Genomic DNA, 52,018 nt, shown 5'->3' with positions numbered 1-52,018 from the left:
GTAAGCGCTGTGAGGCGTTGAGCTAACCAATACTAATTGCCCGTGAGGCTTGACCATATAACACCCAAGCAATCTGCATGCTTCGAGAGAAGAGCCAGATTGCGGTGTGTGAAGACGAAACGAACCGAAAGTTCGAGCTGCTCACAAACACCGAGATCTATCACATACCCAATTTGCTGAAGCGAGACCAACAGGTCACGACTCAGTACCCGAATTTCTTGACGACCATAGAGCATTGGAACCACCTGATCCCATCCCGAACTCAGCAGTGAAACGATGCATCGCCGATGGTAGTGTGGGGTTTCCCCATGTGAGAGTAGGTCATCGTCAAGATTAAATTCCGAAACCCCAATTGCGAAAGCAGTTGGGGTTTTGTTTTGCCTGCGAGAAAGTGCCCGGACAACCTGACTAGGTTGCCCGCGCCAGCTTCCACTGCCTGGCCAGATGCACATAGACAATCACGTTGATGAGAAGCACCAGGCAGCCCAGCCCTAGCTGTATCGCCGGTGTCAGTCCCGCCGGGTATATCAACGGCCACACATAGTGCTCGATGAAACTGTCACTGTAACCGTCCTGTCCGGCAGATTGGCGCCAGAGGTTTTCCCAACGGGTCAGTGGGCAGGTCAATTGAAAGACTTCGACGACCACGCCCCACACGGCTGCCGGCACGTGCCACCAGATCAAGTGCCGCCATTTGAGCGTCAACAAGCCTCCGAAAAGCACGAACAGAATGAACACTAGATGAAACAGTACCAGCCCGTCGGCGGCTATTCGGTAAAGCATGACGACTCCGTCCTCTGATTATTTTCCATAGCCGCCGAATATGCGGTTTTGTTGAAGTAAGGCTGCTCGCCTTCAGCAAAACCACACGTTCACGTGGTGATTTTTTGTCCTGTCTCTCGCCACCTATACTCAAAATACCATGGCTGGAAATGCTGCTCGTTCCGTTCGGACAGCGTAAAGGTTAGCGCTGCCGTGTCATTTCTAGGGGACTGCGATCTTGAATCTGCGTTTCCTGCACGTTGTCTTGTTAGTGGTGTTGGCAGGATGTGCCACAGTACATCGTGCCTCCGAGCCGACTGCGCCGGTTGTAATCTCGGAAGCGACCTGGCAGCAGATTGATCAAGACATAGACACCGCATCGTTGGCCTCCAAAGGCGTAGTCAAGCGTTACACACGCAGCGCCATGGAGCGCTGGAGAGAGCTGGTCTACCAGCGTACTGAAACAGACTTCATCCCATGGTTTACCAACTATTGGACCCAGCAATGGCTGTCTGCGAAGGTGGGCTGGTACAAGATGAGCAGCGGAGGAGAGGTCGATCCAGTGGTAAACCGGCTAACGGTCTATCTACAGGAGCAATACCATGAACGCGTGCTGGACCCCGTCGCCAAGGTCACCGATCCCAACGCGATCATGGTTGACGCAATTGCTCTGTATTTACAGACCCTCGACGCGCATCTCGTGGAGATCCAGCAGCACTACAGCGCACCTCAAGATCAATTCGACCGTCGACTCAACGACATTCCGGCAATTGCGCTGGCACCTCCGCCCGCACGCAACGCTTCGCTCTATCAAATTGCTCATGCTGAACCGGTTACCAAACTGCCAGCCTATCAGGCCTTGATCGAACGGGTTCGCAGCGCTAACAGCGGCGCGGGAGCCGGGTTATCGGACGCCGGTATATCGTCGGTGGCCAAGCGAGCCGGCGAAAAACTTGAAGCCGAGATTGCCACGCGCAGTGCCGCCGGTGCTGTTGCCGCGGCAGTTGGCCGAGTAGCGGGGGCAGTAATTTCTGTGGTGTCGGCGAGTGTTGGTGCTGTCTCGAACGAGCATGATCGGCCGGAGACGGAAGCGCAGCTACGCAAAAGCCTGGGCGACGCGTTCGACAAAGCGTGGCTTGGGTTGATAGAAAACGAGGCCAATGGGGTAATGGCGGGGGTCTACTACATTTCGGGGCAGATAGAAGGCAGTCTCGCCAAAAACCTGCCGCTCGTGCCCGAACCTGCACCTCTGGAGTCTCCTCTGCAAGGCGGTCAGGCTCTTCAGTAGGAAAATAGCCTACCTCTGCTACTCAACAGTTGGACATCCATTGAGGGGCGCGCTGGCCATTTTGCTGATCAGGCCGGCCAGTCGTTTTACGTTATTTTGATGAGCCACCACCAGATCATCAACGGTCGATCCCGCCGGTGTTTGCAACGTTGTGCGGCAGGTCAGCGGTGCGCTGTTTGCATCTGCTCCCGAAGTCCTCAGGCGCCATTTCACATCGACGAGTGCGTACTGACCGGGGACAGAATCAAAACGCTGCACATCGACCCGCAGCGAGACATCGCGCTGAGATGTCGTGCCAGACAGTTGATTGAGCAAGGCACTTTTCAACTCGTCGGACAGGCTGGCCCCCCACCATTCGGTTTCCAGAATTGCCAGGCCGCTGTTGCCCTGACGAATGACGATTTGCGGGCGGTCGACCTGAGGCGGCACGGTGACCCGCTCAATCTGGATATCTGCGCCGCCACGCGCGCCTGCGGTCAACTGGGCCGGGATCAGGGTATGGTAATGAATCGGATCACTGCGGCATGCGACGAGCAACACCACCAGGCTGAGCAACGAAACTTTCAGCGAAATAGCCATGGGCTTGCTCCTGGGTCAGTTGCTCGAAGACGGCTGCAGGTCTTGTGTCGGGGCACCTTTGGGGCGCCCGCGCAACAGGGATTCAGGATGACGAGTCAGGTAGTCTGACAATTCACGCAGCGAGCGTGATGCGCGTCCGAGTTCGTCCAGGGTTCCACTCAATTGCTCACGTTGTGGCGAGCCTTCGGCGAGGGTCGAACTGGCCGATTGCAGGGTTTTACTCAAGTCCTGCAAGGTGTTCTGTACACTTGGCAGCGTCGTGCTGTTGACTTGTTTAAGGCTTTTGCGCAGTTCAGTCAGGTTGTCATCAAGGTTATTGGCGATGCGCTCGATCGGCAGTTTGTTGATCTTTTCGATCACTGCCTGAAACTGCTCTTGCAACTGCTCGAGGCTCGCAGGAACAGTGGGTATCCGCATTGGCCGGGCGTTGGGGTCGAAGGCAACTTTTTCGGCTTTAGGGAAGAAATCCAGTGCAATGTACAGCTGTCCGGTCAACAAATTGCCACTGCGGGCCTGGGCGCGCAGGCCGTTTTCGACAAAGCTGCCCATGAGTCGATTAACCGCCTGTTCGTCGTCGGGGTTGTAGTTCAGGGCCTTCAGCATTTTGATATGGGCCTGGCCCAGACGTTGCGGATAGATCACGATGCCCACGTTGATGGGGAAACTGTGGGCCTTCTCATCGTAGTCAAGATTGATCGCGACCACCTTGCCGATATCCAGTCCCTGGAATTCCACGGGGGCATCCACCTTCAAGCCGCGCAATGCCTGATTGAAACGCAGCGACAGGAATTGCGCCTTGCCGTTGGGTGGGGCAAGGGCGGTCTGTTGATTGTCGAACAGCTCGAAGTTTCTGTTTTCGGCCGCCGGTTGGTCGTTGGGACTGTAGTCTGGAGCACGAAAGGTAATTCCGCCCACCAGCAAGGCTGACAGTGACTCGGTTTTGAACGCAAAGCCATTGGCGCCCACATCGATGGCGATACCGCTGACGTTCCAGAAACGAGTGTTTTCAGTGACGTAGACATCGTTCGGCGCCTTGACGAAGACCTGGATGTCCACCCCCTTGCCCTCGGAATCCAGGGTATAGGCGACCACTTGCCCCACCGGGATTTTGCGGAAGTAAACAGGAGAGCCAATTTCCAGTGAGCCGAGATCCTGGGTGTGCAACATGAAATGCTTGCCCGGTTCACCAAAGGTGAGGGGGAGCGGGGCTTCAAGACCTATGAAGGTTTTGGCGCGGGCATCGGCGCGACCGGCGTCGGCACCGACAAAGGCGCCCGAGAGCAACGTGTCAAATCCAGACACGCCGCCGGCACCAATGCGTGGCCGCACGACCCAGAACTTCGAGTCTTCGCGGGTGAAGGATTCCGCCTGTTTGACGAGTTTCACCGTGGCGTTGACGCTCTTCTGGTCATCGCTCAATTCGACCTCGGAGACATGGCCGATCACCACGTTGCGGTATTTGACCTCGGTCTTGTTGGCGATGAGACCTTCGCCAGTCTTGAAGTTGAGAATGATGGTTGGCCCCTGTTGCAGTATGTTGTGCACCACCAGGGACACCCCGACCAGCACTGCGACGATCGGCACGATCCATACCAGCGAAATACTCCAGCGACGGGTCTTGATGTTGGCATGGCCGGGGACTGGCTGTCCCTCAGCGGCTTGCGACTCCATCCATGACCTCCTTGGATTTTCGGTTTTCCCAAATCAGGCGCGGGTCAAAACTCATTGCCGAGAGCATGGTGAACACCACCACCAGACCAAAGAACAGTATCCCCTGGCGGGGTTCGATATCGCCCAGCGCCTGGAACTTCACCAGCGCCGCTACCAGTGCGACGACAATCACATCGAGCATCGACCAGTAGCCGATCAGCTCGACAAAACGGTAGAGTTTTGAACGCTCTTTGCGAGCCCAGAGGCTGCCGCGTTGTACCGTGATCAGCAGCAGCGAGAGGGCCACGAACTTGATGCCCGGCACCGCAATACTGGCGATGAAAATGATCAGCGCAATGTCCCAGGCACCATGCTCCCAGAACTCCAGCACGCCGCCGATGATGGTGCTTTCAGAGTCGCTGCCCAACATGCTGGTGTTCATCACCGGCAACAGATTGGCCGGGATGTAAAACACCATTGAGGCCAGCAGGTATGCCCAGGTTCGGGTCAATGAGTTGGCTTTGCGGGCATGCAAGGGGGCACCACAGCGCTCGCACTCGTGTGGGTGGTCGGTCATGTCACAGGCATTGCCGCAGCTGTGGCACAGGCAAAGGTTGAGATCGCGGGCTTCAGGTGCTGTGTTCATAGGGTGTCCCACAGGTCGCGAACATCGCGGCCGGCAATCCGGATCAGCAGCAAGCTCAGCACCGAGAGGGCAAACAGGCCGATGCCCGGTAGCACATCAAGCAGACCTGCAAGTTTGAACACCGAGACCAGCGCCCCCAGTAGGCAAACCTCAAGCATGCTCCAGGGCCTTAGCGTTTCCAGCCAGCGCATGCACAGCCTGAATGCCGGTGAGCGCCTGGCCGCCAGGGCAAAACTCAACACCCAGACCAGCAACAGCAGTTGAATGATGGGGGCGATGATCATGGCGATGGCCGCGACCATGGCCATGAAGGTGATCGGCCCCTGGCTGAGCGCCAGCACCGAGTCCCATAAAGTGGCGCTATTTTTCAGGCCTTTGAGGCTGATGCTCATCACCGGATAGAAGTTGGCAAAAATCCACAGCACGGCGGCCGTCAGGCTCAAGGCCAGGCGTTGCTCCACTGACAATCCGTTGTAGCGCTGAAGTACCCCGCCACAACGCGTGCACAGGGCAGTTTGATGTTTGGCGAGCGCCACTTTTTCATACACGCAATCGCAATGTTCACAGATGATCAAATGATCAGTCCTGGTCATGGTTCGCGCTCAGGGGAAGTCGGAAGCTACAGGCCGTTAAATGAATATAGAAGCCCCTCGCGATAGAGCAAATCCAATGTACGAGACTGAGGCAAGACGGGGGGGCAAGCGCTGGTAGCTTGCGGCTGTCACAACCAACAACTGCGAGTTCTTGAGGACCGAGAGCGCGCAGTCAGTGGTTTGGGTTGATGGGCGAGAGAAGTTATTCGCCGCGGATGTACTGCTCCAGTTGCTGGATCAGCTCGGCCTGCTCGGCAATGGCTTCCTTGACGAGGTCGCCGATGGACAGCAAACCCAGCAGTTGACCGTTTTCCACCACCGGCAAATGGCGCAGGTGCTTGTCGGTCATGATATTCATGCAGGTTTGCACGGATTGATGGGAGTCCACCGTGATCACTGGCGAGTTCATAATGTCGCTGACGGGCGTGCCGACCGAAGAGCGACCTTTGAGCACCAGTTTGCGCGCATAGTCGCGCTCACTGATCACGCCAACTATTCGACCGTCTTTGAGTACCGGCAATGCGCCGACGTTTTTTGCGGCCATGACCATCAGGGCTTCGAGCACCATCTGATGCGAGTTGATGGTATGAACCTGCTGGTTCTGTTCGGCCTTTAACTTGAGCAGTTGCGCGACGGTCTTCATGAGGGCCTCTCCGGTGTTGTATTTATCAGGCGTCGCCAAGCGCGTTGACGCTTATACAGAATCATAGACGCAGGCCAACAGAGCAAGAGGGCAAAGCGGCATTCAGGGGTTCTAAAAGCGTCATCGAAGGGAGTTTGCGCTATCAGCAGTGCGGTTTCGCTCTTGGCAGTCGCTGATAGCCCGGACGGGCTATCAGCGTCGTGGCGCGCTCGCTTAGCAGTAGCGATCGATCACGCACACACCGGACTGACCCTGTGCACTCTTCCACGCCTGATTCAGCGTCTCAAGAACACGCGCGACAAAGTCTTTGTCGGCGGCAGCTTTCTTGCCAACATAACCCTGGCCGCGACGGTACATCTTCAATCGGGCACGCAAGTCATGCTTGTTCTTTTCGAACTCATCTTCATGAGCGTGGGGCGACAGGCAGTCGATATGCACCTGGCCAGACTCGGCAATCCACAGGATATGGCTGTCATGGCTGTCTTTGTGTGCTGCGAACATCCGAGCCAGTTCATCAATAGTCGGTTGATTGTTCAGATTCATTTGTAAGCCCCTTGACCAGTGTTTGATCTGTCTAGTTGGTTCGCTAATTCACTTCTCTGCATCGGTAAGTTGATATCTGGTACCGAAACCAGGGCGACAGTGGGTGTCTGCCGAATATCGGCAGGGCCTTGAGCAGGATGCATGTAGTCTTGCCGAGAAACTGCTACGCACGTGCGGCACAGCGGGGAGAAACAGCGATTACCTGGACGTTGTTACCGACATTATTCAGCTCGGCCACAAGCATCTTGAGGATTGATCGCCAGCGTTTCTCGTCCTTGTACTGGACGCTCATGCTGGGTCAGCTTCATCAATCTGCCTTGTGGGCAGTACACATCCGGGAGCAGCTCGGCGGTCAGTCGAGCTTTTTCACAACACTTTTGCCAATGCTCCCGATCGGGGAGACGTCCGCATCATGCAAGGGGAAAAACAACTCGTCAACGGTTTTGTAGTGAATATTTTAAATCACTACATAAAACGCTATGGCGCCCGCAGGGTCGGCCTAGAGCCTTGTCCTACAATCACTTGCGCGGCAAACGCAAAGGCAGCCGTGAGCACCGATGACGCGTAGAATCACCCTGTGAAATAGTCTTCGAGGTTGCAGTGGTGGATTTACAGCAGGGCTTCGTCTTGACCCGGCATTGGCGCGATACCCCGGCCGGCACGCAAGTCGAGTTCTGGTTGGCGACCGATCAAGGCCCAAGGCTTGTCCGGCTGCCGGTTCAGCCGTCGGTGGCGTTCATTCCCGAGCAGCAGCGCGAGCAGGCCGAGTTGCTGTTGCGCGGCGAGCAGGGTGTCGAGCTTCGCCCGCTGGGGTTGCAGGATTTTCAGCATCGGCCGGTGTTCGGGCTGTATTGCCAGCAGCACCGCCAGTTGATGCACCTCGATACGCTGTTGCGCAGGGCCGGTGTCGATGTGTTTGAGGCGGATATTCGTCCGCCGGAACGCTACCTGATGGAGCGCTTCATCACCGCGCCGGTATCGTTCACGGGAACGGCGGACGACTCCGGCACACTGCTCGACGCTCATCTCAAGCCTGCGCCTGGCTATCGCCCACGGCTGAAGCTGGTTTCGCTGGATATCGAAACCACCGAGCAGGGCGAGCTGTATTCGATTGCACTGGAAGGCTGTGGTCAGCGTCAGGTCTACATGCTCGGGGCGCCAAATGGCGATGACTCGTTGGTGGATTTTGCGCTTGAGTACTGCGACTCACGAACCCTGTTGCTGAAAAAACTCAACGAGTGGTTTGCGCTCCACGACCCCGATGCAATCATCGGCTGGAACCTGGTGCAATTCGACCTGCGCGTGCTGCACGAGCATGCCCGGCGGCTGGCCGTGCCGTTGCGCCTGGGGCGCGGTGGCGAGGAGATGCAGTGGCGCGAACACGGTTCGGGCAACAATCACTTCTTTGCCGCAGCGGCAGGCCGACTGATCATCGATGGCATCGAGTCACTGCGCTCGGCGACCTGGAGTTTCCCCTCGTTCAGTCTGGAGAACGTCGCGCAGACGCTGCTCGGCGAAGGTAAGTCGATCGACAATCCGTACCAGCGCATGGACGAAATCAACCGCATGTTCGCCGAGGACAAGCCCGCGCTGGCGCGCTACAACCTCAAGGATTGCGAGCTGGTCACGCGGATATTCCACAAGACCGAACTGCTGACCTTCTTGCTCGAGCGCGCCAGCGTCACCGGTTTACCGGCCGATCGCAGCGGCGGTTCGGTTGCCGCGTTCACTCACCTCTACATGCCGTTGATGCACCGTCAGGGCTTTGTCGCGCCGAACCTCGGCGAGCGTCCTCCGCAGGCCAGTCCCGGCGGGTTTGTCATGGACTCGCAACCGGGGTTGTACGAATCGGTGTTGGTGCTCGACTACAAGAGCCTGTACCCGTCGATCATCCGGACCTTTTTGATCGACCCGGTGGGGCTGGTGGAGGGCTTGCGCCACCCCGACGGCAGCGAGTCGGTGCCGGGTTTCCGTGGTGCACGTTTCTCGCGGACGCGGCACTGCCTGCCAGCGATTGTCGCCCGTGTATCGGAAGGCCGGGAAGTTGCCAAGCGCGAGCACAATGCACCGCTTTCCCAGGCCTTGAAGATCATCATGAATGCGTTCTATGGCGTACTGGGTTCCAGTGGCTGCCGGTTTTTCGATACACGCCTGGCGTCATCGATCACCTTGCGCGGGCACGAGATCATGCTCAGGACTCGCCAACTGATCGAGGCGCAAGGGCACGCGGTGATTTATGGCGACACCGACTCGACTTTCGTCTGGCTGCGGCGTGCTCATGGTCAGGAAGAGGCGGCGCAGATCGGCCGGTCTCTGGTCGAATTCGTCAACCAATGGTGGCGCGAGCATTTGCTGCAGGAGTTCGGTTTGCACAGCGTGCTCGAACTGCAATTCGAAACGCACTTTCGACGGTTTCTGATGCCGACCATTCGCGGCGCAGAAGAGGGCAGCAAGAAGCGCTATGCCGGGCTGGTGACGCGCGCCGACGGCACTGACGAAATGGTCTACAAAGGCCTGGAAACCGTGCGCACCGACTGGTCGCCGCTGGCCCGGCAATTTCAGCAGGAACTCTACCTGCGGATCTTTCACCGTCGGCCTTATCAGGATTACGTTCGCGAGTTTGTCCGGGCGACGCTGGCCGGTGAGCATGATGACTTGCTGATCTACCGCAAGCGCCTGCGCCGGCCATTGGACGACTATCAACGCAACGTACCGCCCCATGTGCGGGCCGCACGCCTGGCCGACGAATACAACGATCGACTGGGCCGGCCACTGCAGTATCAGCGCGGCGGCTGGATCAGTTACATGATCACGGTGGCGGGACCCGAACCGCTGGAAACCCGCAGCGCGCCGATTGACTACGACCATTACGTCAGCCGCCAGCTGCAGCCGGTGGCCGACGCGATACTGCCGTTTGTCGATGATGATTTCAGCACGCTGATTGGCGGGCAATTGGGCTTGTTCTAAGCCTCAGACCATCGCCAGCGGATGTTTGCGAGTGGGCGCGCCAAACGCTCGATCCAATGCCTGAAGATCTTCATCATCGAGCTTCAGTTCGCCGGCGGCAGCGTTCAACCGCACGTGTTCTGGGTGTACCGCTTTGGGGATGGCAATCATGCCGTTCTGACGCAGAATCCAGGCCAGTGACACCTGGGCCGCAGTGACGTTATGGCGTGCGGCGATCTGCTTCAGTGCCGGCTCGACCAGGAGGCCCCCGGCCTGGGCAATCGGACAATATGCCATTAACGGCATGCGCTGTTGCTGGCACCAGGGCAGCAGGTCGAATTCGATGCCGCGCTCCTCAAGGTTGTAGAGCACCTGATTGGTCGCGCAGGTTCCAGGGCCCAGTTCATGCAGGTCCGCCAGATCGAAATTGGACACGCCCCAACGGCCAATCTTGCCGTCGTCGCGCAGGCGTTCGAACGCATCGACGGTCTCTGCGAGCGGGAACTGGCCGCGCCAGTGCAGCAAATACAGATCGATGTAGTCGGTTCCCAAACGGCGCAAGCTGCGTTCGCAGGCCAGAGGAATACCGCGTTGGCTGGCGTTGTGCGGGTAGACCTTGCTGACCAGAAACACCTGATCGCGAACACCGGTAATGGCTTTGCCAACCACCTCCTCTGCGCCGCCCTCGGCATACATTTCTGCGGTGTCGATCAAGGTCATTCCCAGCTCGATGCCGGTGCGCAATGCAGCGATTTCACGGGTTCGTTGTTGCGGATCTTCACCCATGCGCCAGGTGCCCTGACCAATGACAGGGACGGGCACCCCAGCCAGTTCAAGCGTACGCATCACAACCTCCAGACGAGACTTGATGAATAGAAATTGGGCCGCAGCGAAGCCAAGAGGTTCTATCGCACATTTGACGCCATCCATTGCATATATTTAAAAGGAATAAATATCTAGTTATTTATTCCTTTGTTCTTTGTTCAATCAAGTGCATTTTAAGGCCATGCACAGCCGTGCTCATGTAGCCATTTCGACAGGAAGCCTAGTCATGACCATCAAAGCAATCAACGTCCGCAATCAGTTCAAAGGCATCGTCAAGGAAATCCTGGAAGGGCCGGTGGTCTCTGAAGTCGATGTACAAACCGCTTCCGGGATTGTCACTTCGGTGATTACCACGCGTTCGATTCGCGATCTCGAGTTGGTGGTGGGCAGCGAGGTCATCGCGTTCGTCAAATCCACCGAGGTCTCGATCGCCAAGCTCTGACGCGAGAGCCCGGCGTCACGTTCTCTCACAGAGCCGTCATGGTCGGCTGCCCTCGGCGATGACGGCGGCTTTGCTTTCCCGGGTGTAAGTCAGTACGAAGTGCGCCGCGAGACCGAAGATCAAACCCCAGAAGGCGGCGGCCAAACCGAGGAAACTCATGCCCGAGGCGGTGACCAGGAAGGTGATCAGCGCCGCTTCACGTTGCTTCTCGTCCGCCATGGCGCCGGTCAACCCGGCGCTGATTGCACCGAACAAGGCCAGGCCGGCGAGGGAGGCAATCAACTCTTTAGGCAGGGCGGAAAACACCGAGGCCAGGGTCGCGCCAAAGGTGCCCATCAGAATGTAGAACACCCCGCAGGCAATCCCGGCGACGTAGCGTTTGTCGCGGTCTTCGTGGGCTTCGCGGCCGGTGCAGATCGCCGCCGTAATCGCTGCCAGGTTAAAACCGTGGGAGCCGAACGGGGCCATCAGAATCGAGCCAATCGCGGTGACCGAAATGATCGAGTGCGCCGGGGTGTTGTAGCCCGAAGTGCGCAACACCGCCATGCCGGGGACATGCTGGCCGGTCAGGGTCACCAGAGCCAGTGGCAGACCGATGTTGATGATTGCGTGCCAGCTCCACTCGGGGGCGATGAAGACCGGGTGGGCCACGGCGATGGTGATCGAGCTGCTGTTGAGTTCACCGAACGAGGCAGCCACGGCGCAACCGATAATCAGCACCGAGAGAATCGCGTAGCGTGGCGAAAAGCGTTTGAAGATCAGATAGGTCGCGATCATCGACAGCACCAACGCCGGTTGCAGCTTGATCGAGGTGAACAGCTCTGCGCCGAAGCGAAACAGAATACCCGCGAGCATGGCGGCAGCGATGGCTTTGGGCAGGCGACTCATCAGTTTGTCGAACGCACCGGACAAACCGACCACGGCGATGATTACCGACGCCACGACATAGGCACCGATGGCCTGGGGCAGGGTAACGGTGGGCAGCATCGATACCAGCAATGCCGCACCCGGCGTCGACCACGCGGTGATTACCGGAATCCGCAGGCGCCAGCTCAGGAACAGGCCGGTAATGCCGCTGCCGATGGAAATGGCCCAGATCCACGAAGACACCACGTCGTTGGGCAGATGGGCTTCCTTGGCTGCCTGAAACACGATGATCAAAGGGCCGGCATAGGAAATGATCACGGCGATGAAGCCCGCAATGACCGCTGACAGGGATAGATCCTTTTTGAGTGTGTCCATGATGTCTCGATTTGGCGCGGCAGAGTCGCGCAGTGATCAGGTGGGGAGGATTGAGTCGATTGATTCGATTCTAGATGAGTGTATTTGATTAAATTGAGTTGATTCAATAGGTGGTGAGACTGTTATGAGATGTTTTCTTGCTATCAGTGCCTGTTTTTTGGTCGAATGTTATTTAATTGATTGATTTATAAGTATATTAATACTCTAAAAAATATCTTCAGGTTGCGATGCATACCGATTCAATTGTTGAGTCAATCGACTCAATTTACTGATTGAGTCGATTGATTAGTTGCCTAACCTCCATGTGATATGCTCGGATATTCATCATTTCTACGATGGGCAGTGAACATTCATGTGGGTTCCCCAGCTAAGCGAGTTCAGCCAGCCGATGTATTTGTCGATTGCCGATGCGTTGGCGCGCGATATCAGCAGCGGCGTGCTGAGCGAAGGTGATCGTCTGCCGACCCTGCGGGAGCTGGCCACCACCTTGAATGTCACGCCGGGCACCATCAGTCGGGCCTACAGCGAAGCCCATCGACGTCGTCTGGTGCAGGGGGAAGTGGGGCGGGGCACTTATGTGCTCAATCAAAAGCAACTGGAACTGCCAGCCGGCAACAGCGCCGCGTCGCTGAACCTGGGGCAATCCGAATTACTCGATCTGTCGATCATCAAGCCCAGCAGCGAAACCCTGGAATACTGGTTGCGCGGTGCGTTGGTGGGCATGGCCAAGAGCACCGACTTCGCCCGTACCCTGGATTACGCGCCGGACGGCGGTCACCCGGCTCATCGCGAAGCGGGTGCGCAGTGGTTGCGCCATTCGTTGCCCGATGCGCAATGGCAGCAAGTGGTGATCACCGCCGGTGCCCAGCATGGCTTGATGGTCGCGATGAGCGCCCTGACCAACGCCGGTGACCTGGTGCTCTGCGAAGAACTTTGCTACCCCGGCATCATTTCCCTGGCTCATGGTCTTGAGCGCCGCCTGCGTGGCGTGCCGATGGACGATGAAGGGATCATTCCCGAAGCGCTGCGCGAACTGTGCCTGCGCGAGAGGCCAGCGATGCTGGTTTGCGTCGCGACCTGCCAGAACCCGACGGCGGCGATCATGTCGCAAAAACGCCGAGCACAAATCGCGGCACTGGCCGAAGAGTTCGACTTCATCATCCTGGACGATGACATCTACGGCTTCCTTGCCACCGATCCGTCGATCAAGCCGTTGTCGGCGTTTGCGCCGGATCGTTCGGTGTACCTGACCAGTCTGTCGAAATCGGTGATGCCGGCGCTACGCATCGGCTATCTCTATAGCCCGCCCAAATTGCTCTCGCGCCTGACCTCGATGGTGCGCAGCAGCGTCTGGATGCCGTCGCCGCTGACCGCGCAATTGGCCAGCAATGTGATTACCGAAGGCCTCGACAAAAACCTGATCCGCATCCAGCGCAACGAAGCCGCCGGGCGGCAAGCGATTGCCCAGGAAATATTTGCCAATTTCGAGCTCAAGACCCAGCCGTATTCCTACCACATCTGGTTGACGCTGCCTGAGCCATGGACCAGCGACGAGTTCACCATGCTGGCTCGGACCCACGGGGTGCTGGTGCTCAGTGGCACGCAATTTCAGGCCGAACGTTCCGGGATTACCCGCTGCGTGCGGGTGGTGCTGATGTCGCCCACCAGCCAGGACGAATTGCGCTTCGCCCTGACCAAGCTGACCAGCCTGATCGATTCCGACCCGCGACGTTACTACTGAGATCACGAGGGCGGCCTGGAAGCAAAAAGGGCGCCCGAGGGCGCCCAAAATCACCTTAACCGAGGAGCCAGGTGAGGCCGTTCGTGTAACTGCGGCGGTGGTAAGGCGCTGCGTGAACGGAATTGCGTGACACGCCCGAAGGCGCACCGTTATCTATTCAGTGCTGTCGCGGTGAAACGCGACGGCGTTAAGCCGTCGCACCGATCTGTTGGGTAGCAGGTCGTTGTGAAGCCGGTTGCTTCCAGGATTCGCTGGCGGTCTGATCCATGGCTTCCTGGATCGCACGCTTGCGAGTGGCTTCGGCCTTGCGGCTGAAGTACCAGACCATGAAGGTCACGATCGATACCGCCAGCAGAATCAGGCTGGCCACGGCGTTGATCTCGGGTTTCACGCCCAGACGCACAGCCGAGAACACTTCCATCGGCAAGGTCGTGGAACCCGGCCCGGAGACGAAGCTCGCCAGCACCAGATCGTCCAGCGACAGGGCGAACGACATCATGCCGCCTGCTGCCAGCGACGGCGCGATCATTGGAATGGTGATCAGGAAGAACACCTTCAATGGCCGGGCACCGAGGTCCATCGCGGCCTCTTCGATGGACAGGTCCAGCTCACGCAAGCGCGCCGATACCACCACCGCCACATAGGCGGCGCAGAACGTGGTGTGGGCGATCCAGATGGTGACGATGCCACGTTCCTGCGGCCAGCCGATCATCTGCGCCATGGCCACGAACAGCAGCAACAACGACAGGCCGGTGATCACTTCCGGCATCACCAGCGGCGCGGTGACCAGGCCGCCGAACAGTGTGCGGCCCTTGAAGCGGGTGACTCGGGTCAGTACGAAAGCCGCCAGCGTCCCCAGCGCAACCGCCGCAATCGAGGTGTAGCAGGCAATTTCCAGCGAACGAACCACCGAGCCCATCAGTTGAGTGTTGTCCAGCAGGCCGACGTACCACTTCACCGACCAGCCGCCCCAGACGGTCACCAGTTTCGAGGCGTTGAACGAGTAGATCACCAGGATCAGCATCGGCATGTAGATGAACAGCAGGCCGAGCACCAGCATCATTCTTGAAAATCCGAAACGGTTCATGCCCGTCCCTCCATCTCTTTGGCTTGGCTACGGTTGAACAGGATGATCGGCACAATCAGGATCGCCAGCATCACCACCGCCAACGCGGACGCCACCGGCCAGTCACGGTTGTTGAAGAACTCCTGCCACAGCACGCGACCAATCATCAGGGTTTCCGGGCCGCCGAGCAGCTCCGGAATCACGAACTCACCGACCACCGGAATGAACACCAGCATGCAGCCTGCGATGATGCCGTTCCTGGCCAGCGGGACGGTGATTTTCCAGAAGTTGTTGAAGTTGCTTGAACCCAGGTCCGATGCGGCTTCCAGCAGACTGCCGTCATGCTTGACGAGGTTGGCGTACAGCGGCAGCACCATGAACGGCAGGTACGCATACACCACTCCGATATAGACCGCGGTGTTGGTGTTGAGGATTTCGATCGGCTCTGAAATCAGCCCGGTCCAGAGCAAGAAGGCATTGAGCAAACCGTTGTTGCTGAGGATGCCCATCCACGCATACACGCGAATCAGGATGGCGGTCCAGGTCGGCATCATGATCAGCAGCAGCAAGACGTTCTGCGCTTCCTTGCTGGCCTTGGAAATGGCGTAGGCCATCGGGAAACCGATCACCAGGCACATCGCCGTGCTGAGGGCGGCCATTTTCAAGGAGCCCAGATAAGCCGAGATGTACAGCTCATCGTCGCCGAGCATGGCGTAGTTGCCGAGGTTCAACAGCAGCTGGAATTTCTGCTCAGCGAAGCTGTAGATCTCGGAGTAGGGTGGAATGGCCAGGGCTGCTTCAGAAAAACTGATCTTCATCACCAGGAAAAACGGCAGCATGAAGAACAGGCACAGCCACAGGAATGGAATACCGATCACGACTTTACGGCCGCTCGGCAAAAACCGCTGAAACTGCTGAGTGAGAGTGTTCATGCGCGCAGTACCACGCCGCTGTCGTCTTCCCACCAGACGTAGACCTGATCGTCCCACGTCGGGCGTGTGCCACGGCGTTCGGCGTTGGCCATGAACGACTGCACGATCTTGCCGCCAGGCAGCTCGACGTAAAACACCGAGTGCCCGCCGAGGTAAGCGATGTCGTGAACCTTACCCTGGGACCAGTTGTAACGGGTATCGGGTTTGAGGGTGCTGACCAGCATTTTTTCCGGGCGGATGGCGTAGGTGATCGACTTGTCCTGCACCGAGGTACTCACGCCGTGACCGACGTAGATCTTCTGTTCCAGGTCCGGGCTGTGAATGATCGCGTGACCTTCCAGGTCTTCTACAACGGTGCCGTCGAAGGCGTTCACGTTGCCGATGAATTCGCAGACCATGCGGCTGACCGGCGCTTCATAGATATCGACCGGACTACCGATCTGCGCGATCCAGCCCAGGTGCATGATCGCGATGCGTTGGGCCATGGTCATGGCCTCTTCCTGGTCGTGGGTCACCATCACGCAGGTCACGCCGACGCGCTCGATGATTTCCACCAACTCGAGTTGCATCTGCGAGCGCAGCTTTTTATCCAATGCACCCATCGGCTCGTCGAGCAGTAGCAGTTTCGGGCGCTTGGCCAGCGAACGAGCCAGTGCCACACGCTGACGCTGACCACCGGAGAGTTGATGCGGCTTGCGCTTGGCGTACTGGGTCATGTGCACCAGCTTGAGCATTTCTTCGACGCGGGCTTCGATTTCGCTGGCGGGCAGACGGTCCTGCTTCAGACCGAAGGCAATGTTCTGCGCCACGGTCATGTGCGGGAACAGCGCGTAGGACTGGAACATCATGTTGATCGGTCGCTCGTACGGCGGCATATCGGTGATGTCCACGCCATCGAGGTAGATCCGCCCTTCGGTCGGTCGCTCAAAGCCTGCCAGCATGCGCAGGAGTGTCGATTTGCCGGAACCCGAACCACCGAGCATGGCGAAGATTTCGCCTTGGTGGATGTCCAGGGACACATCGTCTACGGCAATGGTTTCGTCAAATTTCTTGGTTACGCGGTCGACTCTCACCAGAACCTTTTTCGGTTGCTGATTACCTTCTAGAGCCTTCCTGTAAATGCTGGAGGCGTTTGCCATGTGAAACTCCCAACAGGTGTCAGTCGTCGGGCCAATACGGCCTGACTTAATAGTTGATTGCGAACCCGCACCGGGTACGGCCCTTGTAGGAGTCGAGCTTGCTCGCGATGGCGGCCTGCCAGTCAGCATTGATGTCGACTGTCAGGGCCTCATCGCGAGCAAGCTCGGCTCCTACAAGGGTTACCCGTGTCGGTCGGGCTAATTCGGCGCCGCCGTCCTGGCTGCCTGGTCGTACTTGTTGTTATTGCGGTGTGTCGTTTTCGTGAGTCACGGATGCGCAAGGGCGCGCCCGCCCGACTCACGTGGGCAGTAAATGGATTAATCGAGTGTTCAGTCAGCGCGTATTACGCAGCGCCGCCCGTTGCCGACATGCGTCGCCAAACGCCTGGAAAATACTCAAGTAGGGAGGGTTGGCCAGGACCTGCCATTCCGGGTGCCATTGCACGCCGAGGGCGAAGGCCTTGCTGTGCTCTACGGAGATCGCTTCGATCAGGCCATCGGGAGCGATGGCTTCGGCGCGCAGGCCGGGAGCAAGTCGGTCGATGCCTTGGCTGTGAATCGAATTGACCTGGAACACCGGCGGCAATTCCAGCGCTTGGAACACACCGCCCGGTTGCACGCTGACCGCATGAGCCGGTGCGTACTGCACCGCCAGGTCCGGATGATCCGCTTCCCGGTGATCAAGCATGCCGGGCAATTCGTGGACCTTCTGATGCAAGCTGCCACCGAACGCCACGTTCATTTCCTGAAAGCCGCGACAGATACCGAGCACCGGAACACCGGCGGCAATCGCTGCACGCAATAAGGGAAGGGTGGTGCTGTCCCGGGCAGGATCGTGATCCGTGCCGGGTGCGCTGGCGGGGCCATGATAGTGGAAGGGTTCCACATTCGATGGCGAGCCGGTCAGCAACAAACCGTCGAGATGCGCGAGCAGCTCATCAATCTCGGTTAGTTCGCCTAAGGAAGGAATGACCACCGGCAGCCCCAGAGCCGCGACGCTGACAGCACGCAAGTACTTGTCGCCGCTAACGTGGTAGGGGTGCAGGCCAATCTGTTTGACGCACGCAGTAACGCCGATCAATGGCTTGAGTGCCATTTTTATCACCTCGAAGTTTCACACTTGAACGAGCTTTTCCGGAGCTTAGCCTCGTTGATTTTAATTAACAACTCTCATGTAAAAAATTCTAAACGCAAAAACGGTCGGGAATCCGGGCTGGCGCGGGTTTTAGGCGCTAAAGAGGCCGGTGAGTGGCTGAGTCGGCCAATAAATTCAACGTTAAAGGCGCTTCGTTCGCTATTGACTTCACTTTGCCTTTCGGATTGACTGGGCTCGTGAAAGTGCGGTGAACATAATAATTAACAGCTAATAGGTGCATCATGTCGGTCCCTCTGCGTGCCGTTCAACTCAACGAAGCAAACGCATTCCTTAAGAAATATCCTGAGGTTTTGTACGTCGACCTTCTGATTGCGGATATGAACGGTGTGGTGCGCGGCAAGCGCATCGAGCGCACCAGTCTTCATAAGGTTTACGAAAAAGGCATCAATCTGCCGGCGTCACTGTTCGCTCTGGACATCAATGGTTCCACGGTGGAAAGCACCGGCCTGGGCCTGGACATCGGCGACTCCGACCGAATCTGCTACCCGATTCCCGGCACCCTGAGCATCGAGCCTTGGCAGAAGCGCCCCACCGCGCAACTGTTGATGACCATGCACGAACTCGAAGGCGAGCCGTTCTTTGCCGACCCGCGTGAAGTGCTGGCCAATGTGGTGCGCAAGTTCGACGAGATGGGCCTGACCATCTGCGCCGCGTTCGAACTCGAGTTCTACCTGATCGACCAGGACAACGTGAACGGACGTCCGCAGTCGCCACGCTCACCGGTTTCCGGCAAGCGTCCGATGTCGACCCAGGTGTACCTGATCGACGACCTCGACGAATACGTCGACTGCCTGCAAGACATCCTTGAAGGCGCGAAAGAGCAGGGCATCCCGGCTGACGCCATCGTCAAGGAAAGCGCCCCGGCGCAGTTCGAAGTGAACCTGCACCACGTCTCCGACCCGATCAAGGCTTGCGATTACGCGGTGTTGCTCAAGCGTCTGGTGAAGAACATCGCCTACGACCATGAAATGGACACCACCTTCATGGCCAAGCCGTATCCGGGCCAGGCGGGCAACGGTCTGCACGTGCACATTTCGATTCTCGACAAAGAAGGCAACAACATCTTTGCCAGCGAGGATCCCGAGCAGAACGCCGCACTACGTCACGCAATTGGCGGTGTGCTCGAGACCCTGCCGGCGCAGATGGCCTTTCTCTGCCCGAACGTCAACTCGTACCGTCGTTTCGGCGCTCAGTTCTACGTGCCGAACTCGCCAAGCTGGGGCATCGACAACCGCACCGTTGCGGTCCGTGTACCCACCGGTTCTGCAGACGCCGTGCGGATCGAGCACCGGGTGGCCGGCGCTGACGCCAACCCGTACCTGCTGATGGCCTCGGTGCTGGCCGGTATTCACCATGGCCTGACCAACGAAATCGAGCCGGGCCCACCGGTCGAAGGCAACAGCTACGAGCAGAACGAACAGAGCCTGCCGAACAACCTGCGCGATGCACTTCGCGAACTGGACGACAGCGAAGTCATGGCCAGGTACATCGACCCGCTGTACATCGACGTGTTTGTGGCGTGCAAGGAAAGCGAGCTGGCCGAGTTCGAGAACTCCATCTCGGACCTTGAGTACAACTGGTATCTGCACACGGTCTGACGGCCAAACCCCCGTCCGTTAGGGTGAAACACTCATCAAATGTGGGAGCGGGCTTGCTCGCGAAAGCGGTGGATCAGTCGCCATCAATGTTGAAGGTGATGGCCTCTTCGCGAGCAAGCCCGCTCCCACATGGGTTGTGATTTTCTGATCCTTAACTGGCAGGCCTTGGTCCGACAACTACTTATTCCTCTGCGTTGAGTCACTTCAATGGCAATTACTCGCAGCGACTGGGAGCAACGCTTCCAGTCCTTAACAATCGAAGGTCGGGCATTCATTGACGGCCACTACTGCTCGGCACTCAGTCGCGACACCTTTGAATGCGTGAGCCCGGTGGACGGCCGCTTCCTGGCGAACGTCGCCAGTACCGACGAAGCCGACGCGAATGTGGCGGTGCAGGTTGCGCGCCGGGCGTTTGAGTCTGGCGTCTGGGCCAAGCTGGCCCCGGCAGAACGCAAGCGCATCCTGGTTCGTTTCGCCGATCTGATTCTGGCGAACCAGGAAGAACTGGCGCTGCTGGAAACCCTCGACATGGGCAAGCCGATCAGCGACTCCATGGCCATCGACATTCCAGCGACCGCCAACGCGATCCGCTGGAGCGCCGAGGCGATCGACAAGATCTACGACGAAGTTGCAGCGACGCCGCACGATCAGTTGGGCTTGGTCACTCGTGAACCGTCGGGCGTAGTCGCGGCCATCGTGCCGTGGAACTTCCCGTTGATCATGGCCAGCTGGAAGTTCGCACCGGCCCTCGCGGCGGGTAACTCGTTCATCCTCAAGCCTTCGGAAAAGTCGCCACTGACGGCAATCCGCATCGCTCAACTGGCGCTCGACGCCGGTATCCCGAAAGGCGTGTTCAACGTGCTGCCGGGCTTCGGTCACACCGTCGGCAAGGCGCTGGCGCTGCACATGGACGTCGACGTGCTGGCCTTCACCGGCTCGACGGCGATTGCCAAGCAACTGCTGATCTACGCCGGGCAGAGCAACATGAAACGCGTCTGGCTGGAAGCCGGCGGCAAAAGCCCGAACGTGGTGTTTGCCGACGCCCCGGATCTGCGCGCGGCAGCTACAGCTGCGGCCAGTGCGATTGCCTTCAACCAGGGTGAAGTCTGCACCGCCGGTTCGCGTTTGCTGGTGGAACGTTCGATTCGCGAGCAGTTCATCCCGCTGCTGGTGGAAGCACTGCAAGCCTGGAAACCGGGGCATGCCCTTGATCCGGAAACCACCGTCGGCGCGGTCGTCGATCAGCGCCAACTGGACAACGTGCTGCGCTACATCAGCATCGGCAAAGAGCAGGGCGCCCAACTGATCGCGGGCGGCAATCGCGCCCTTGAAGACACCGGAGGCCTGTACGTGGAACCGGCAATTTTCGACGGTGTGACCAACGCCATGACCATCGCCCGGGAAGAGATCTTCGGCCCGGTGCTGTCGCTGATCACCTTCGACACCGCCGAGGAAGCGCTGGCGATTGCCAACGACAGCATCTTCGGTCTGGCCGCCGGCGTCTGGACCAGCAACCTGAGCAAGGCGCACACCTTCGCTCGCGGCTTGCGCGCCGGCAGCGTCTGGGTCAACCAGTACGACGGCGGCGACATGACCGCGCCGTTCGGCGGGTTCAAGCAGTCGGGTAACGGTCGGGACAAATCGCTGCATGCGTTCGATAAATACACCGAACTCAAAGCGACCTGGATCAAGCTCTAACACTTCTACAACGGCGGTCGCAGGCGCGTGCGCGCGACCGTTCGGGAACTCAATCATGCAAAAACATGTAAACAGCTACTACGCCGCAACCCGCAACGAGACCATCGATTTTCCGGTGCTCGAAGAGCTGGTCGAGTGCGATGTCTGTGTCATCGGCGCGGGCTACACCGGTTTGTCGTCGGCCCTGTTCCTCAGTGAAGCGGGCTACAGCGTCACCGTGCTCGAAGCCGCCAAGGTCGGCTACGGCGCCAGCGGTCGCAACGGCGGTCAACTGGTCAACTCCTACAGCCGCGACGTCGATGTCATCGAAGAGCGTTACGGCGACAAGACTGCCGAAGTGCTGGGCAGCATGATCTTTGAGGGCGCGGACATCATCCGTTCGCGCATCAAGCAGTACGACATCAAGTGCGACTACAAGCCCGGCGGCATTTTCGCAGCGCTGAACAAGAAGCAGCTCAAAGGCCTGGCCGAGCAGAAAAGCAGCTGGGAGCGCTACGGCAACAAGAACCTGAGAATGCTCGACGCGGCCGAGATCAAGCGCGAAGTCGGTTGCGACAACTACGTCGGCGGCCTGCTGGACATGCAGGGCGGCCACATCCACCCGCTGAACCTGGCACTCGGTGAAGCCGCGGCCATCATCGGCCTGGGCGGCAAGATCTACGAGCAATCAGCAGCGGTGGAAATCACCTACGGCGAGCCGATCACCGTGCGCACCGCTAAAGGTGTGGTGCGGGCCAAATACCTGCTGATCGCCGGTAACGCCTACTTGCCTCAGGACCTCGACAACCGCGTCACCCGCAAGAGTATGCCTTGCGGTTCGCAAATCGTCGTCACCGAGCCCTTATCGGCCAAAGTCGCCAAGAGCCTGATCAGCAATAACTACTGCGTCGAAGACTGCAACTACCTGCTTGATTACTACCGCCTGACCGCCGACAACCGCTTGCTGTACGGCGGCGGCGTGGTCTACGGCGCCCGCGAACCGGACGACATCGAGCAACTGATCCGCCCGAAAATCCTCAAGACCTTTCCGCAATTGAAGGACGTGAAGATCGACTACCGCTGGACCGGCAACTTCCTGCTGACCATGTCACGCATGCCGCAATTCGGTCGCATCGAGAAAAACGCCTACTACATGCAGGGCTACAGCGGCCACGGCGTCACCTGCTCGCACCTGGCTGGCAAACTGATCTCGGAAATGATCCGCGGCGACGCCGAACGCTTCGATGCGTTCGCTTCCCTGCCGCACATGCCCATGTTCGGCGGCCGCACCTTCCAGGCCCCGCTCACCGCCATGGGCGCTGCGTATTACGCGCTGCGTGACCGTTTCGGTATCTAGGTTGCACCTCGCCGGTGGCCACCGCTAAATGGGGCCGCCGGCTTTTTTATCAGCCGTTTATCGAACCTGCTGAGCAACACCAGCAAACGTGATTTAATAGCCGCCTTTCACGGTTCCGGGACAGGGGAACGGCGTGATACGCGGCCACCGCGCCCACCCGTCACCCACCCCCATTACCCTTAAGTCGTTCTCACATAAGGCTGTCATGGATACGGGTTCTCGACTCAAATTAGTACGCGAAAGCTACAAACTGTCCCAGCGCGAGCTGGCCCGGCGTAGCGGCGTCACCAATGCCACCATCTCCCTGATCGAACAGAATCGAGTCAGTCCTTCTGTCAGCTCCCTGAAAAAGCTCCTCGAAAGCATCCCCATGTCTTTGGCGGACTTCTTCACCTTCGATCAACCGCCCCAAGAGCACAAATACGTCTTCCGCGCTAACGAGCAGCCCGACCTAGGCCGTGATGGCCTGCGTCTTTTGCTGATCGGCGCGTCGGTGCCGAGTCGGCAGATGCGGCTGTTGCGCGAGCAATACGCACCGGGTGCCAGTTCTGGCGAAGAGCCGATTGTGCATGTGGAAGGGGAGGAGTGTGGGCTCGTTACCCGTGGCACGGTTGAGCTGACCGTGGATGGGCAGATTAGTGTACTCAACGCTGGCGACGGGTATTACTTTCCGACGACGCTGCCGCATCGGTTTCGGAATATTGGGGCGGATGAGGCGGAGATCATCAGTGCCAACACCCCGGCGAACTTCTGATGGGAAAGGCGGCTTGAGGGCTGCTTCGGTCCCGAGTGTGCGAAAACCTGCACCTTTACCTGACGCTGGATTCAAAAAATGAACGATCGGCTTTGCCTTGTCTTTGTTCCAGCATTAGTAGCTCTTCTCACTAATGCCGAAAAAACAAAAGGCTCTCCGTTGACTGAATCGGAAGTACTTACGATCAGAGATCAAGCAGCATGTATTGCAGTCCCGGTAAGCTCCGCAATTGAAATGGAAGAAAAGCGTGGGTACGCAGACATAGTGGCAGAAGACTGTTGGGTTGGATGGCTGTCCGCACGATCCCAGATATTTGGTTCTTAGATCAGTCCATCGCTATGCGTTTAAGCCCGTCATCATTTCGCTCCAATTGACAATCCGGATCATCCAAAACACTATCACCCCATGACCTACACACGCCGCATGAACATGATGTGCTCCTCCATGACCGCCTCTGGCGGGCCGTGAGGTCATGCGTTCGTAGGATTTGACGTAATTACCCAAGGCCCCGCCAGAAATGGACGGGGCTTTTTAGTTCTCCGTCCACCGATGGCTAACGGAGAATGAAATGTTCGAGATCAGACGCGCTACGCCAAGCGATTCCCAAACAGCCTTCGACATTCGCCTTCAAGCGATACGGCACCAGTGCATCGGCGCCTATACCGCGGAGCAAATGCTGGCCTGGACGGCAGGATCAGCCGAGGACGGGTACAGCGACCTGATGGAAAAACACTTTTATCTGGGCTGTGTTCAAGGAGAACCGGTGGCGACGGGAATGCTTGATCTGGAGAGCGGCGAAATCGGCGCGATCTTTGTGCTTCCGGGTTTTATGCAGCAAGGCATCGGTTTGAAAATCCTGAACCACCTGGAATGCTTGGCACGGGATCTGGGGCTGAAAGAAGTCAATCTGGACGCTACGTTGAACGCGGCTGATTTTTACCGGCGCTGCGGTTTCGTGGGTGACGAACCTGCTATTTACTATTCACCTTCCGGGCTTCAGTTGGCTTGTGTACCGATGGTGAAAGAGCTTTTGTAGGTCAGGCATGGGGTAGTTGCTTAACTGGCTACAGACCCCGGGGGGCGGGGGCTCGTGCAAGACGTAATATTCCTGATGGCCACGATTGACAAACTCTCACGACTTGTAGGAATTTAGCCGCCCGCAGATAAGGCATATCTGCGAATGGCCAAAAAACGGCCGTTAATCACCACACAAAGGATTGTCTATGCAAGGTTCAAACACCGTTGCCCAACCGGCGGACGGTCAGCTGGTGCATGCGCATCAGAACACCCCCCACATGAACATTGCCCAGCAAATTCTCGAATGTCTGTTTCGGCGTCGCAGTCTTGCCCCGGAACAGGATCATGAGCTTTCGTTGCAGGTGCTGGAACCCCATCTGGCGAAGGTGATGCAGGCGGTCGAGAGCGGTCGCAAAGTCGAAATGGTTTTGCCAGCCTTTCCCGGCAAGTCGCCCAGCCGCAAGAAAACCCTGAGCCATCTCCCTGATCTTGCTGAACACCATGCAATCGACGAGTTACACCGCCTGTGTGAGGAGATCCAGGAGATCTATGCACCGGGCGCGCTGATTCATATCTGCTCCGATGGCTATGTGTTCTCTGACCTGGTGCATGTTCCCGATTCTGACGTCAAGGCTTACACCGACGCTATCCAGGACTACGCCGATCAGCTTTATCCCGGTACGTTCGCCCATTTCGACCTCAGGGATGCCTATCCTCAGCTTGATTGCCTGGACGCCATGCGTGAGGAGATGATGATCGAGCACGGCCAGTCATTGATCCTGTTGCAGCAGCGCTTCAAAGATGAACCACACATGATGTTGATGTACTGCGGTATCCATCGCTTTCTGTCCGAGGATTATTCGGGGCTCAAGGTATTCGCCGGCATGAGCCTGAATGCGGTGAAGAAGGTCGCCAAGCCGGCCTCCCAGCGAGTGATTCAGCGCAGTGAAGCCTGGAGCGCCCTGTTACTGGCGCGCTACCCGCATTGCCTGCGCCTGTCGATTCACCCGCAACTGGCGGTGTCGACGAAGATCGGTATCCGGCTGGTGCCAACCAGTGACCTGTGGCGCACTCCCTGGCATTCGGTAGCCATCAAGCGACGGGGTGTGGTTACCCTCGAAAAACGCAGTAATGTCGATGAGCGCTACCACCGTCTGGTGTTCCGCAAGGGGCGTCCTTGTCACTACGCCAGTGCTCAATGATGGCGTCTCGGTTGCGGGTCGAAGCCGTACTCTTCGATTTGGATGGAACCTTGGTCGACACCTTGCCGGACATCACCTGGTGCCTGAACCAGGTGTTACTCGAACACGGTTGCCCGGCGCTGACTGCGCAAACGGTGCGGGGGTATATCGGTGGCGGGACCACTGCGATGATTGAGCGGGTTGCCGCGCAGTTTGGTATCGCTGATGCGATCACCCTGCACCAGCGCTACGTGACGCTGTATCAGCACAACCTGGTTCAATTTTCCCGGCCATTCAGCGGTGTACTGGAATTGCTCGAAGGCTGCCGCCAGTTACAGCTGCCGCTGGCTATCGTGACCAACAAGGCCGAGGAAATGGCCTTGCAGGTTTCCAGAGCATTGCTGCCGCAGAATGCTTTCGGGCCGATTCTGGGGCATCGCACGGGCAGGTCACTCAAGCCTCAGCCAGATGTGGCGTGGGAAGCCGCGCGGCGGTTGTCGGTTGATCCGCAACGCTGTTTGTTCGTCGGTGACACAGAGATCGACCTGAAAACTGCCCGTGCCGCAGGTATGTACTCGGCAGCGGTCACCTGGGGGTATGGCCTGACTCAGACGTTGCAGGCCCAGGCTCCGGACTTCTGCTGTGAGCAACCGGCCGGGTTGTTGCGCATTCTGCAGCAAGCCTGCGAGACAGCGCATGCGCTCACCGAGTACGGCGATACCGTCAAATCCTATTGATACACACAAACCCTCAAGGAAGTTGTTCTATGGAACATAGAGACGCCTGGATCGCTGCCGTCAGCGATTTGCTGGCTGGTTATTTGCTCAAAGGCACGGATGATTGTTTCGAAGCACAAGGCAGGGCGCATCTGGCGCGCAGCCTGGGGCAGTGCTTTGATCAAAACCTGCCAGTACGTCTGGTACTGCCAGGTTTTCCCTGCAAGTCGCCCAATGCCAGTGACCAGACCTTCGGCGTGCTGCCGGATTATGGTGAGGTGATGGCCATCGAGCGCCTCGACCAGCTCGGCCAAGCCATCGCCGCATTGCACACACCGGGCTGTGTGGTGTCGATCCTCAGCGACGGGACGACGTTCAATGACATCGTTGGGGTGGCCGACGACGTTCGCGCAGCCTACAACCGGGCTTTGCGTGAACTGTGCACCACCCATACGATTCAGTGGGTCAGCATGGAAGACCTGTTCCCGCAGGCCCAAAGTGCCGAGGCGGTCCGCGCCAGCCTGGTCAAGCAGGCCCGTCTACCCTGGAAAAACCTTGGAGAACTGATCGAGCAGAGCCGGCACGATGAATCCCTCAGCCAGGCCCATGACAACCTCTGCAGTCATTTGTACAACGACCTGCGCCTGTGCCGTGAGGACGGGCAGAGCGAGGACGAGTACCTGCAGCAAATTAACTTCAAAGCCTACCAGATGATGTTTCGCGGGCAGGCATTGAATGCGGCAGTGGATCGTTTCTTCGGCGACGACATTCGATTATCGGTCCATCAGTACAGCAATGCCGGACCCAAATTCACCTTTGGGTTGGCTGCAGGGCTGACCCGTGTCGACAGCCCTTGGCATGCCGTGCCGGTGTGCAACATCGATGGAAGCCAGCGTCTTCGCGCACGGGCTCAGGTCGACCTCGACCACCATGTGCTGGTCACTTGGCAGGGGCGGCCATGGCTCTACCACCAAACAGAAAACCCGCAGGCCCAAGGCTTCGAATACGAACTGCAAAAGCTGCCGCTATTTGGCCTGGTGGTGCGAGACCCGCTGGGGCTGGGTTTCGAACGACTGTCCACCAGCCTGCTGGAGGCACTGGTGGAAACCTTTGGTTTCGTCTGTCTCAAGGGCTGTCGCTTCGACGACCAGGACAGTTTTGCTCGCAGCTGCGAACGCTTTGGCACGCTGTACGAATGGGCCTTCGGTGCCGTGCATGTGGTCAAGCCCGCGGACAAACCCCAAGGCGTGGTGCACTCGCTGGAGAAAACGCCGTTGCACTGGGACCTGAACATGCTGCCCGACAGCGACCCGCAGGTTCAGCGCAATCCGAAATTCTGCGCCAGCAAATTCATGCTGTATTGCAAGACAGCGCCGCAGCCGGGCGAGGGCCAGACCACCATCGTCGACAGCCGAAACGTGCTGCGAAAAGTCGGGCAGCACGTCGCCCGACAATGGCAGGCAGTGAACATCACCTACTACACCAAGATGACTTACTTCGGCGGTTCGCCGCGCATGTACAGCCTGGTGGATCGTCACCCCCGTAGCGGCGAACTCATCCTGCGTTACCAAGAGGGCACCGACTCGACATTGCAGACCCTGAGCCAGTCTGTGCAGGACCATGACGAGCAGGCCCAGCAGGCGCTGCTTGAACAGGTCAACGCGCTGGTTTATGACCCGGATTGCCTGATCGCCCATCAATGGAGCGAAGGTGATCTGGTGCTGATCGACAACTATCGGACGCTGCACGGCCGACTGCCGATGTCGCCGGCTTCCTCCTCGCGGGAGCTGTGGCGGGTACAGGTTTACTAACTGCTATTGTCTGGCAGGCCATGGGGACAGGGCCTGCCAGAAATCCCCTTATAGGTAGCCCGTTTGACGTCACTGGGGCTGCCTTCACATTCGTTTAGCTAAACTGGTATTCGTACGAAGCAACGTGTTGAGTAAATAATTTCTCATATAAGTGATATGGAACGCCGAGGATATTTATCTCAATGCAAGGAGGCAGAAGCTCTTTCGAATAATCCAGGATGCTCACGCCAGCGCATGGAATAACCATGCCTGCTTCAGTCTGAACAGAAATATTTAGTGCGGACTGATCGTGATGGTTTGTGCAACACTCATTCTGGATTACAGCATACCCATCGGCAGGTTCGAACTGACCAAAAACTACACCCATGGGTGGATCCCCTTGTTCGAGTGTCGAGTGCCCTACCAAAACATCTCCGCTATAAATTGAGAATCTCTCCACAGTGATGTCTACCTTTTATACAAAAACAGGAAGGGGTGGATTTATTTACTGCCTTGGCGGGTTCCGCTCCCAGGCACAAATCTTGGCCCAAAAATAAATCTGTGGCCCCTTTGTTCTCTATAGACGGACATTGAACTCACAGAGCTGCGTTTGGTGTTGTGCCACGCCTGTAAACGATCAGGCTGTTCGATGTAGCGATAATTAAGGTTTGGCCAGTATAGGAGAACCCGAAAGCTCTCAGTCCGATCTCGATCGCCAGTTTGTGAAAGGCACAGGCCTGTTTATACCGGGCGCCATACAGCCACGAACCCGGCTCGACCAGAAGTAAATGATGGCACGGCCAATTCAAGGGAACGTTCTCGATCACCCAACCGTCGAAAGCACCCACAGGCAGGCTGCCTCCATTGATACCGGCCATGGGGATAGTCTTGCCTGTCAGTGGACCGATACCTTCAGCCTCCAGGTACTGATTACTTTCGACATCCTCCGTATAGTCTCTTGCGATCTTCTGACCTGTCAGGCAATCGATAACGCTACGTCCTGAGCTGGAGGTCACCAGCAACAGTTCGGAGTCGCGGTCGAAACCAACTTCCAGAAGGCTTCCCACGGCAAACTGAGCGGCGATCTCCCAAGGGGGCGGTGGTGGGGAGATGGGAAGCTGGCCGATAGTCTGACGCAGTGGATCGAGGTATGAAGTATTCATGTCGGTCGAACGAGCCTGAAAATTTCGCTGTACGTTAGCACAGGTGATGCGAGCGTCCACTTTCGCCCTAGGCTGGGTGAAAACGCATGCGCCGTTTTGAAGTCTGCGTTGCTACGTAAAATCTGCCAGCGTTTGGTTAATCTGCGGGCCGGAAATCTGCTTGGGAAAAAGGTGACAGATCTATTTGAGTAAATGGATCTGTCACCTTTGTATAGGGTTAGGCTGCACTGTTAATTGCAGCTTCTAAATGTTTAATCGTATCGTACTCTCCGAGTGCCGATAGAGCCTGATTAACTATAACCCAGCTATCACCTAGCTTCCCTGTTATGTGGTACTGGTAAAGATTGTAAATTGAATAATATGCCATTTCCATGTCGGCACTAAATTTTAGATCTTCGTCTTGTAGGGCCGCAGCAGGTTCTAAGTATCGCTCATTAATATTTAATTCGTCTTTACCGTGGATGACTGCTTCTATTGCATCGTAGGGTAAAGAAAAGTCAATTTTTTGCACTGTTCCTGCAATGGTTTCACGGTATTCAGTGATTCCGTTGTTGCTGGTGTAGTTAAGCCAAAGCTTATAAGCCTTTTTGCAAAGATCAATCTGGACCTTTTTTTGTTTCTCTGGATTTAACTCAGAATATTTTTTCGCTACTGGATGCATACAAAGCCTAATGTTTGGTTTAGGGGAGGGGCGCGGAGTAGGGAAAAGGTGACAGATCTATTTGAGTAAATAGATCTGTCACCTTTTTGTTTTCTAGGGAAAAGGTGACAGATCTATTTTAGTAAATAGACCGGTCACCTTTTTGTTTTCTAGAAACTACAAAACCTGTAACAGGCTGTCCGTGATTATTCCCGAAAAAATCGTCTCGACCGGTCCGGTCAGAAAGACAGGTCCCTTGCCATCCCATTGAACCGTTACAGTCCCGCCATCACATTCCACCTCAACGGAGTTGTCTAGCAAGCCACGACGAATTCCGTTAACAGCGGCGCCACAAGAGCAGGAACCTGAACCAAGCGGAATACCGCCCCAGCGCTCCCAAATGCGCAATCGAATGTGCTTTCGGTCAATGATCTGGACGAAATGCACGTTCGTTCTGAGGGGAAATAGGGGGTTGGTTTCAATTGTCGGTCCAATTGTTGCGATATCAACAGCCGTTAGATCATCCACAAAATAGGTGCAGTGCGGATTTCCCATGCTGCAAGCTGCTGGGTCACCAGCAAGTGGCAAAACAGCAGAGTCCATTTCCAGAGCCAGAGGTATATCCGACCAGCCGAAAAGCGGCTCTCCCATGTCGACAGAAATTGCGCCAGTTGAGGTTCGTTCGCATGTCAGTAGACCACGGTTGGTTCGGAGCGCTATCGAAGTAATATTTGATTCGCGCATCAGCATATCCGCGGCACCCCGCGTTGCGCTGCCGCAAACGTCCAGCGTGGAGCCATCTGCGTTCCAAAACATCAAACGCGCATCTGCATCATCGCAATCGAGCACCACTGCGAGTTGATTGAATCCGACTCCTTGGTTCCGATCCCCCATCCGCCGAGCCATGTTACTTGTCATTGGATTGGACGAGTTTCGCGAGTCCACGATAACGAAGTCATCGCCGTTGGCGTGCATTTTATGAAAGCTCAGCGGCATTGATAGACCCTGGCGACGAGGCATATGGTGAATTGACGTTTAAAGGCGATCTAGCCTTGTTCGTATGATTTTTTCAAGCGGTGTGAAAGTTCGAGAGACAGATGTGTTTCATAGATGCATACCTTAGACGACGGCATCAAAGGGTGAGTTGCCCGGACGGTTACGCAGACGCGTTTGAGTGGTCTCTTTTGGTCGGTAGCAGCTGGCGCTATTGACCTTCAGCTTTTAGCCGTCTAGCAAAGCTTTAGCACCAGCTCTTCCTCTTACACTGAGTACGCTGCCGCCAGCGCGTGTTCTCGCATACGTCGGTATCCCCAAATGGCTACGAGGAGCACCGCTGCCCCTGCCGCTAACGCTACGTTGAATCCATAGCGTGCACCTTCCATATCCACCAACTGGCCGGACGCTGCAGCCCCCAGAGCTACTCCAACATTCAAGCCGGCCAGCAACCAGGTCATCCCTTCAGTCAATTGTCTTTCCGGCACGATTCTCTCTACCAGTGACATCGCCACAATCATTGTTGGCGCAAAGAACAGGCCTGCTACCAGGACCGCGCCAGCGAGCCCGGCAATGTTGCCAGCCATTAACAAGGGTAGTGTCGTCGCTGCGGTGGCCAGACCACCCATCAGCAAGAGTTTGTGTAACGGCGTTTTCAGTTTGAGCGCACCAAACAGCAGGCCGGCTGCGCACGAAGCGATGGCGTAACACGACAGCACGATACTGGCCGCCGCAGGACTGCCCATTTGTTCGGCGAACGCGACGCTCACGATATCGACCGTCCCGACGATGACGCCCATCGCGACCATCAACAATGTTAACAACCGGACATCCGACAGGCGAAAGACCGAGGCTGTGCGCGTGCTTATTTCTTCAGCGGATTCCACGGGGGGGGCGGTAGCGACTTGCGCAGCCAAAGCAAGTGCGCCGATCACCAGCAGTGCTACCGCCGCTAACGGCCCAGCCTGTGGGAAGACGGCCACGCTCAAGCCAACGGAAATGGGAGGGCCTGCGATGAAGGTAACTTCGTCTAGCACTGTTTCCAGTGAATAAGCCGTTTGCAGGTGCGGCTTGCCCCTGTAGATAGCCGTCCAGCGGGCGCGGACCATCGCTGACATGCTCGGCATGAAACCCGCCAGCGCGGCTGCCACGAACAGAGTCCAGTCGGGTGTATGCCAGTAGGTGCAAGCTAGTAGCAGAAGAATGCCCAGAGCGCTGATGCCGGTAGACACCGGCAGTACCCGGCGCTGACCGTATCGATCCACCAAGCGCGAAACTTGCGGCGACATCAATGCGTACGTCAGGACAAAGGTAGCTGAGACCGCGCCGGCCAGCGCGTAGCTGCCCCGCAGCTGTGACAGCATTGTAATGATGCCGATACCCGTCATAGGTAGCGGTAAACGGGCGAGGAGGCCGGCCACGGAAAAACCCTTGGTGCCGGGGGCTTGGAACAGTACTCGGTACGGATTGGCCATGCTCGATTCTCCTTATCGAATTAGCGCAGCTTGCTTGGGCGTCGCTGAACTGAAAAAATACATTCATCGCGTATGATTAAAATCCTATAATCATACGAGGTGAATGTAAACGGCTTATCAACCCAGGAGAAATCATGGCTCGACGTACTCGCGCTGACATGGAAGAAACCCGCGCCACACTGCTCAAGACTGCACGCCAGATTTTCAGCGAACGCGGCTATGCAGAGACGTCCATGGATGATTTGACAGCACTGGCTAACCTGACCAGGGGCGCGCTTTATCATCATTTTGGAGACAAGAAAGGCTTGCTCACCGCTGTGGTCGCACAGATTGATGCTGAGATGGATGCGCGGTTACAAGCGATTTCGGACAGCACCGAAAACGCGTGGGAGGCCTTCAGAAACCGCTGCCGTGCTTACCTGGAAATGGCGCAGGAGCCTGAAATCCAACGCATCGTGTTGCGTGATGCCCGGGCTGTACTGGGTAGCTCTCCGCCGGAGGCGCACCGTCATTGTGTTGCCTCTCTACAGAAAATGCTTGAGCAACTGATGCTCCAGGAGGGGGTTGTGCAGTCCGATCCCGAAGCACTGGCGATGCTGATCTATGGAAGCTTGTGCGAAGCAGCCTTCTGGATCGCAGAAGCAGAGCCTGGTTCGAACAGGCTGTCGCAAGCGCTCGGGGCACTGGAGCTTCTGCTCAAGGGCGTCCGTAGCTGAAATCAGGAACATAGGGGGCGGAGTCCAGTGTCGGCAATATCTGCTCACGGGGGAGGGCAAGCATCGTTATTAGTGTGTTGTCGTGCAGTGTCTAGCCTCTTAAATAACTTCAGGGCAGGCCCTGAGTGCAGTGGCCTCCAAAAAAACTCCGATACCTCGACCCGTCACTGCACAATAAAGTCGCGAACAGCCCGAATAGTCTGTGTCGGCGCCTCTTCCATCAGCCAATGTCCTGCCCCCGGCACCACCACTTCCGTGACCTTGTCCGCCGCATTGCGCATCACGATCGCTTCATTGCTCCCAAAAGACTTTTCACCACCAATGGCCAGCACCGGCATTGTCAGTCGCGTCGCCATCGAGGTTTTGTTGTCCACTTCATCCTGACGAATGCTGCGGAACTGGGCGAAGGCTGCGTGCATGGCGCCCGGACGGGCATAGAGTTTGGCGTAATGCTGGCGGGTTGCTTCATCCACCTTGGTGGGATTGCCCGCGAACTCGTTCCAGAACCGGTCCAGGTAGATGCGCTCACGACCGGCCACCAGGCGTTCAGCATCCGGCCCACCGAAGTCGAAGTGCCAAAGCATCGGTGAGCGGACAATCTCGTTCCAGGGCGGAATGCCCGGCACGGGCGCATCCATCACCACCAGACGATCGGTGCGCTGCGGATAACGCGCGGCGTAGGCGTAGGCGACCATGGTGCCGATGTCGTGGCCGATGACCACCGAATGTTCGATACCCAGCGCTGCGAGCACCGCACGGATGTCGCCCGCCTGGGTCTTCTTGTCGTAGCCGCTGTCCGGGATCGACGACAAGCCCATGCCGCGAAGGTCCGGCACCACGACCGTATGATCCCGGGCCAGATCGGCAGCCAGTGGCGCCCACATATCGCCGGTATCGCCAAAGCCATGCAACAGCACCACGGCCGGCCCCTTGCCACCGACGCGCACATGCAGTGTGACGCCTTCTACTGGAATGTCCTGAATACGAAAGGAGGCAGGAAATGGCGTCACCTGAGCATGTGCCGGGAGGCTTAGAGCAAGCAGCATGAAAGTGGTCAACAGGGCGCGGATCATGATGGTGTCTCCAGGCGCAAGCATGGAAGGGGGGCCGAGCCAATGTGTGTGTCGCTTGGGCGGCAGAGTTGACCGCGTAACGTGATGCACAGAGTCGACATGTGTCATTCAGTAGCAAGCCGATAGGATCAGAATGGCGAGTCTTCTGAAGCACGATAAGGTCCCGATCGGATGAGCTTAGACCGTTTGGGTGTGGATGCTGGTTGTCATCCTGACCCAGTGCGGCGGCGTCACCGATGCCAACAAAGCTGCCGTGGGTCAAAGGCAGAAATCGGCCAAAAGCGGTCACGAACTGTCGACAAAATCGGAGGCGATTCATACTGGCCTGGGCTGCATACCACATGGATGGCAACCCGATCCCAATAGGCGGCTCTTTCTATGAGGACTGGCCTCCTGACGCAGCCGAAACAAGGTAGTATTCGCCTGCTTTCGGCCATGAACCGCCGTTCGCAGATAAGCGTCGTAAGCGGTCAATCGATCAGTTTGAAATGCTATCTTTCATCATTCGTTAAGGCTCTTCATGACTGATTTTCACAACATGACGGAAGCTCGGGCGCAAACCATCATCGACGAAGGCATCCCATCAGAAGAGATGCTTCGCGAACTGCTTATTCTTTGCTGGCACTCGTCCCAAGTAGCAGACTCGTTCTTTCTATCTCACGCCAACTGCACCCGTTTTCTCGTCCAACTGGCGGAGATCGCAATTGACGAGAAAGACTATCAAGGCGACGCACCGCCCGCTGCTGCTTACTACCTTGAGAAGCTACCACCTCCAATGTTAAAGGACGTCGCGGATATCCTGCTACGTGGTTTTCCCGTCGAGGAGTGCGGCCACAACAATTCACTAGCTGTAGCAATTGCACTCTCTGGGGTCGAAGGTGGCAGGACAAAAGTTCAGGGCGCATACGAGAATGATTTCCTCAACACTGACAGCTACGAAAAGGCCATAGCAATCTATGCCAAGCACTCGGAGCCCTAACCCTACGCTCAAGTTCGCTCCCTTTGGTCGCTGGGACGCGCCTTCGGCGCGCCCCTTAGCTGTTCGTTAGAGATTTCGCTGTGAGGCTACTTCTTCTCCTCTTGGCTGCGATTGCCTCGCTTTCGTGCTTTGCCGAAGAGCAGGCCTGGCCATTCGACCAAAGCCCAAATGTGGCGGCCATTACCCAAAGACAAGTTCTTTATGAAAAGGCAGCAATCCTCTTGGTGTCACACGACGCCGAAGATCACGGATGGCAATTCCTGACCGGGTCAATTCCACCAAGTTCAGGTAACGCTGCGGTGGCAGGTATGGAACAGCTGGTTAGGATTGACCCTTCATTGAAGGAAATCGCCGATCTTCCAGTTGGCTGGCGAGCACATCGAGAACGAGTTGGCGCGAAGTGGGTTCGTGAGAAGAAGTCAAAGTAGAGGTCGCGCGAAGTTGAACCAGACCTCTACGTGCCAGACAGCGCCGGCGTTCAAACGTCCCCTTTCCAATAGCCTGACTGTCTCCTTAGGGTTGATAGATGCCCGTGACGGAGGGTCGCAATCGACCCAAAGCTGACATCAGGCGATGGATGCTCTTGGCCAATAGCCGTGATTAAGCAACCAGCGTAATCTTTCGGCCTTCCCGCACAATTGAGGTTAGTCACAGATGACGGAACAGCTTTGCGTTGTATTCATTCCGGCGCTTTCGGTGGCTTTGCAAAGCGCCGAAACGAACAAAGGCTCCCCACTTACAGAGTCCGAGGCACTCAAGATCCGTGATGAAGCGACATGTGTTGCAGTTCCATTCGGCGTCGCCCTGGATATGGAGAACGAACGTGGTTTCCGGGACTTAGTTGCCGAGGACTGCTGGAATGAATGGCAGCGACTACGGCTCTCAATGAAGAAATGACTCCTTTGGCTTGCACCAATACTCATAAAATGCCGTCTTCACCTGCCCATTGCTGCCGAAATGAGAGGCAGCTATTGGCCGAGGGTGTGTAAAAACGTTTTTGAGCGCGACAGGCACTCAAAACTGGACTGGAAATCGCGCTTCTACGCGAAATCCACATCTGCTGACGGGTCGATAAATTTCAGATTAAACGTAGACGCGCACACTTCAATTTTGGCGAAGCGTTTTTACACACTCTGCCGAATGCAGCCAATTGCAACTGCAGCTTTCGGCCAATCGCGCACGCTCAATCTTGATTTTCAGACTCTCCTGATGCCACTGCCAGGATCGCCCCATATGCGCCTTCCTCAGGGACATAGGAAACAAATCTGTCACTGGCATCCTTTTGCACCCAAAGGCGTCCACAGTTCTGGCATTCGTAGGCAGTCGACATTCGGTGAATGTAGATGCTGGATATCCGGCCTTGCAGTTCGTCAGTAGCGCTGATCCAGGGTGCGAACTCGCCAAATGCCTCAGCTATCGCAGCCTTGTCTCCGGACTCCGCAGCCTCTACCAGAGGTTTGAGCTCACGGTGCACTTCATCCCAAAATTCATTTTCTACCTCGTCGCGAAGCAGGCTCGCCTTATAGGGCGAGCTGTCGGTCTGATCGGTAATCACATGGCCACACTTGCAACCCAGTTTGCTCATTTGCGGTTCATCACCCTGGCGTTCGATCACTACGTTAAATGGCGGACAACTCTTTGGCAAAACTTTCGACTTGGGCAGGAGTAATTCACTCAGCCCTTCAGGCTTTCATCAGCCTGTAAAAGTCCTCCAGCGCCTCGCGAAATTCCGCCAGGGAAAAACTGACCGGGCGATTCTCGGCGTCCCATAGAGTGGTAATACCGACTTCCAGGCCGTTGGGCGAGCGCGTCTTCTTCCTCGTCCAACAACCACATCAATGAATGACCGTTCAGGTCTAGATCGGGGTATTCGAGGTGACTGTTTAGCCACTCCTCGATAGGTACATCGTTGATAAACAGCCAGGCACAGCGGCTACGGCTAAACTTCGCTTGATGGTAAGCGGCATGGATGCGGTGATGCATAAGAGGTCCATTCAACGATAGAGGGCCAATGGATCACTCGGTGGGAAAACGCTCGAGTCCGCGTGAGTCGCCGAACAGGTTATCGCCAAGTTCAACGCTTGCTGAAGGGCAACCGCGCGGTAAACGGCTCGTGCCAATAGGGGACGTCAAACCTTGGCATTTTTCGTTTACGTGTCGTAGCTAGCCGATGCGGGAAGTGTTCCAATTACGGAATTTCTGAAAATAATTGAAAGGTAATCAGCAATGTCAGATGCGACCGATGAAGCATTTTATGATCGTGCAGACGCGCATATAAACCTGTCGAACGAGCAACTGAGGGAGTTCGGAGACCTTGGCAAGGTAAGCGCGTCGATGATGTTTGGCACCACTAGATTCAATGCTTGGGTGAGCGCTCGCAACTTCAAATCAGGCGAGGAAATGGCGCAGGCTCGCGAAATGATGTTGAAGTATTTTTGTGAGCAGTACCGGATGATGCTCGAGGATAATCTCGACGACCATATCAACAACTTCAGCAAGTACATGACTGCGAAAGACGCCTGATTGATCTTGATTGCTCTCGGTGATTGACTGTATTTGGTCGTTGGCAGTCGATCTCGATGCGCCGCTGTCGTCCAGAAGCACGCCGACCGCAAGTTGTTTTAATCGAAGGAGTGTTTTTAGTGAGCAGCCATAACCACGACTTGAGAACTGACTTCATAGAAGCGCTCAAGGAAATCACCGCGCTGATGTCCATTGCATACGAGCAAGCCGGTCCAGTACCGGATGACCATGCGTTAGCTCAGGCAGGTTTAGAGAGTGGTGGTGAAATCGTGCTGGATTATGTCGATCACAACGAGGCTGGAATAGCGTTCGAACACCTGCTTTATATGATTAATGAGCCACCGCTCATTGTTTCTGAAGAGTGCACAAAGATATTGGCCTGAGTCGCAAAGACTCAGGAGATGCCGTTTACAGGGGACGAAAGCAGTCGCCTATGAAGGGCAGCTTCTGGCCGAGGCTGTGTAAAAACGTTTTTGAGCGCGACAGATACTCAAAACCGGACTGGAAATCGCACTTCTACGCGAAATCCACATCTGCTGACGTGCCGATAAATTTCAGATTTCACGTAGACGCACACACTTCAATTTTGGCGAAGCGTTTTTACACACTCTGGGCCGGAAGCGGTTAGTCGATTACGACTGACCGCTTCGCGCAGGATAAACACGGAATGTAAGCAGGTAAAAAAAACCGCAGCAATGCGGTTTTTTTGCGACTAAATGCAGGTCACTGCCCCTTAGACATATCAAACCCACGCTGCTCAATCACCCCAAACACATCAGCCACATCCTGGACCATGATCCGGGCGATGTTGGTAACGGTGTTGATGTCATTCTCAGCGTAGTCGGGGAGGCTGGTACAGGCCATCAGGTTCAGGTATTTGAGGACGGCGTTGAGGCGTTCGCTGACGCAGTTGTGGAGTTCGCGTAGCGGGGCGTCGCTGTCGATGTGCAGGACTGGGCTGTCGGTGGCGAATTGGGACATGGGGGTGAAGCGGTGGGGCGGGTTTTGAGTCGTCATGATTTTGATCCTAAAAAGATAAATCAAAACCGTCATAACCAATTCACAGGCGGAAACCGGCTGTGTCGTGCCTGACGGTACTGGTGCTCTTCTTAGGGCTGCGAAACCCTGTCGCCAACAATGTCAGCGACGGGTCGAATATAAGCGTCGGTTTTTGGCGCCGCAACCGGGGTGTAGGACGCTACGCAGTCATTGTGGCGAGGGGGCTTGCCCCCGTTCGGCGGCGCAGCCGTCGTAAATCGGGCGTTGCGGAGTGTCTGAGGAAATTGGGAGGTAGGGCTTGGGGCTGCTTCGCAACCCAGCGGGAGCAAGCTCCCTCGCCACGGTGGGTGGATTCCTACGAGATTTTCGGAGCTGAAAATAAAAAGATCGTCCAAACGCGGCCCGAGCCTTCGGCAGCTCCGAGCGTGGGGGAGTGGAAGTCCGTCGTGGGTTGGCTCAAGCTCGGCATCAACGTGAGCAACCGCTACGGCTTTGTAGCCAAGGAAAACCGAGATGACTCAAACACTGGAACGTGCCATCGCCATTGCTGCTGCCGCTCACGAAGGGCAGGTCGACAAGGGCGGTTCGCCGTACATCCTGCACCCGCTGAAAGTGATGCTGAGGGTCGACACCCTGGAAGAACGGATCGTGGCGGTTCTGCATGACGTGGTCGAGGACTGCGGCATCAGCCTCGATGATTTGCGTCAAGAAGGCTTCAGTGAAACGGTGCTGGCGGCCATTGAGTCTGTCACCAAGCTGCCGGGAGAGTCCTACGAGCTGTTTGTCGAACGGGCGGCGCAGAACCCGATAGGCCGTGTGGTCAAGCTGGCTGACCTTGAAGAGAACAGTGACCTGTCCCGAATCGCACAGCCGTCCTGGGAAGATCTGGAGCGAATTGAAAAGTATCGGCGGGCGATTGGCAGACTGCGTTCGTAGCGAGCCAACTCGGCATTTAGGCCTCAGCTATCACTCACATCTGCACTGGCGTGCAAAGCTCCACCAATGTCCCGTCCGGGCAGCGAACGTAGGAGACGGTTTGCCCCCAGGGTTTGATGAGCGGGGCGGCTATTTCAGTGGCGCCGGCGTGTAGCGCTTTGGCATGGGCGGCGGGGACGTCGTCGGTCACCAGGCCCACTTCGATGCCCAGTGGTTTGGGGGAGGCGTGGGCCGAGAGGTGGCCGGTGCTGAAGTTCATCGCCGCGAGTTCGTCGGCGGCGAATGCCAGGGTGGTTTCGCCGGTGTCGAGTTCGCCGTAGGTGGCGGATTCGTGGAGGAAGCGGGTGGCAATCCCGAAGGCGGATGAGAAGAACTGGAGTGAGGCTGCAACGTCCGGGACGTAGATGATCATGTAGCCGAATTTCATGTGCAAACATTCCTTGTTGTGACATTGGGGTGGCAAATCCAGCAGAAGGCGGACGCACCCTCGCATCCGCCTGTCATTCCACTACAGAGCCATTTACTTGCGTAACGCCGGAGTCCTTGGCGGAATCATCCGCTTCGTCCCCGTCGCCTCAAACGCCGAAGCCAACCGCAGCAACGTCGAATCGTCATACGCACGACCGGCAAAGGTCAGCCCGACCGGCATGCCGATGTCCGGCATCACACCCATCGGCACGGTGACTGTGGGCACGCCGAGGTGGCGGATGGCGAGGTTGCCGTTGGCGACCCAGATGCCGTTGCTCCAGGCGATGTCCGCCGAGGTTGGGTCGACATCGGCATTCGCCGGGCCGACGTCGGCGACGGTCGGGAACAGCACGGCATCGAGGCCGAGTTTGTCCATCCAGTCTTCGAGGTCGATTTTACGGGTCTGTTCAAGGCCTCGCAGGCCGTCGGGCACGGTGGCGATCTGGTCCCACGGTGTAAGGCCGCGCTCGGCCATCCGCACGTATTCGTCCATGCCGGCGGCGAGGTCGCCTTCGCGGTTGGGCAGGGTGCCGGGGTCGTGCGGGAAGATCAGCGGTCCGTTGACGTCGACCAAGCGATTCAATTTTGGATCGCCGTTGGCTTGCAGGAAGTCATCGAACGCCCACGCGGTCAGGTCCCACAGCTCATGGTGGAGGAACTCTTTGGAGACGATGCCGCGATTGAACACGGTCGGCGCGCCGGGGCGATCGCCTTCGCAGTTGGAGACCAGCGGGAAGTCGACGTCGATCACTTCGGCGCCAGCCGCTTCAAGTGCCTGGCGAGCCTGTTCCCAAAGCCCGATCACCGAGGCGCGGGTGTTGATTCGCTGCCCGGTCGGGCCACCGATGCCCGGTGCTTCAGAGGTGCCGGCTTCGGGATCGGCGTTGATGTACATCCGCGGAATGCCGAAGCGTTTTCCGGTGAGTGCATCGGGATTGGCGGCAAGCGCCACATAGGAGGCGGGACGCACCGAAGCGACGCTCGGGATCGGCACCCAGGGTTGCATCCGCCACAGGTCGCCGCGTGTGTCGGGATCTTCTGCCACCACCACGTCGAGCACTTCGAGCAGGTCGGCCATGGTTCTGGCAAACGGCACGACCACGTCCATGGTCGGCGTCAACGGCCAGTTGCCGCGCACCGAGATCACCCCGCGTGATGGCGTGTAGGCGCACAGGCCATTGTTCGAGGCAGGGCCGCGTCCGCTCGACCAGGTTTCTTCCGCGAGGCCGAAGGCTGCGAAACTGGCGGCAGTGGCGGTACCGGCGCCGTTCGATGAGCCAGAGGCGAAAGGGGCGGTGAGGTAGTCAGCGTTGTACGGGCTTTCTGCCCGGCCGTAGACCCCGCGCTGCATGCCGCCGTTGGCCATGGGCGGCATGTTGGTCTTGCCCAGGCAGATGGCGCCGGCCGCGCGCAGCCGTTCGATGGTGAACGCATCGCGATAGGCAATCAGGTTGGCGAAGGCCGGGCTTCCGGACGCGGCGGTCAGCCCCTTCACCAGATAACTGTCCTTGGCCGTGTAGGGAATGCCATCGAGTGGGCCCAGCGTCTGGCCTTTGGCGCGGCGGGCATCGGATGCCCGCGCCTCGTTCAGCGCCTCGGGGTTGCGCACCACCACCGCGTTAAGGGCGGTGGGCGTGTCGGGGCCGTCGTAGGCATCGATTCGGGCGAGGTAGGCCTGCACCAGCTCAACCGCCGTGGTCTGGCCCGATTCGAGCGCCGCCCGCAGTTGGGCAATGGGAACCTCGGTGACCTCGATCATGCTGCTCTCTCAAAATGGGTGTTCATAGGGTTTCTCGTGGCACTGTAGTACGCGACAGTGTCTTGGCGTTCAATCTGAGCATTCTATTAAACGCCCGGCAAAAAAGAGCAGAAAAAAAACCGCAACACCGTGTAAGGCCAGTCAGTCAGGAGATTCCGGGGCGAGGCAAGTCTGCTGTCGATTCACGACTCGCCGCCAACAAATCTCACTCTGTGGCAGTCAGACGGTCCAAGTTTTTGACCGCGTGATGAGCGAACTTCAATCGGCATCAGAGGCTCGCCGGACTCGTTGTCGATCAGCACAGAACGCGTCTCCTGCGGCTTGAACAGGAAACGTTCGCCCCACTGCCTCATGCTGACCACAACTGGGAAGATCTCCCGTCCTTTTTCCGTAAGGACGTACTCCTTGTAGGCGCTGCCATCTGACGCCGGTCGAACGTCGAAAACCCCGACCTCAACCAGCGTCTTCAGTCGCGATGCGAGAATATTCTTGGCCACGCCCAAGCTCTTTTGAAATTCGCTGAATCGGCGAATGTCGTCAAACGCGTCGCGGATGATCATGAGCGACCAACGATCCCCGATGGCCTCCAGTGTTCTTGCGACCGGGCATTCGCTGCTGTGTGGTGAGGCATCTTCGAGCATTTTTTTGACCTTGCGGAATGTGGAGTGGCCAAGCCTGTCCACCAGCCTGGCGCAATGTGGTTGCAATTTAAAACCTGATACAGCGACAATGGAATCTAGTTCTGAATTGAAACCAGTTTAACGCCATGGAGGTGTACATGACAGCAGATGCCGACTCAGCCACCAAACGGTTCTCCAGACAGCCTTCGGGATTACTGCATTCGGATACCGGAGAACGCAGCAGGACCGACCGGTCTCCAGGGCTTTCCCCGTCGCTCACCTTATTGTTTTCCGTCACCTGCGCACTTGCAGTCGCCAACGTTTACTTCGCCCAACCTTTGCTCGCCTCAATGGCTGAGAGCCTGGGCGTCACCTCAGGATTGATCGGGGTCGTGGTGACGGCCACTCAGGTGGGTTACGCGTTGGGGTTGCTGTTCATCGTCCCACTGGGCGATAGGGTCAACCGAAAGCGGTTGATTCTGACTCAGGTCCTGCTGTCTGCGGTTGCACTCGCGGCGGTCGGCGCAGCACAGCAATGGCTGGCCCTGTTGGGCGCCATGATCGTGATGGGCTTACTGGCAGTGGTTGTTCAAGTACTGGTGGCATACGCCGCCGTGTTGGCAACGCCATCACAACGCGGGCAGGCAGTGGGGACGGTAACCAGTGGAATTGTCCTGGGCATTCTTCTGGCGCGGTTTACCTCTGGCCTGATTGCGGACATCGCCGGCTGGCGCGCCGTTTACTTCGTGTCTTCAGGATTGATGCTGACCATCGCGGTGGTGCTGTGGAAAGTGGTTCCTGCCACGGCGCCGCCAAGGCACCAAGACTCCTACCTGGCGCTCATAAGTTCACTCTTCAAACTGTTCATGACCGAACGCACTTTACGCACCAGGGGCCTTCTGGCCTTACTGATCTTTGCCGCTTTTTCTGTGCTGTGGACATCCATGGTGCTGCCGTTGAGCGCTCCGCCGCTGTCGCTTTCACACACGGCCATCGGCCTGTTTGGCTTGGCCGGAGTCGCCGGCGCCCTTGCTGCCAGTAGAGCCGGTCGCTGGGCCGATCAAGGCCTGGGGCAACGAGTGACCGGCATTTCGCTGGGGCTCCTGACGTTGTCCTGGTTACCCATCACGTTTGCCGAGACGTCCCTGATCGCGCTGGTCTGCGGCGTAGTCCTGCTCGACTTCGCGGTGCAAGCGGTACACGTCACCAACCAGAGCCTCATTTTTGCTGCACGACCCGACGCCCACAGTCGCATGGTCGGCGCATACATGTGCTTCTACTCGGTCGGTAGCGCGCTGGGAGCCGTAGCCGCGACCCAGGTTTATGCGCTCTGGGGCTGGATGGCAGTAAGCCTGCTGGGCGCCTTGATCAGCGCTGCTGCCTTGCTGCTGTGGATTCTCACGTTTAATTCTTCAACGACCCATCAAGGACGATCAGCATGAAAGCCAGGCACCTGCTACTCGCCATTTCGATTACTGCCATATGGGGCGTGAATTTCTCGGTTATCAAACTGGGCCTCACCACCGTTGACCCGCTGATCCTTGCTGGTATTCGCTTCACGCTTTGCGCACTTCCAGCGATCTTTTTCATTCCGAAACCTGATGTGCAGTGGCGCTACATCATGGGTTACGGTCTGGTCTTCGGTATCGGACTTTGGGGCGTCGTCAACCTTGGCATCCAGTCTGGTCTTTCAGCAGGCATCGCTTCGCTGGTGCTTCAGTTCAGCGCGTTTTTCACCCTCCTGCTGGGCTCATGGATATTCAAGGAAGCGATTTCCCGCTACCAACTGGCGGGTATAGGTATCGCCTGCTGTGGCTTGTTGAGCATCATCTCGATTGTTGATGGGACAGTCACGACGGCCGGGCTGCTGTTGGTGCTGCTGGGAGCGGTCGCCTGGAGTGTCGCCAACGTGATCAACAAAAAAGCGAAGACCACCCAGGTCTTCGCTTTCCTGGTGTGGTCCAGCGCGTTTTCGCCCATCCCTCTTTTCGCGCTGGATTACGCTGTCAACGGCTCAACGGGTTACAGCGCATTGGTGAATCAACTCGACTACCGCGCCGTCCTGTCGATCCTGTTCCAGGTCTACCCCAATACACTATTCGGCTACTGGGTGTGGAATTCACTTCTGAAACGATATCCCGTGTCTACAGTCGCGCCATTGTCGTTATTGGTGCCGGTATTCGGACTGCTCGGTTCAGTCACAATTTTCAATGAGAGCCTGTCAGTCAACAAAATCGTTGCAGTCGTTCTCATCGTGTCGGGTCTTGGCATCGGCTTATACGGACAGCGCGTCCTCAGTGCGGTGCTCAAGCGTTCTGACCGATGCCCATCGTGATGTAACTGCTTCGCGAAAGCCTCGACGACTACGTCTTCGTCGACGAACTCGACCTGGTCAAACGAAGTTGAAGTGCACACCGGGCAGGGAACGGCGAGTCCGGTGCTGGGAGGTTCAGGTGAAACAGTTGCACACCCAGGGTGTCGGTGACCATGACGGACTCCAAGGCAAAGTGAGTACGTGGACGTACTTCAGTGAGCGCCGCGCAAGCGACACTTTTCTTGTTGGAGTGATCATGTGCAATGCATCGGGATAGATAAATGATTAAGTTTGTTGCTTCAAACCTTAAAAAATAGTGCCCGCGGTTTTTCCGCCTCCGGTATGTTCAAGCGTGATCGTGCACCCAAAGAATCACCAGATCGAACGCTATTGTGGCGAGGGAGCTTGCTCCCGCTGGGCTGCGTAGCGGCCCCAAAACTTCGTCAAAAACTGCTGATTTGCGAGTGCTGCGCCCTGGTGCGCCAGCCCGGTCGGGCGGGAGCAAGCTCCCTCGCCACAAAAGCGCTACGCATTGCTATTTTCTGGAGGTCTGCATGGCCGCTTACAACCTGCGACAGCTCAGGTATTTCGTCACCACCGCCGATTGCGGCAGCGTGGCTGAAGCCTCTCGCAAGCTCTATATCGCCCAACCGTCGGTGTCGACCGCCATCAAGCACCTGGAAGACAGCTTTGGTGTTCAGCTATTTATTCGACATCACGCGCAGGGTGTTTCACTGACGCCAAGCGGCTCACGTTTTTACCGCAAAGCGCTTGAGCTGCTGCGGGTGGCTCACGAGTTCGAACAGAACGCGCTGGCGGACAATGACATGGTGGCGGGGCAGATCGATATTGGCTGTTTTGAAACGGTGGCGCCGCTGTACTTGCCACGCTTGATCGCAGGCTTCAAAGAGCGCTGGCCGGGTGTGGAGATCCGCATCCGGGATGGCGAGCAGCAGGAGTTGGTGCAGGCACTGACCGCCGGCAGCATTGATCTGGCGATGCTCTTCGAGCACGATCTGGACAGCACGATTGAGACCGTGCCGCTGATGCCGCCGCAGCAGCCCTATGCCTTGCTACCGGCCGATCACCGGTTTGCGCAACAGGCGAAAGTCTCGCTCCATGAGCTGGTACTGGAGCCGATGATTTTGCTCGACGTGGTGCCGAGCCGGACCTACTTCGTGAGCATTTTCGAAGAGCTCGGATTGCGGCCGCACATTGTCTTCAGCTCGCCGTCGATCGAGATGGTGCGCGGAATGGTGGGGCGCGGTTTCGGCTTTTCGATTCTGGTGACCAAGCCGTTTTCGGACTACACCTATGACGGGCAGAAAGTCGTGTGTGTCCCGCTGGCTGAAACGGTGACCGGCTCGGGTTTATCGGCAGCGTGGTTGCGTCGCACGCAGCTGACCAAACCGGTGCAGCTGTTCGTGGATTATTGCCAGGAAGAACTGGCCCAACTTTGTAGCTGAGCGTCGGGCCAATCATTGCGACTCAGCAGATCGATGACAGCATCCGTTGCAGCATGGCGTCGCAGCCCTTCAATTGATCGAGGCTGACAAACTCGTCCGGTTTGTGGCCCTGATCCATGCTGCCAGGACCACAGACCACCGTTGGAATCCCCGCCGCGTCAAACAGCCCGCCCTCGGTGCCGAACGCTACCGTCCCGAACTCCCGCGAGCCGGAGAATTCGGCGATCAACTCAGCCGCTTCGCTGTGTGCATCGGTGGCCAACCCGGGATACGCCGACAACTCACTGAAGCGGATGTCGCTCTGATCGCTCACCGCGCGCATGCGCGGTAATACCTGTTGTTCAGCGTAGGTCTGCAGTTCCTGCGCCACCACGCTGGGGTCTTGTGAGGGCAGGGCGCGGATTTCAAAGTCGAAGCGGCAATCCGCCGGGACGATGTTCAAGGCTTTGCCGCCGGAAATCACGCCGGTTTGCACCGTGCTGAACGGCGGGTCGAAACGGGTATCGTGATGCTCTGGCGCTTTGAGCCGGTGGCCGATCCGCCCCAGTTCACCGATCAGTTCGGCGGCGTATTCAATCGCGTTGACTCCGAGCGGGGCGTACGCCGAATGGCAGGCTTCGCCGTGAATGTCGCAACGCATCGCCAGTTTGCCCTTGTGACCCAGCACCGGTTTGAGTTCAGTCGGCTCGCCAATGATGCACAGCATCGGTTTGACCGGGCGCTGTTCGAGGGCTTTGAGCAGCGAGCGGACCCCAAGGCAGCCGACTTCTTCATCGTACGACAGCGCGATATGCACCGGCCGCCGTAGCGGGGCGTTCACCAAGGACGGGACCAGGGCGAGAATACAGGCGATGTAGCCTTTCATGTCGGCGGTGCCGCGACCGTACAACTTGCCGTCGCGCTCGCTGAGCTGGAACGGCGCAACGGTCCATGGCTGGCCGTCGACGGGCACCACATCGGTGTGCCCCGACAGCACGATGCCCGGCCGATCTGCCGGGCCGATGGTTGCGAACAGATTGGCCTTGCTGCGCTGCTCGTTGTAGACCAGTTCGCATGGCACGTCGAAGCGTTCGAGGTAGTCCCGGACAAAGTCGATGAGGTGCAGGTTTGATTCGCGGCTCGTGGTGTCGAAGGCCACCAGTTGCTTGAGCAAATCGACACTGTTACTCATCGATCGTCTCCCGCCACGCCGTAGCCAGGCGACTTGTCGGGGGCCAGGGCGCGGTCGATGTAATCCTGAACCTGTGGCTGATAGGCGTCCCACAACTTTTCCAGTTGACCGATCGGATCGTGGTCAGCCCAATCAACCCGCAGGTTGATAATCGGCCAGGTCAGTTCGCCGACCACAACGAGCGCCGCCGAATGCACCGGCCCGGCTTCGCCTCCTGCCGTCACAGCGGCTTTCAGAGCTGCCAGCAAGCGGTCGGCCAGTTGACCTTCGCCGTGCTCGAAGGCCTTGACCATGGCCTCGATCACCCCACGGTCCGCCAGCATGTTGCCGGCAGCCACGCATTGTTCGCCCGACACCGCGTTGTGGGTGCCCAGCGTTTGTGCGCCGCTGAAGTGTGCGGTCTGGCCGAGGTGGTCAATCGCGGTAATTTGCCGATATTGGCTGTAGCCGTTGCGGGTCAACACCTTGTCGAATGCAGCCGAGGGCGCAAGGCCTTGCTCCATGAGGGCGAGGACTTCCGGGCCGAGTGACGGCAAGGTGATGTTTTGCGTGGAGACCGCGCCCACACCTGGCAGCAACCAAGGGCAGCGTGCGCCGACAGCGATGCTCGAGGAACTGATCGCAATGCCCAACTGACCGGTTTCGGGGCAGCGTGCGGCGATGGAAAAGGTCATGGTTTGGCTCCTTGGTTAGCCTTGAGAAAATGGTTGTCTGGGCGGGCCCCTTCGCGAGCAAGCCCGCTCCCACATTTGATCTCTGTCGTATACACAATTTGTGTTCGCTGAAGATCCACTGTGGGAGCGGGCTTGCTCGCGAAGGCCGCGCCTCGGTCTACCTGCTTACTCAGGAATCACCGCAATCACATCAATTTCCATCAGCCACTGCGGCTGCCCCAGCGCCGAAACCACCAACCCGGTCGAAATCGGAAACACCCCTTTGAGCCACTTGCCAACTTCCTGATAGACCGGCTCGCGGTAACGCGGATCGATCAGGTAGGTGGTGGTTTTGACGATGTGGCTGAGGTCGCTGCCGGCCTCTTCCAGCAATTGCTTGACGTTGCGCATGGCTTGTTCGGCTTGCGCACGCGGGTCACCAAGACCGACGAGGTTGCCTTCAAAATCGGTACCGACCTGACCACGAACATAAACGGTGTTGCCGGCCCGGACTGCCTGGCACAGGTCATTGTCCAGGCTCTGGTTCGGGTAGGTTTCTTTGGTGTTGAACATGCGAATGCGGGTATGGGTTGGCGTGGACATCGGAAGCTCCTCAAGAAAAATTCGGCCCGGCGCTGTGCAAGCGCCGGTGCGGATATCAAGCACTGACAGGTGTTTTATGGACGGCCGGGGCGGCTTCAGCCTGACGCTGCCCGGCATCGCGGTAGTCGAGGTACGAACGCTGAATGGCGATGTGATCCGCCACGTATTTGGCGTCGTGCCAAACACCCCAGATGAACGACGAGCCGCGACGCGACTGCCACGGCAGCCCCAGGAAATACACACCCGGCTCGCTCGACACGCCACGCTGATGCTGCGGTTTACCGTTGTCGTCGAAGGCGTCGACCTTCAGCCAGCTGTAGTCGGTGGCAAACCCGGTGGCCCAGATGATCGAGGTCACGCCGGCCTTGGCCAGGTCGAGCTCGAGAATCGGATGGGTCACGCACGCAGGATCCGCGAAGGTAATGCGGGCTTCAGGTTCTTCCGGCAGGTCCAGGCCATTGCGCTCGATGTAGGCGTCAGCGGCATTGAGCAGCGCCAGATAGTTTTCATCGCCGCGTGCCAGGTTGTCGGCAAGATTGGGCTGGAAGGTCGCCACGGCGCCATTGAACGAGTGGGTCAGGCCGACAAGCGTCATGCCGCGATGGGCCAGCCCGCGGAAGTCCACCGTACGGCCGCCATGTGCACCGCTCACGGCGATGGTGACGTGTTCGCGACCGGGCTTCATGGCCGCTTGATCCCATTCGCCGAGCACGCCCAGCCACCAGCAGAAATCCCGGTTGCGATAGGCGCGAGGAGGGCGGTCGTGCGCGCCGACCGAGAGGTACACCTGCTTGCCAGCACGCTGCAATTCATCGGCGATCTGCACCCCCGATGACCCGGCGCCGACGACCAGCACAGCACCCTCGGGCAGTTGCGCTGGATTGCGGTAGTCGGCCGAGTGGATCTGCAGGAACGGCTGATCTTGCGGCGCGATCGGCGGGATGACCGGACGCTGGAACGGCCCGGTGGCGGCCACCACACGGTTGGCCTCGATCACCCCTTCAGAGGTTTCAATGGTGAAGCCCGGTCGACCGACATTGCGTTCAACCTTCTTCACCTCCACACCGGTGCGGATGGGCGCGTTGAATTTCTTGGCATAGGCTTCGAAGTAGTCGGCTACCCGCTCTTTCGGGGCAAAGCCGTCCGGGCTGAGATCGTCGAATTCAAGGCCGGGAAAGCGGTCGTGCCAGACCGGACCATTGGCCACCAACGAATCCCAGCGTCCGGTGCGCCAGCGCTCGGCGATACGATTGCGCTCCAGCACCAGGTGCGGCACGCCGAGTTTGCTCAGGTGCTCGCTCATGGCCACACCCGCCTGACCCGCGCCGACAATCAGCGTGTCTGTTTTTATTGTTTCAATGGTCATCTCTATGCCCTTCGAAGTTGGATTAGGGTCGGTTACGACCTGCCATTTCTTGGGCTCAAGACTAGGGATCACCCCGGTATCGGTAAAATATTATTAAGTTGGTATTTGAGTATAAATAATTGATGCAGCGTGTTTACGGGAGCTGTTGCATTCCTGTTGATTCAGGTCGCCCTGAAGTTCCAGACAATCTCGACAACCCTGAACGCCATCACTACATAGATCAGGCAAAGCACTATTTGCAGGCTCAGGTGGTAGCGGGTTTTGGCAAGTTTGCGCAGGCCATCGCACATGTTCAGCAGCATCAGCAGCGCCGCCAATCCGATCAGGCCCCAGCCCGCGATCCAGTAGCCAAACAGACCGAGAAACAGCGGCGAAACGTTGTGAAGTGCGTCGGTGCCGGCTGCCAGCAGCAGGGCGCACATCAACAGATTTCTGAGATTGTCGAAGATTTCCTTGCTGAAACCCTGATCCAGTAAACGGCCAAACTTCGTCAGTAGCGCGCGCATGGTGAGGCGTCCTGTTGATTAAGTGTGTCTGTAGCGGGCTCTACGGGCGATAATGCCGCGCATCCTGTCTTCAACTTAGCAAAAGAGCCCAGCCGTGATGTTCGAGATCAAGCCGTGGAACCCAGAATCCTATCGACAGCAGACGCGCCGCAGTACCGTGATCATCGCCGTGACCTTCATTCTGCTGGCGATGACGCTGTCCGGCTTGGCCGTCATGCTATTCGGCGAACCCGGCGGCGACAACTTCCGTTTCAACCTGGGCGGCGTCATTGCCGCTGTCATCGTTAGCGCGGCGCTGATGAAAACCAAAGGCTGGTCGCAGCCGTGGATGGCGGCGGCGGTGTATGGGTGGCAACTCAAACGTAGCCTGATGAGCGTCACCAACGTCATGCATAAGGTCACCGATGCGGTGCAGGCCGGTAACCCGAGCGCAATCAAGCTGCTGCGCTTTTATCACTTGGGGCTGACGCAAATGCACCAACTGGACGGCAACACCAGCAGCCTCAGCCAAATGACCCACGAGATCGATCAGCACAAGACAAGCATGGAGGCGCTGGGGATCGACACTGAGCAGAATCAGTTGAATCCTGAGTGGCTGGCGGCAGTGAAGGCGAAGGAGGCATGAGTTCGATGTTCACGATCACCCACTTTGAAACCCCGTGCTCCGAACCTATCAATGACCAGATTCTGCAGATGGTCGTCGACTATCTGACCGATATCAGCACGGTGGCGATTGCGCCGAGCAACCTCCTGTTCAACGTCTATCAATATGCGATCGGCTACGAGGTTCATCTCTATCTGCAAGCGCTCGACGGGTCTAAAGGGATCGCTGTCGAATTGATCGTCGCGATGGATGATGAAGATCCTTCGAAGGTCATCGGCTTTTTGCTGTATCTGCCGGTCAAGGATGATCCTGAGGCGTGCGGCGTGGCCTATATGGCGGTGCAAGCCAGTCATCGACATCAGGGCGTCGCACGGGCGATGGTCCAGGAAATGCTCGGCCGCTACCCGCATGCCGAGCTGGCGTGTGCGGTCGGCAAGGTTGCCTGTTTCGAAGCGATGGGCTTTCAGGTGCTGGGCGCGCGCGGGCCGCAGGTGCTGATGAATACGCGTGATCACAGCACGGGCGGTTTGATGGGGGTACTGGATACTGCGCCGATCTACCGCTCGACAGAAGTGCGGCAGATCCATACGTATCTGCTGCAACGACACGGGAAGCGGGCGATGCTCGATGCCGAAAAACAGCGCGACCGGCATCTCGACCAGATGACGGCCAAAGCCAAGGCTTTTGTGCAGGAGCGGCTTGGGTAGG

At 57.6% G+C, this 52,018-nt stretch carries 54 protein-coding genes and 1 rRNA gene; 26 read left to right on the top strand and 29 right to left on the bottom strand.

Going from position 1 to position 52,018, the window contains the following annotated elements; genetic code table 11:
- The first annotated feature begins 217 nt into the window (after nt 1–217).
- Nucleotides 218–333 (top strand): 5S ribosomal RNA (gene rrf, locus AC3WK5_RS16150).
- Nucleotides 334–408: 75 nt separating this feature from the next.
- Here rrf and AC3WK5_RS16145 read toward each other — a convergent pair.
- Nucleotides 409–783: a DUF2784 domain-containing protein gene (locus tag AC3WK5_RS16145; protein WP_103320254.1), complete on the bottom strand. Its 375-nt coding sequence runs from the start codon at nt 781–783 to the stop codon at nt 409–411.
- A 217-nt stretch (nt 784–1,000) separates the two neighbouring features.
- Here AC3WK5_RS16145 and AC3WK5_RS16140 point away from each other — a divergent pair, with 217 nt between their 5' ends.
- Nucleotides 1,001–2,050 carry a hypothetical protein gene (locus AC3WK5_RS16140; RefSeq protein WP_054598139.1) on the top strand — a complete coding sequence of 350 codons (1,050 nt, stop codon included), beginning with the start codon at nt 1,001–1,003 and terminating at the stop codon, nt 2,048–2,050.
- A gap of 18 nt (nt 2,051–2,068) precedes the next feature.
- Here AC3WK5_RS16140 and AC3WK5_RS16135 read toward each other — a convergent pair whose 3' ends face one another.
- From AC3WK5_RS16135 to AC3WK5_RS16110, 6 genes are all read right to left on the bottom strand, one after another.
- Nucleotides 2,069–2,629, bottom strand: coding sequence for a PqiC family protein (locus AC3WK5_RS16135; protein WP_103320252.1), 561 nt, complete (start codon nt 2,627–2,629; stop codon nt 2,069–2,071).
- A gap of 15 nt (nt 2,630–2,644) precedes the next feature.
- Nucleotides 2,645–4,300 (bottom strand): PqiB family protein, encoded by a 1,656-nt coding sequence (locus AC3WK5_RS16130; RefSeq protein WP_103320250.1) that lies wholly within the window; start codon nt 4,298–4,300, stop codon nt 2,645–2,647.
- Nucleotides 4,281–4,925 (bottom strand): paraquat-inducible protein A, encoded by a 645-nt coding sequence (locus AC3WK5_RS16125; protein WP_054598136.1) that lies wholly within the window; start codon nt 4,923–4,925, stop codon nt 4,281–4,283. The genes AC3WK5_RS16130 and AC3WK5_RS16125 overlap by 20 nt, the downstream gene beginning before the upstream one ends.
- A complete protein-coding gene (locus tag AC3WK5_RS16120; protein WP_103320248.1) occupies nt 4,922–5,518 on the bottom strand; it encodes a paraquat-inducible protein A in 597 nt (198 codons plus the stop codon). Before AC3WK5_RS16120 ends, AC3WK5_RS16125 begins: the two co-directional genes overlap by 4 nt.
- A gap of 202 nt (nt 5,519–5,720) precedes the next feature.
- Nucleotides 5,721–6,161, bottom strand: a complete 441-nt coding sequence (locus AC3WK5_RS16115) for a CBS domain-containing protein (RefSeq protein ID WP_054598134.1) — start codon at nt 6,159–6,161, stop codon at nt 5,721–5,723.
- A 213-nt stretch (nt 6,162–6,374) separates the two neighbouring features.
- Complete coding sequence (locus AC3WK5_RS16110) at nt 6,375–6,704, bottom strand: hypothetical protein (RefSeq protein ID WP_054598133.1); 330 nt, start codon at nt 6,702–6,704, stop codon at nt 6,375–6,377.
- A gap of 603 nt (nt 6,705–7,307) precedes the next feature.
- Between AC3WK5_RS16110 and AC3WK5_RS16105 the strand changes: the two genes are divergently transcribed.
- A complete protein-coding gene (locus tag AC3WK5_RS16105) occupies nt 7,308–9,671 on the top strand; it encodes a DNA polymerase II (protein ID WP_177474956.1) in 2,364 nt (787 codons plus the stop codon).
- 3 nt (nt 9,672–9,674) lie between these two features.
- Here the strand turns inward: AC3WK5_RS16105 and AC3WK5_RS16100 are convergent, their stop codons facing one another.
- The gene (locus AC3WK5_RS16100; RefSeq protein ID WP_103320244.1) at nt 9,675–10,496 is read right to left on the bottom strand and encodes an aldo/keto reductase; all 822 of its coding nucleotides are present in this window, start codon (nt 10,494–10,496) and stop codon (nt 9,675–9,677) included.
- 205 nt (nt 10,497–10,701) lie between these two features.
- Here AC3WK5_RS16100 and AC3WK5_RS16095 point away from each other — a divergent pair, with 205 nt between their 5' ends.
- Nucleotides 10,702–10,917: a TOBE domain-containing protein gene (locus AC3WK5_RS16095; RefSeq protein ID WP_054598130.1), complete on the top strand. Its 216-nt coding sequence runs from the start codon at nt 10,702–10,704 to the stop codon at nt 10,915–10,917.
- Between the two features lie 36 nt (nt 10,918–10,953).
- On the opposite strand, the gene AC3WK5_RS16090 is transcribed toward AC3WK5_RS16095, so the two are convergent.
- On the bottom strand, nt 10,954–12,159 hold the full coding sequence (locus AC3WK5_RS16090) for a benzoate/H(+) symporter BenE family transporter (RefSeq protein ID WP_103320243.1): 1,206 nt from the start codon (nt 12,157–12,159) through the stop codon (nt 10,954–10,956).
- Nucleotides 12,160–12,511: 352 nt separating this feature from the next.
- Between AC3WK5_RS16090 and AC3WK5_RS16085 the strand changes: the two genes are divergently transcribed.
- Nucleotides 12,512–13,900 (top strand): aminotransferase-like domain-containing protein, encoded by a 1,389-nt coding sequence (locus tag AC3WK5_RS16085; RefSeq protein WP_103320241.1) that lies wholly within the window; start codon nt 12,512–12,514, stop codon nt 13,898–13,900.
- Nucleotides 13,901–14,087: 187 nt separating this feature from the next.
- Here AC3WK5_RS16085 and AC3WK5_RS16080 read toward each other — a convergent pair whose 3' ends face one another.
- The 4 genes from AC3WK5_RS16080 to AC3WK5_RS16065 all read right to left on the bottom strand — a co-directional run bounded on the left by AC3WK5_RS16080 (nt 14,088) and on the right by AC3WK5_RS16065 (nt 18,133).
- Nucleotides 14,088–14,987 (bottom strand): ABC transporter permease subunit, encoded by a 900-nt coding sequence (locus tag AC3WK5_RS16080; RefSeq protein WP_103320239.1) that lies wholly within the window; start codon nt 14,985–14,987, stop codon nt 14,088–14,090.
- Complete coding sequence (locus AC3WK5_RS16075) at nt 14,984–15,865, bottom strand: ABC transporter permease subunit (protein WP_162174759.1); 882 nt, start codon at nt 15,863–15,865, stop codon at nt 14,984–14,986. Before AC3WK5_RS16075 ends, AC3WK5_RS16080 begins: the two co-directional genes overlap by 4 nt.
- A gap of 29 nt (nt 15,866–15,894) precedes the next feature.
- The gene (locus AC3WK5_RS16070; protein WP_054598125.1) at nt 15,895–17,037 is read right to left on the bottom strand and encodes an ABC transporter ATP-binding protein; all 1,143 of its coding nucleotides are present in this window, start codon (nt 17,035–17,037) and stop codon (nt 15,895–15,897) included.
- Nucleotides 17,038–17,371: 334 nt separating this feature from the next.
- Complete coding sequence (locus tag AC3WK5_RS16065; RefSeq protein WP_103320237.1) at nt 17,372–18,133, bottom strand: gamma-glutamyl-gamma-aminobutyrate hydrolase family protein; 762 nt, start codon at nt 18,131–18,133, stop codon at nt 17,372–17,374.
- A gap of 281 nt (nt 18,134–18,414) precedes the next feature.
- On the opposite strand from AC3WK5_RS16065, the gene AC3WK5_RS16060 reads away from it, so the two are divergent.
- From AC3WK5_RS16060 to AC3WK5_RS16020, 9 genes are all read left to right on the top strand, one after another.
- Nucleotides 18,415–19,791: a glutamine synthetase family protein gene (locus AC3WK5_RS16060; RefSeq protein WP_054598123.1), complete on the top strand. Its 1,377-nt coding sequence runs from the start codon at nt 18,415–18,417 to the stop codon at nt 19,789–19,791.
- A gap of 207 nt (nt 19,792–19,998) precedes the next feature.
- A complete protein-coding gene (locus AC3WK5_RS16055; RefSeq protein WP_103320234.1) occupies nt 19,999–21,489 on the top strand; it encodes an aldehyde dehydrogenase in 1,491 nt (496 codons plus the stop codon).
- A gap of 55 nt (nt 21,490–21,544) precedes the next feature.
- The gene (locus AC3WK5_RS16050; RefSeq protein ID WP_173859954.1) at nt 21,545–22,825 is read left to right on the top strand and encodes an NAD(P)/FAD-dependent oxidoreductase; all 1,281 of its coding nucleotides are present in this window, start codon (nt 21,545–21,547) and stop codon (nt 22,823–22,825) included.
- Nucleotides 22,826–23,030: 205 nt separating this feature from the next.
- On the top strand, nt 23,031–23,579 hold the full coding sequence (locus AC3WK5_RS16045; RefSeq protein WP_054598121.1) for a cupin domain-containing protein: 549 nt from the start codon (nt 23,031–23,033) through the stop codon (nt 23,577–23,579).
- 78 nt (nt 23,580–23,657) lie between these two features.
- Nucleotides 23,658–23,903, top strand: a complete 246-nt coding sequence (locus AC3WK5_RS16040) for a hypothetical protein (RefSeq protein ID WP_103316065.1) — start codon at nt 23,658–23,660, stop codon at nt 23,901–23,903.
- A 244-nt stretch (nt 23,904–24,147) separates the two neighbouring features.
- Nucleotides 24,148–24,615, top strand: coding sequence for a GNAT family N-acetyltransferase (locus tag AC3WK5_RS16035; protein WP_103316064.1), 468 nt, complete (start codon nt 24,148–24,150; stop codon nt 24,613–24,615).
- A gap of 187 nt (nt 24,616–24,802) precedes the next feature.
- A complete protein-coding gene (locus tag AC3WK5_RS16030) occupies nt 24,803–25,798 on the top strand; it encodes an isocyanide synthase family protein (protein WP_103316063.1) in 996 nt (331 codons plus the stop codon).
- Nucleotides 25,798–26,514: an HAD family hydrolase gene (locus AC3WK5_RS16025; RefSeq protein ID WP_103316077.1), complete on the top strand. Its 717-nt coding sequence runs from the start codon at nt 25,798–25,800 to the stop codon at nt 26,512–26,514. The genes AC3WK5_RS16030 and AC3WK5_RS16025 overlap by 1 nt, the downstream gene beginning before the upstream one ends.
- A gap of 29 nt (nt 26,515–26,543) precedes the next feature.
- On the top strand, nt 26,544–28,304 hold the full coding sequence (locus AC3WK5_RS16020) for an isocyanide synthase family protein (protein ID WP_103316062.1): 1,761 nt from the start codon (nt 26,544–26,546) through the stop codon (nt 28,302–28,304).
- 575 nt (nt 28,305–28,879) lie between these two features.
- On the opposite strand, the gene AC3WK5_RS16015 is transcribed toward AC3WK5_RS16020, so the two are convergent.
- The 4 genes from AC3WK5_RS16015 to AC3WK5_RS16000 form a co-directional block, all read right to left on the bottom strand.
- Nucleotides 28,880–29,446, bottom strand: a complete 567-nt coding sequence (locus tag AC3WK5_RS16015; protein WP_103316060.1) for a hypothetical protein — start codon at nt 29,444–29,446, stop codon at nt 28,880–28,882.
- Between the two features lie 217 nt (nt 29,447–29,663).
- Nucleotides 29,664–30,107, bottom strand: coding sequence for a hypothetical protein (locus tag AC3WK5_RS16010; protein ID WP_103316059.1), 444 nt, complete (start codon nt 30,105–30,107; stop codon nt 29,664–29,666).
- Nucleotides 30,108–30,263: 156 nt separating this feature from the next.
- Entirely contained in the window at nt 30,264–31,082 is an 819-nt protein-coding gene (gene dapF, locus AC3WK5_RS16005; protein WP_103316058.1) for a diaminopimelate epimerase, read from the bottom strand.
- A gap of 263 nt (nt 31,083–31,345) precedes the next feature.
- A complete protein-coding gene (locus AC3WK5_RS16000; RefSeq protein WP_103316057.1) occupies nt 31,346–32,554 on the bottom strand; it encodes an MFS transporter in 1,209 nt (402 codons plus the stop codon).
- A gap of 134 nt (nt 32,555–32,688) precedes the next feature.
- On the opposite strand from AC3WK5_RS16000, the gene AC3WK5_RS15995 reads away from it, so the two are divergent.
- A complete protein-coding gene (locus AC3WK5_RS15995; protein ID WP_103316056.1) occupies nt 32,689–33,270 on the top strand; it encodes a TetR/AcrR family transcriptional regulator in 582 nt (193 codons plus the stop codon).
- 164 nt (nt 33,271–33,434) lie between these two features.
- Here AC3WK5_RS15995 and AC3WK5_RS15990 read toward each other — a convergent pair whose 3' ends face one another.
- Entirely contained in the window at nt 33,435–34,343 is a 909-nt protein-coding gene (locus AC3WK5_RS15990) for an alpha/beta fold hydrolase (RefSeq protein WP_103316055.1), read from the bottom strand.
- 520 nt (nt 34,344–34,863) lie between these two features.
- On the opposite strand from AC3WK5_RS15990, the gene AC3WK5_RS15985 reads away from it, so the two are divergent.
- The 3 genes from AC3WK5_RS15985 to AC3WK5_RS15975 all read left to right on the top strand — a co-directional run bounded on the left by AC3WK5_RS15985 (nt 34,864) and on the right by AC3WK5_RS15975 (nt 36,219).
- Nucleotides 34,864–35,322 (top strand): hypothetical protein, encoded by a 459-nt coding sequence (locus AC3WK5_RS15985; RefSeq protein WP_103316054.1) that lies wholly within the window; start codon nt 34,864–34,866, stop codon nt 35,320–35,322.
- An 80-nt stretch (nt 35,323–35,402) separates the two neighbouring features.
- Nucleotides 35,403–35,750: a hypothetical protein gene (locus tag AC3WK5_RS15980; protein WP_103316053.1), complete on the top strand. Its 348-nt coding sequence runs from the start codon at nt 35,403–35,405 to the stop codon at nt 35,748–35,750.
- Nucleotides 35,751–35,976: 226 nt separating this feature from the next.
- Complete coding sequence (locus tag AC3WK5_RS15975; protein WP_103316052.1) at nt 35,977–36,219, top strand: hypothetical protein; 243 nt, start codon at nt 35,977–35,979, stop codon at nt 36,217–36,219.
- Between the two features lie 286 nt (nt 36,220–36,505).
- Here AC3WK5_RS15975 and AC3WK5_RS15970 read toward each other — a convergent pair whose 3' ends face one another.
- Complete coding sequence (locus AC3WK5_RS15970) at nt 36,506–36,907, bottom strand: DUF8617 domain-containing protein (protein WP_256585167.1); 402 nt, start codon at nt 36,905–36,907, stop codon at nt 36,506–36,508.
- Nucleotides 36,908–36,996: 89 nt separating this feature from the next.
- Entirely contained in the window at nt 36,997–37,305 is a 309-nt protein-coding gene (locus AC3WK5_RS15965) for a hypothetical protein (protein WP_256585166.1), read from the bottom strand.
- A 243-nt stretch (nt 37,306–37,548) separates the two neighbouring features.
- Here AC3WK5_RS15965 and AC3WK5_RS15960 point away from each other — a divergent pair, with 243 nt between their 5' ends.
- Nucleotides 37,549–37,845, top strand: coding sequence for a DUF3144 domain-containing protein (locus tag AC3WK5_RS15960; RefSeq protein ID WP_103316050.1), 297 nt, complete (start codon nt 37,549–37,551; stop codon nt 37,843–37,845).
- Between the two features lie 119 nt (nt 37,846–37,964).
- Nucleotides 37,965–38,228, top strand: coding sequence for a hypothetical protein (locus AC3WK5_RS15955; RefSeq protein WP_103316049.1), 264 nt, complete (start codon nt 37,965–37,967; stop codon nt 38,226–38,228).
- 340 nt (nt 38,229–38,568) lie between these two features.
- On the opposite strand, the gene AC3WK5_RS15950 is transcribed toward AC3WK5_RS15955, so the two are convergent.
- Nucleotides 38,569–38,862: a fructose-bisphosphate aldolase gene (locus AC3WK5_RS15950; protein ID WP_103316076.1), complete on the bottom strand. Its 294-nt coding sequence runs from the start codon at nt 38,860–38,862 to the stop codon at nt 38,569–38,571.
- A 495-nt stretch (nt 38,863–39,357) separates the two neighbouring features.
- Here AC3WK5_RS15950 and AC3WK5_RS15945 point away from each other — a divergent pair, with 495 nt between their 5' ends.
- On the top strand, nt 39,358–39,780 hold the full coding sequence (locus tag AC3WK5_RS15945; RefSeq protein WP_103316047.1) for an HD domain-containing protein: 423 nt from the start codon (nt 39,358–39,360) through the stop codon (nt 39,778–39,780).
- A 34-nt stretch (nt 39,781–39,814) separates the two neighbouring features.
- On the opposite strand, the gene AC3WK5_RS15940 is transcribed toward AC3WK5_RS15945, so the two are convergent.
- From AC3WK5_RS15940 to AC3WK5_RS15930, 3 genes are all read right to left on the bottom strand, one after another.
- Nucleotides 39,815–40,207, bottom strand: coding sequence for a VOC family protein (locus AC3WK5_RS15940; RefSeq protein WP_103316046.1), 393 nt, complete (start codon nt 40,205–40,207; stop codon nt 39,815–39,817).
- Between the two features lie 93 nt (nt 40,208–40,300).
- Nucleotides 40,301–42,007, bottom strand: a complete 1,707-nt coding sequence (locus AC3WK5_RS15935) for an amidase (RefSeq protein ID WP_103316045.1) — start codon at nt 42,005–42,007, stop codon at nt 40,301–40,303.
- Nucleotides 42,008–42,189: 182 nt separating this feature from the next.
- On the bottom strand, nt 42,190–42,648 hold the full coding sequence (locus AC3WK5_RS15930) for a winged helix-turn-helix transcriptional regulator (protein WP_054598387.1): 459 nt from the start codon (nt 42,646–42,648) through the stop codon (nt 42,190–42,192).
- Nucleotides 42,649–42,785: 137 nt separating this feature from the next.
- Here AC3WK5_RS15930 and AC3WK5_RS15925 point away from each other — a divergent pair, with 137 nt between their 5' ends.
- The 3 genes from AC3WK5_RS15925 (at nt 42,786) to AC3WK5_RS15915 (ending at nt 46,407) form a co-directional block, all read left to right on the top strand.
- Entirely contained in the window at nt 42,786–44,069 is a 1,284-nt protein-coding gene (locus AC3WK5_RS15925; RefSeq protein ID WP_103316044.1) for an MFS transporter, read from the top strand.
- The gene (locus AC3WK5_RS15920) at nt 44,066–44,962 is read left to right on the top strand and encodes an EamA family transporter (RefSeq protein ID WP_103316043.1); all 897 of its coding nucleotides are present in this window, start codon (nt 44,066–44,068) and stop codon (nt 44,960–44,962) included. Before AC3WK5_RS15925 ends, AC3WK5_RS15920 begins: the two co-directional genes overlap by 4 nt.
- 533 nt (nt 44,963–45,495) lie before the next feature.
- Nucleotides 45,496–46,407, top strand: a complete 912-nt coding sequence (locus AC3WK5_RS15915; protein WP_103316042.1) for a LysR family transcriptional regulator — start codon at nt 45,496–45,498, stop codon at nt 46,405–46,407.
- A gap of 22 nt (nt 46,408–46,429) precedes the next feature.
- Here AC3WK5_RS15915 and argE read toward each other — a convergent pair whose 3' ends face one another.
- The 5 genes from argE to AC3WK5_RS15890 all read right to left on the bottom strand — a co-directional run bounded on the left by argE (nt 46,430) and on the right by AC3WK5_RS15890 (nt 50,706).
- Complete coding sequence (gene argE / locus AC3WK5_RS15910) at nt 46,430–47,578, bottom strand: acetylornithine deacetylase (RefSeq protein WP_103316041.1); 1,149 nt, start codon at nt 47,576–47,578, stop codon at nt 46,430–46,432.
- On the bottom strand, nt 47,575–48,252 hold the full coding sequence (locus tag AC3WK5_RS15905; RefSeq protein ID WP_103316040.1) for a DUF1028 domain-containing protein: 678 nt from the start codon (nt 48,250–48,252) through the stop codon (nt 47,575–47,577). The genes argE and AC3WK5_RS15905 overlap by 4 nt, the downstream gene beginning before the upstream one ends.
- A 165-nt stretch (nt 48,253–48,417) precedes the next feature.
- The gene (locus AC3WK5_RS15900; RefSeq protein ID WP_046027689.1) at nt 48,418–48,834 is read right to left on the bottom strand and encodes a RidA family protein; all 417 of its coding nucleotides are present in this window, start codon (nt 48,832–48,834) and stop codon (nt 48,418–48,420) included.
- A 55-nt stretch (nt 48,835–48,889) separates the two neighbouring features.
- A complete protein-coding gene (locus AC3WK5_RS15895) occupies nt 48,890–50,200 on the bottom strand; it encodes a flavin-containing monooxygenase (protein ID WP_103316039.1) in 1,311 nt (436 codons plus the stop codon).
- A 161-nt stretch (nt 50,201–50,361) separates the two neighbouring features.
- Nucleotides 50,362–50,706 carry a hypothetical protein gene (locus AC3WK5_RS15890; protein ID WP_103316038.1) on the bottom strand — a complete coding sequence of 115 codons (345 nt, stop codon included), beginning with the start codon at nt 50,704–50,706 and terminating at the stop codon, nt 50,362–50,364.
- A gap of 97 nt (nt 50,707–50,803) precedes the next feature.
- On the opposite strand from AC3WK5_RS15890, the gene AC3WK5_RS15885 reads away from it, so the two are divergent.
- Nucleotides 50,804–51,331, top strand: coding sequence for a DUF3087 domain-containing protein (locus AC3WK5_RS15885; RefSeq protein ID WP_103316037.1), 528 nt, complete (start codon nt 50,804–50,806; stop codon nt 51,329–51,331).
- Nucleotides 51,332–51,336: 5 nt separating this feature from the next.
- Complete coding sequence (locus tag AC3WK5_RS15880; RefSeq protein ID WP_103316075.1) at nt 51,337–52,017, top strand: GNAT family N-acetyltransferase; 681 nt, start codon at nt 51,337–51,339, stop codon at nt 52,015–52,017.
- The last annotated feature ends 1 nt before the right edge of the window (nt 52,018 follow it).

The sequence above is a fragment of the Pseudomonas sp. FW306-02-D09B genome, assembly GCF_058782685.1.
This window is presented reverse-complemented; position numbering and strand designations above follow the sequence as displayed.

What these genes read in the sequence shown, in the direction of transcription:
- AC3WK5_RS15965 (WP_256585166.1), bottom strand. Translation starts at nt 37,305, where the DNA reads ATGCATCACCGCATCCATGCCGCTTACCATCAAGCGAAGTTTAGCCGT.
- AC3WK5_RS15880 (WP_103316075.1), top strand. Translation starts at nt 51,337, where the DNA reads ATGTTCACGATCACCCACTTTGAAACCCCGTGCTCCGAACCTATCAAT.
- AC3WK5_RS16040 (WP_103316065.1), top strand. Translation starts at nt 23,658, where the DNA reads ATGAACGATCGGCTTTGCCTTGTCTTTGTTCCAGCATTAGTAGCTCTT.
- AC3WK5_RS15995 (WP_103316056.1), top strand. Translation starts at nt 32,689, where the DNA reads ATGGCTCGACGTACTCGCGCTGACATGGAAGAAACCCGCGCCACACTG.
- AC3WK5_RS15945 (WP_103316047.1), top strand. Translation starts at nt 39,358, where the DNA reads ATGACTCAAACACTGGAACGTGCCATCGCCATTGCTGCTGCCGCTCAC.
- argE (WP_103316041.1), bottom strand. Translation starts at nt 47,578, where the DNA reads ATGAGTAACAGTGTCGATTTGCTCAAGCAACTGGTGGCCTTCGACACC.
- AC3WK5_RS16050 (WP_173859954.1), top strand. Translation starts at nt 21,545, where the DNA reads ATGCAAAAACATGTAAACAGCTACTACGCCGCAACCCGCAACGAGACC.
- AC3WK5_RS15905 (WP_103316040.1), bottom strand. Translation starts at nt 48,252, where the DNA reads ATGACCTTTTCCATCGCCGCACGCTGCCCCGAAACCGGTCAGTTGGGC.
- AC3WK5_RS16060 (WP_054598123.1), top strand. Translation starts at nt 18,415, where the DNA reads ATGTCGGTCCCTCTGCGTGCCGTTCAACTCAACGAAGCAAACGCATTC.
- AC3WK5_RS16080 (WP_103320239.1), bottom strand. Translation starts at nt 14,987, where the DNA reads ATGAACCGTTTCGGATTTTCAAGAATGATGCTGGTGCTCGGCCTGCTG.
- AC3WK5_RS16110 (WP_054598133.1), bottom strand. Translation starts at nt 6,704, where the DNA reads ATGAATCTGAACAATCAACCGACTATTGATGAACTGGCTCGGATGTTC.
- AC3WK5_RS15975 (WP_103316052.1), top strand. Translation starts at nt 35,977, where the DNA reads ATGACGGAACAGCTTTGCGTTGTATTCATTCCGGCGCTTTCGGTGGCT.
- AC3WK5_RS16000 (WP_103316057.1), bottom strand. Translation starts at nt 32,554, where the DNA reads ATGGCCAATCCGTACCGAGTACTGTTCCAAGCCCCCGGCACCAAGGGT.
- AC3WK5_RS15935 (WP_103316045.1), bottom strand. Translation starts at nt 42,007, where the DNA reads ATGATCGAGGTCACCGAGGTTCCCATTGCCCAACTGCGGGCGGCGCTC.
- AC3WK5_RS15885 (WP_103316037.1), top strand. Translation starts at nt 50,804, where the DNA reads ATGTTCGAGATCAAGCCGTGGAACCCAGAATCCTATCGACAGCAGACG.
- AC3WK5_RS16055 (WP_103320234.1), top strand. Translation starts at nt 19,999, where the DNA reads ATGGCAATTACTCGCAGCGACTGGGAGCAACGCTTCCAGTCCTTAACA.
- AC3WK5_RS15900 (WP_046027689.1), bottom strand. Translation starts at nt 48,834, where the DNA reads ATGTCCACGCCAACCCATACCCGCATTCGCATGTTCAACACCAAAGAA.
- AC3WK5_RS16035 (WP_103316064.1), top strand. Translation starts at nt 24,148, where the DNA reads ATGTTCGAGATCAGACGCGCTACGCCAAGCGATTCCCAAACAGCCTTC.
- AC3WK5_RS15915 (WP_103316042.1), top strand. Translation starts at nt 45,496, where the DNA reads ATGGCCGCTTACAACCTGCGACAGCTCAGGTATTTCGTCACCACCGCC.
- AC3WK5_RS16145 (WP_103320254.1), bottom strand. Translation starts at nt 783, where the DNA reads ATGCTTTACCGAATAGCCGCCGACGGGCTGGTACTGTTTCATCTAGTG.
- AC3WK5_RS15960 (WP_103316050.1), top strand. Translation starts at nt 37,549, where the DNA reads ATGTCAGATGCGACCGATGAAGCATTTTATGATCGTGCAGACGCGCAT.
- AC3WK5_RS15920 (WP_103316043.1), top strand. Translation starts at nt 44,066, where the DNA reads ATGAAAGCCAGGCACCTGCTACTCGCCATTTCGATTACTGCCATATGG.
- AC3WK5_RS15940 (WP_103316046.1), bottom strand. Translation starts at nt 40,207, where the DNA reads ATGAAATTCGGCTACATGATCATCTACGTCCCGGACGTTGCAGCCTCA.
- AC3WK5_RS15985 (WP_103316054.1), top strand. Translation starts at nt 34,864, where the DNA reads ATGACTGATTTTCACAACATGACGGAAGCTCGGGCGCAAACCATCATC.
- AC3WK5_RS15925 (WP_103316044.1), top strand. Translation starts at nt 42,786, where the DNA reads ATGACAGCAGATGCCGACTCAGCCACCAAACGGTTCTCCAGACAGCCT.
- AC3WK5_RS16130 (WP_103320250.1), bottom strand. Translation starts at nt 4,300, where the DNA reads ATGGAGTCGCAAGCCGCTGAGGGACAGCCAGTCCCCGGCCATGCCAAC.
- dapF (WP_103316058.1), bottom strand. Translation starts at nt 31,082, where the DNA reads ATGCCGCTGAGCTTTCATAAAATGCACGCCAACGGCGATGACTTCGTT.
- AC3WK5_RS15970 (WP_256585167.1), bottom strand. Translation starts at nt 36,907, where the DNA reads ATGAGCAAACTGGGTTGCAAGTGTGGCCATGTGATTACCGATCAGACC.
- AC3WK5_RS16065 (WP_103320237.1), bottom strand. Translation starts at nt 18,133, where the DNA reads ATGGCACTCAAGCCATTGATCGGCGTTACTGCGTGCGTCAAACAGATT.
- AC3WK5_RS16085 (WP_103320241.1), top strand. Translation starts at nt 12,512, where the DNA reads ATGTGGGTTCCCCAGCTAAGCGAGTTCAGCCAGCCGATGTATTTGTCG.
- AC3WK5_RS16090 (WP_103320243.1), bottom strand. Translation starts at nt 12,159, where the DNA reads ATGGACACACTCAAAAAGGATCTATCCCTGTCAGCGGTCATTGCGGGC.
- AC3WK5_RS16095 (WP_054598130.1), top strand. Translation starts at nt 10,702, where the DNA reads ATGACCATCAAAGCAATCAACGTCCGCAATCAGTTCAAAGGCATCGTC.
- AC3WK5_RS16125 (WP_054598136.1), bottom strand. Translation starts at nt 4,925, where the DNA reads ATGAACACAGCACCTGAAGCCCGCGATCTCAACCTTTGCCTGTGCCAC.
- AC3WK5_RS15895 (WP_103316039.1), bottom strand. Translation starts at nt 50,200, where the DNA reads ATGACCATTGAAACAATAAAAACAGACACGCTGATTGTCGGCGCGGGT.
- AC3WK5_RS15930 (WP_054598387.1), bottom strand. Translation starts at nt 42,648, where the DNA reads ATGCTCGAAGATGCCTCACCACACAGCAGCGAATGCCCGGTCGCAAGA.
- AC3WK5_RS16070 (WP_054598125.1), bottom strand. Translation starts at nt 17,037, where the DNA reads ATGGCAAACGCCTCCAGCATTTACAGGAAGGCTCTAGAAGGTAATCAG.
- AC3WK5_RS15950 (WP_103316076.1), bottom strand. Translation starts at nt 38,862, where the DNA reads ATGACGACTCAAAACCCGCCCCACCGCTTCACCCCCATGTCCCAATTC.
- AC3WK5_RS16135 (WP_103320252.1), bottom strand. Translation starts at nt 2,629, where the DNA reads ATGGCTATTTCGCTGAAAGTTTCGTTGCTCAGCCTGGTGGTGTTGCTC.
- AC3WK5_RS16030 (WP_103316063.1), top strand. Translation starts at nt 24,803, where the DNA reads ATGCAAGGTTCAAACACCGTTGCCCAACCGGCGGACGGTCAGCTGGTG.
- AC3WK5_RS16045 (WP_054598121.1), top strand. Translation starts at nt 23,031, where the DNA reads ATGGATACGGGTTCTCGACTCAAATTAGTACGCGAAAGCTACAAACTG.
- AC3WK5_RS15990 (WP_103316055.1), bottom strand. Translation starts at nt 34,343, where the DNA reads ATGATCCGCGCCCTGTTGACCACTTTCATGCTGCTTGCTCTAAGCCTC.
- AC3WK5_RS16120 (WP_103320248.1), bottom strand. Translation starts at nt 5,518, where the DNA reads ATGACCAGGACTGATCATTTGATCATCTGTGAACATTGCGATTGCGTG.
- AC3WK5_RS16100 (WP_103320244.1), bottom strand. Translation starts at nt 10,496, where the DNA reads ATGCGTACGCTTGAACTGGCTGGGGTGCCCGTCCCTGTCATTGGTCAG.
- AC3WK5_RS16025 (WP_103316077.1), top strand. Translation starts at nt 25,798, where the DNA reads ATGGCGTCTCGGTTGCGGGTCGAAGCCGTACTCTTCGATTTGGATGGA.
- AC3WK5_RS16020 (WP_103316062.1), top strand. Translation starts at nt 26,544, where the DNA reads ATGGAACATAGAGACGCCTGGATCGCTGCCGTCAGCGATTTGCTGGCT.
- AC3WK5_RS16015 (WP_103316060.1), bottom strand. Translation starts at nt 29,446, where the DNA reads ATGAATACTTCATACCTCGATCCACTGCGTCAGACTATCGGCCAGCTT.
- AC3WK5_RS16115 (WP_054598134.1), bottom strand. Translation starts at nt 6,161, where the DNA reads ATGAAGACCGTCGCGCAACTGCTCAAGTTAAAGGCCGAACAGAACCAG.
- AC3WK5_RS16010 (WP_103316059.1), bottom strand. Translation starts at nt 30,107, where the DNA reads ATGCATCCAGTAGCGAAAAAATATTCTGAGTTAAATCCAGAGAAACAA.
- AC3WK5_RS15890 (WP_103316038.1), bottom strand. Translation starts at nt 50,706, where the DNA reads ATGCGCGCGCTACTGACGAAGTTTGGCCGTTTACTGGATCAGGGTTTC.